The sequence below is a fragment of the Massilia sp. DD77 genome (assembly GCF_036961685.1).
In the GTDB taxonomy this organism is placed as follows: domain Bacteria; phylum Pseudomonadota; class Gammaproteobacteria; order Burkholderiales; family Burkholderiaceae_D; genus Telluria.
Genome location: NZ_JBAMDH010000011.1, coordinates 57,052 through 114,722, shown reverse-complemented (window position 1 = coordinate 114,722; position 57,671 = coordinate 57,052). Strand labels below are relative to the sequence as shown.

General features: G+C 62.6%; 45 protein-coding genes (2 of these 45 only partly in view). 31 read left to right on the top strand and 14 right to left on the bottom strand.

Annotation, left to right across the window (positions count from 1 at the left end):
- Together V7778_RS08450 and V7778_RS08445 are read left to right on the top strand one after the other, a co-directional pair.
- On the top strand, positions 1-218 hold the 3' portion of the coding sequence (locus V7778_RS08450; RefSeq protein ID WP_335553796.1) for a DUF3147 family protein. Its footprint begins 133 nt before the window's first position; 218 of the gene's 351 nt are visible here — the last part of the coding sequence; the start codon falls outside the window, past its left edge; it ends in the stop codon at positions 216-218.
- A gap of 164 nt (positions 219-382) precedes the next feature.
- Positions 383-841, top strand: a complete 459-nt coding sequence (locus V7778_RS08445; RefSeq protein WP_335553794.1) for a hypothetical protein — start codon at positions 383-385, stop codon at positions 839-841.
- A gap of 345 nt (positions 842-1,186) precedes the next feature.
- On the opposite strand, the gene V7778_RS08440 is transcribed toward V7778_RS08445, so the two are convergent.
- The 5 genes from V7778_RS08440 to V7778_RS08420 are packed head-to-tail and all read right to left on the bottom strand — an operon-like array spanning position 1,187 to position 9,712.
- Positions 1,187-4,330 carry an efflux RND transporter permease subunit gene (locus V7778_RS08440; RefSeq protein WP_335553901.1) on the bottom strand — a complete coding sequence of 1,048 codons (3,144 nt, stop codon included), beginning with the start codon at positions 4,328-4,330 and terminating at the stop codon, positions 1,187-1,189.
- A gap of 16 nt (positions 4,331-4,346) precedes the next feature.
- Positions 4,347-5,615, bottom strand: coding sequence for an efflux RND transporter periplasmic adaptor subunit (locus V7778_RS08435; RefSeq protein WP_335553791.1), 1,269 nt, complete (start codon positions 5,613-5,615; stop codon positions 4,347-4,349).
- A gap of 2 nt (positions 5,616-5,617) precedes the next feature.
- Positions 5,618-6,898, bottom strand: coding sequence for a TolC family protein (locus V7778_RS08430; protein ID WP_335553790.1), 1,281 nt, complete (start codon positions 6,896-6,898; stop codon positions 5,618-5,620).
- A 46-nt stretch (positions 6,899-6,944) separates the two neighbouring features.
- The gene (locus V7778_RS08425; RefSeq protein ID WP_335553786.1) at positions 6,945-7,289 is read right to left on the bottom strand and encodes a hypothetical protein; all 345 of its coding nucleotides are present in this window, start codon (positions 7,287-7,289) and stop codon (positions 6,945-6,947) included.
- Positions 7,286-9,712 (bottom strand): heavy metal translocating P-type ATPase, encoded by a 2,427-nt coding sequence (locus V7778_RS08420; RefSeq protein ID WP_335553781.1) that lies wholly within the window; start codon positions 9,710-9,712, stop codon positions 7,286-7,288. Before V7778_RS08420 ends, V7778_RS08425 begins: the two co-directional genes overlap by 4 nt.
- Before the next feature lie 93 nt (positions 9,713-9,805).
- Here V7778_RS08420 and cadR point away from each other — a divergent pair, with 93 nt between their 5' ends.
- Positions 9,806-10,261, top strand: coding sequence for a Cd(II)/Pb(II)-responsive transcriptional regulator (cadR, locus tag V7778_RS08415; protein WP_335553778.1), 456 nt, complete (start codon positions 9,806-9,808; stop codon positions 10,259-10,261).
- 92 nt (positions 10,262-10,353) lie between these two features.
- Here cadR and V7778_RS08410 read toward each other — a convergent pair whose 3' ends face one another.
- Both V7778_RS08410 and imuA (V7778_RS08405) read right to left on the bottom strand, forming a co-directional pair.
- Complete coding sequence (locus V7778_RS08410; RefSeq protein WP_335553897.1) at positions 10,354-11,835, bottom strand: Y-family DNA polymerase; 1,482 nt, start codon at positions 11,833-11,835, stop codon at positions 10,354-10,356.
- Positions 11,765-12,469, bottom strand: a complete 705-nt coding sequence (gene imuA / locus V7778_RS08405) for a translesion DNA synthesis-associated protein ImuA (RefSeq protein WP_335553776.1) — start codon at positions 12,467-12,469, stop codon at positions 11,765-11,767. The genes V7778_RS08410 and imuA (V7778_RS08405) overlap by 71 nt, the downstream gene beginning before the upstream one ends.
- Positions 12,470-13,707: 1,238 nt before the next feature.
- Here imuA (V7778_RS08405) and V7778_RS08400 point away from each other — a divergent pair.
- The 4 genes from V7778_RS08400 to V7778_RS08385 all read left to right on the top strand — a co-directional run bounded on the left by V7778_RS08400 (position 13,708) and on the right by V7778_RS08385 (position 19,578).
- Positions 13,708-14,340: a TnsA endonuclease N-terminal domain-containing protein gene (locus V7778_RS08400; RefSeq protein ID WP_335553773.1), complete on the top strand. Its 633-nt coding sequence runs from the start codon at positions 13,708-13,710 to the stop codon at positions 14,338-14,340.
- Positions 14,337-16,496, top strand: a complete 2,160-nt coding sequence (locus tag V7778_RS08395; RefSeq protein WP_335553768.1) for a Mu transposase C-terminal domain-containing protein — start codon at positions 14,337-14,339, stop codon at positions 16,494-16,496. The genes V7778_RS08400 and V7778_RS08395 overlap by 4 nt, the downstream gene beginning before the upstream one ends.
- Positions 16,497-16,567: 71 nt before the next feature.
- Positions 16,568-17,923 carry an ATP-binding protein gene (locus tag V7778_RS08390; RefSeq protein ID WP_335553765.1) on the top strand — a complete coding sequence of 452 codons (1,356 nt, stop codon included), beginning with the start codon at positions 16,568-16,570 and terminating at the stop codon, positions 17,921-17,923.
- A gap of 53 nt (positions 17,924-17,976) precedes the next feature.
- A complete protein-coding gene (locus V7778_RS08385; protein WP_335553763.1) occupies positions 17,977-19,578 on the top strand; it encodes a TnsD family Tn7-like transposition protein in 1,602 nt (533 codons plus the stop codon).
- Between the two features lie 151 nt (positions 19,579-19,729).
- Here V7778_RS08385 and imuA (V7778_RS08380) read toward each other — a convergent pair whose 3' ends face one another.
- Positions 19,730-20,170, bottom strand: a complete 441-nt coding sequence (imuA, locus tag V7778_RS08380) for a translesion DNA synthesis-associated protein ImuA (protein WP_335553760.1) — start codon at positions 20,168-20,170, stop codon at positions 19,730-19,732.
- 215 nt (positions 20,171-20,385) lie between these two features.
- Here imuA (V7778_RS08380) and V7778_RS08375 point away from each other — a divergent pair, with 215 nt between their 5' ends.
- The 15 genes from V7778_RS08375 to V7778_RS08305 all read left to right on the top strand — a co-directional run bounded on the left by V7778_RS08375 (position 20,386) and on the right by V7778_RS08305 (position 36,872).
- Complete coding sequence (locus tag V7778_RS08375) at positions 20,386-21,624, top strand: putative Na+/H+ antiporter (RefSeq protein WP_335553757.1); 1,239 nt, start codon at positions 20,386-20,388, stop codon at positions 21,622-21,624.
- A 38-nt stretch (positions 21,625-21,662) separates the two neighbouring features.
- Positions 21,663-22,082, top strand: a complete 420-nt coding sequence (gene hepT / locus V7778_RS08370; RefSeq protein ID WP_335553754.1) for a type VII toxin-antitoxin system HepT family RNase toxin — start codon at positions 21,663-21,665, stop codon at positions 22,080-22,082.
- A gap of 119 nt (positions 22,083-22,201) precedes the next feature.
- Positions 22,202-22,777: a DUF2760 domain-containing protein gene (locus V7778_RS08365; RefSeq protein ID WP_335553751.1), complete on the top strand. Its 576-nt coding sequence runs from the start codon at positions 22,202-22,204 to the stop codon at positions 22,775-22,777.
- A complete protein-coding gene (locus V7778_RS08360) occupies positions 22,774-24,639 on the top strand; it encodes an Hsp70 family protein (protein ID WP_335553748.1) in 1,866 nt (621 codons plus the stop codon). The genes V7778_RS08365 and V7778_RS08360 overlap by 4 nt, the downstream gene beginning before the upstream one ends.
- Complete coding sequence (locus V7778_RS08355; protein WP_335553745.1) at positions 24,636-27,464, top strand: Hsp70 family protein; 2,829 nt, start codon at positions 24,636-24,638, stop codon at positions 27,462-27,464. Before V7778_RS08360 ends, V7778_RS08355 begins: the two co-directional genes overlap by 4 nt.
- A gap of 90 nt (positions 27,465-27,554) precedes the next feature.
- The gene (locus V7778_RS08350) at positions 27,555-28,418 is read left to right on the top strand and encodes a helix-turn-helix domain-containing protein (RefSeq protein WP_335553743.1); all 864 of its coding nucleotides are present in this window, start codon (positions 27,555-27,557) and stop codon (positions 28,416-28,418) included.
- Positions 28,419-28,512: 94 nt separating this feature from the next.
- Entirely contained in the window at positions 28,513-29,004 is a 492-nt protein-coding gene (locus V7778_RS08345; protein WP_335553739.1) for a NuoB/complex I 20 kDa subunit family protein, read from the top strand.
- Between the two features lie 86 nt (positions 29,005-29,090).
- Positions 29,091-29,735, top strand: a complete 645-nt coding sequence (locus tag V7778_RS08340) for a glutathione S-transferase family protein (protein ID WP_335553736.1) — start codon at positions 29,091-29,093, stop codon at positions 29,733-29,735.
- A complete protein-coding gene (locus tag V7778_RS08335) occupies positions 29,732-30,331 on the top strand; it encodes an HD domain-containing protein (RefSeq protein ID WP_335553733.1) in 600 nt (199 codons plus the stop codon). Before V7778_RS08340 ends, V7778_RS08335 begins: the two co-directional genes overlap by 4 nt.
- A gap of 3 nt (positions 30,332-30,334) precedes the next feature.
- A complete protein-coding gene (locus V7778_RS08330) occupies positions 30,335-31,420 on the top strand; it encodes an NAD(P)H-dependent flavin oxidoreductase (protein ID WP_335553731.1) in 1,086 nt (361 codons plus the stop codon).
- Positions 31,421-32,608: 1,188 nt separating this feature from the next.
- Positions 32,609-32,896: a hypothetical protein gene (locus tag V7778_RS08325; RefSeq protein WP_335553728.1), complete on the top strand. Its 288-nt coding sequence runs from the start codon at positions 32,609-32,611 to the stop codon at positions 32,894-32,896.
- Positions 32,897-33,135: 239 nt separating this feature from the next.
- Positions 33,136-33,723: a lipid IV(A) palmitoyltransferase PagP gene (gene pagP, locus V7778_RS08320; RefSeq protein ID WP_335553725.1), complete on the top strand. Its 588-nt coding sequence runs from the start codon at positions 33,136-33,138 to the stop codon at positions 33,721-33,723.
- Positions 33,724-34,049: 326 nt separating this feature from the next.
- The gene (locus V7778_RS08315) at positions 34,050-34,454 is read left to right on the top strand and encodes an FKBP-type peptidyl-prolyl cis-trans isomerase (protein ID WP_335553722.1); all 405 of its coding nucleotides are present in this window, start codon (positions 34,050-34,052) and stop codon (positions 34,452-34,454) included.
- A gap of 189 nt (positions 34,455-34,643) precedes the next feature.
- Complete coding sequence (locus V7778_RS08310) at positions 34,644-35,888, top strand: b-glycosidase (RefSeq protein WP_335553719.1); 1,245 nt, start codon at positions 34,644-34,646, stop codon at positions 35,886-35,888.
- 198 nt (positions 35,889-36,086) lie between these two features.
- On the top strand, positions 36,087-36,872 hold the full coding sequence (locus V7778_RS08305; protein WP_335553716.1) for an alpha/beta fold hydrolase: 786 nt from the start codon (positions 36,087-36,089) through the stop codon (positions 36,870-36,872).
- A 229-nt stretch (positions 36,873-37,101) separates the two neighbouring features.
- Here V7778_RS08305 and V7778_RS08300 read toward each other — a convergent pair whose 3' ends face one another.
- From V7778_RS08300 to V7778_RS08280, 5 genes are all read right to left on the bottom strand, one after another.
- Positions 37,102-37,716 (bottom strand): TetR/AcrR family transcriptional regulator, encoded by a 615-nt coding sequence (locus V7778_RS08300; RefSeq protein WP_335553714.1) that lies wholly within the window; start codon positions 37,714-37,716, stop codon positions 37,102-37,104.
- A 117-nt stretch (positions 37,717-37,833) separates the two neighbouring features.
- The gene (locus V7778_RS08295) at positions 37,834-40,818 is read right to left on the bottom strand and encodes a TonB-dependent receptor plug domain-containing protein (RefSeq protein ID WP_335553711.1); all 2,985 of its coding nucleotides are present in this window, start codon (positions 40,816-40,818) and stop codon (positions 37,834-37,836) included.
- Between the two features lie 34 nt (positions 40,819-40,852).
- A complete protein-coding gene (locus tag V7778_RS08290; RefSeq protein ID WP_335553709.1) occupies positions 40,853-42,151 on the bottom strand; it encodes a DUF3472 domain-containing protein in 1,299 nt (432 codons plus the stop codon).
- A gap of 47 nt (positions 42,152-42,198) precedes the next feature.
- Complete coding sequence (locus V7778_RS08285; RefSeq protein WP_335553706.1) at positions 42,199-43,560, bottom strand: Gfo/Idh/MocA family protein; 1,362 nt, start codon at positions 43,558-43,560, stop codon at positions 42,199-42,201.
- 93 nt (positions 43,561-43,653) lie between these two features.
- Positions 43,654-46,980: a TIM-barrel domain-containing protein gene (locus V7778_RS08280; protein WP_335553703.1), complete on the bottom strand. Its 3,327-nt coding sequence runs from the start codon at positions 46,978-46,980 to the stop codon at positions 43,654-43,656.
- 45 nt (positions 46,981-47,025) lie between these two features.
- Here V7778_RS08280 and V7778_RS08275 point away from each other — a divergent pair, with 45 nt between their 5' ends.
- Genes V7778_RS08275 through V7778_RS08245 form a run of 7 tightly spaced genes read left to right on the top strand, consistent with a single transcriptional unit; the run spans position 47,026 to position 54,377 of the window.
- Positions 47,026-47,259 carry a hypothetical protein gene (locus V7778_RS08275; RefSeq protein ID WP_335553699.1) on the top strand — a complete coding sequence of 78 codons (234 nt, stop codon included), beginning with the start codon at positions 47,026-47,028 and terminating at the stop codon, positions 47,257-47,259.
- Between the two features lie 58 nt (positions 47,260-47,317).
- Positions 47,318-48,454 carry an SIS domain-containing protein gene (locus V7778_RS08270; RefSeq protein WP_335553697.1) on the top strand — a complete coding sequence of 379 codons (1,137 nt, stop codon included), beginning with the start codon at positions 47,318-47,320 and terminating at the stop codon, positions 48,452-48,454.
- Positions 48,441-49,412: an ROK family protein gene (locus V7778_RS08265; protein WP_335553695.1), complete on the top strand. Its 972-nt coding sequence runs from the start codon at positions 48,441-48,443 to the stop codon at positions 49,410-49,412. The genes V7778_RS08270 and V7778_RS08265 overlap by 14 nt, the downstream gene beginning before the upstream one ends.
- Entirely contained in the window at positions 49,409-50,734 is a 1,326-nt protein-coding gene (locus tag V7778_RS08260) for a D-tagatose-bisphosphate aldolase, class II, non-catalytic subunit (protein ID WP_335553692.1), read from the top strand. The genes V7778_RS08265 and V7778_RS08260 overlap by 4 nt, the downstream gene beginning before the upstream one ends.
- Before the next feature lie 35 nt (positions 50,735-50,769).
- Positions 50,770-51,537 carry a DeoR family transcriptional regulator gene (locus tag V7778_RS08255; protein WP_335553689.1) on the top strand — a complete coding sequence of 256 codons (768 nt, stop codon included), beginning with the start codon at positions 50,770-50,772 and terminating at the stop codon, positions 51,535-51,537.
- On the top strand, positions 51,538-52,623 hold the full coding sequence (locus V7778_RS08250) for an N-acetylglucosamine-6-phosphate deacetylase (RefSeq protein WP_335553686.1): 1,086 nt from the start codon (positions 51,538-51,540) through the stop codon (positions 52,621-52,623). It abuts the gene before it with no gap.
- A gap of 26 nt (positions 52,624-52,649) precedes the next feature.
- Complete coding sequence (locus tag V7778_RS08245; RefSeq protein ID WP_335553684.1) at positions 52,650-54,377, top strand: MFS transporter; 1,728 nt, start codon at positions 52,650-52,652, stop codon at positions 54,375-54,377.
- 64 nt (positions 54,378-54,441) lie between these two features.
- Here V7778_RS08245 and cysS read toward each other — a convergent pair whose 3' ends face one another.
- A complete protein-coding gene (cysS, locus tag V7778_RS08240; RefSeq protein ID WP_335553681.1) occupies positions 54,442-55,833 on the bottom strand; it encodes a cysteine--tRNA ligase in 1,392 nt (463 codons plus the stop codon).
- Positions 55,834-56,116: 283 nt separating this feature from the next.
- Between cysS and V7778_RS08235 the strand changes: the two genes are divergently transcribed.
- Together V7778_RS08235 and V7778_RS08230 are read left to right on the top strand one after the other, a co-directional pair.
- Positions 56,117-57,094 carry a Bug family tripartite tricarboxylate transporter substrate binding protein gene (locus V7778_RS08235; RefSeq protein WP_335553678.1) on the top strand — a complete coding sequence of 326 codons (978 nt, stop codon included), beginning with the start codon at positions 56,117-56,119 and terminating at the stop codon, positions 57,092-57,094.
- A gap of 409 nt (positions 57,095-57,503) precedes the next feature.
- Positions 57,504-57,671, top strand: the beginning of a protein-coding gene (locus tag V7778_RS08230; protein WP_335553675.1) for a PRC-barrel domain-containing protein. It continues 504 nt past the right edge of the window; only the first 168 of its 672 coding nucleotides appear in the window; the start codon lies at positions 57,504-57,506; its stop codon lies beyond the right edge, outside the window.

Here is a 57,671-nt window from a genome sequence, read left to right as displayed (position 1 = left end):
GGCTGCATATCGAAAACCAGCCCGAGGCCAAACTCGCGAATCACGCGTGGTACACGTTCTGGTATGTGGTGCCGACTCTGCCGATGTTCCTGGTGTTTCCGTGGCTGCTGCAGCGTTTCGGATTCTGGTGGACTCTGGGTTCCTGCGCGCTGATCACGATGGCTTGCTTTGGAGCGTTTGCACTTGTAGTAAAACGGTTTGGAGTCACTCTTCTTTAAGGCCAGGCATTGGGATGCGCCTTGGGTTGGTCGGGACGACAAAGCTGGGCTAGAAGTGCTCTACTCAACTATCCTAAGAAATTGGCTTTTGGTACACTACGGTCAGCAGTCAGCCGGTCGACTATGGTCTCTTTTAATCCAGGTTTAGAGGTCTTCATTTGAGAGTGCCCGATATCGAATTGACTGAACGCGAGAGCGAGCTTTTGTCCGAAATCGCGTTCCGCTACACATCTCATGATGAACTCCGTGCGTCTCTTACGCCGATGGCGGCCTTAACGGCGTCCTTATTGGAACGTGGCGCGATTCCTGAAGTTCGCCTTTTATACTTCACCGATCCTGAGCGAAATCCAGGGGGACGAGGAAAATCCCGTCAACAGATTTTCGAAAGGAATGGCACCTCTGAAGCAGAGATCTCTGCGCATCCGCATTTTCTGAAGTATCTCAAATACTTCATTTATGGCCCCGACCTTCCGCTGAGCATTGTTGCGAAATTCAAGGAGACCATGTCGTTCTCTGGGTATTTGACAGCTGGGGACATCAACGACCTGGTTCCTGCTGCGCGTGCCGCTGTGCGATCAGCTCGGCTTAGTCCGCACGAAGCTGCGGAAGAGTTTCACAAGTGAGCGCTTGAGTGCCAGGCGATGCCCTCTAGTGCCGAGAGTATTCGGAAGTCTATCCTTGCTATCCGGTAGTCACTCTTAAGAAAAACACCGATGCTCATGCTTCGTCTTGAGGAGCCTTGCGAAATCGACTAACAACTTTGAAACAAAATAGCGTGTATCTCGACAACTCCGCGAGTACAGAAGCGTAAGGAGCCAAGGCCGTTCCAAGCCAGTTCGGCTTCTCAGCCCCTAAACACTCGTGAAAGATCGCCAAGGTCTCACATCATGTGGCTTTTTTCCTCTGAATAGGCACACCGACATGATCAGCCGCCCTTCGGTTTAGAAGGGCCGCTCATGGTTTAGACGCTACGCTACCGCTATTTTCTCTGCCTTACGATGCACCTGGTAGTACATCAGGGGTAGTAGCAACAGGGTAAGTGCAGTCGATGATAGGACACCGCCAATAACGACTGTTGCTAATGGGCGTTGGACTTCGGCACCAGTACCAGTTGCGATGGCCATCGGCACGAACCCAAGCGATGCAACGAGCGCCGTCATCAGGACGGGCCGCAACCTCGTCAATGCGCCTTCGTACACAGCGTCAAGCAGGGTACTTCCTTCATCGCGTAGGTTCCGGATAAAGGAAATCATCACCAGGCCGTTCAGCACCGCCACGCCCGACAGTGCAATGAAACCTACTGCTGCAGAAATCGACATCGGGATGTCTCGCAGCCAGAGCGCGAAAATGCCTCCTGTCAGTGCGAATGGAATGCCTGTGAAGACCAGCAGGCCATCCTTCACGTTGTTGAACATGACAAACAGCAGGGCGAAAACCAGGATGAGTGACGCCGGTATCACAACCTGCAGCCGCTTGGCCGCGGCCTGCAGGTTCTCGAACTGCCCGCCCCACGTGGTCCAGTAACCGGTCGGCACCTTGACATCGGTCTGGATACGTTGCTGCGCGTCGGCGACGAACGAACCGATGTCACGTCCACGCACGTTGGCCGTGACGACAACGCGACGCTTGCCCTGCTCCCGGCTCATCTGGTTCGGGCCTGGCGCCATGTCGAATGAAGCGATCTCACCGAGCGTAATGAAGTGCTGTGCACCTTCCACACCCTGGGCCGGCAGCGGGATCGGTAGCCGCTTCAAAGCGTCGATATCGCTACGCACCGCCTCCGGCAGCCGCACCACGATGTCGAAACGCCGGTCCCCCTCGAACAGCGTGCCTGCCTCGCGGCCGGCCGTTGCCGTCGCGATCGTTTCCTGGACGTCGGCAATGTTCAGGCCCATCCGCGCAGCGCGCTCCCGGTCGACCTGGATCTGAAGCATCGGAAGGCCGGTGGTCTGCTCGACTGCGACTTCGCTGGCACCCGGCACTTTCTCGAGCACTTCACCGAGACGGGCAGCGGTCGCGTTGAGGGTGTCAAGATCGTCCCCGAATACCTTCACCGCAACGTCACTGCGCACGCCAGAGATCAGCTCGTTGACCCTGAGCTGGATCGGCTGGCTGAACTCGTAGCTGTTGCCCGGCAAGGTTTCGACGGTTTCTTGAACTGCTGCCAGCAACTCGTCGCGCGTCTTTTTCGGCTTGGGCCATTCGGTCTCGGGTTTCAACATGATGTAGCCGTCCGCGACACTCGGCGGCATGGGGTCGGACGCGACCTCCGCGGTTCCGATCCTGGCGAATACTCGCGCGATTTCCGGGAACTTCTTGATCAGGGTGGTTTCGATCTGCTGCTGCATCTTGACCGACTGCGTCAGGCTCGTCCCCGGCACGCGCACCGTCAGGACAGCGAAGTCACCCTCGTTCATGTTGGGCACGAACTCGGTTCCCAGCCTGGTTGCAAGCAGCACCGAAAGGGCGAGCATGATGCCGGCGAAGGCCAGGGCGACCGGCTTGTTCGCCATGACATACCGCAGGGCCGGCTCGTAGTAGCGCCGCGCCGTGTGCATCAGGCGGCTTTCCTTCTCCTCGACGTGCTTGTTCATGAACAGGGCGACGGCTGCCGGAACGAAGGTGACCGACAGGATCATCGCACCCAACAGGGCGATGACCACCGTGAACGCCATCGGATGGAACATCTTCCCCTCTACCCCCGTGAGAACAAAGATCGGGAGATAGACGATCATGATGATCAGCTGGCCAAACAGCAGCGGACGTTTAGCTTCCTGCGCGGCGAGGAAGACTTCCTCGAGACGTTCCTGCAGGGTCAGGGTGCGGCCGTGGTGCGTTTGGGCGTGAGCGAGGCGCCGCACGCAGTTCTCGACGATGACGACCGCGCCGTCGACGATGATGCCGAAGTCGAGCGCACCCAGGCTGAGCAGGTTTGCGCTGACCTTGTTGCCCACCATGCCTGAGAAGGTGAACAGCATCGAGAGCGGAATGACCATCGCTGTCAGCAGCGCCGCCCGGATATTTCCAAGGAAGACGAACAGCACCGCAATCACCAGCACGGCGCCTTCGAGCAGGTTCTTCTTGACCGTGTTGATTGCCTTTTCGACCAGCACGGTGCGGTCGTACACCGTCGCCGCCTTGACGCCGGGCGGCAGCGTGCGATTGATCTCGGCCATCTTCTTGTCGACCGCGGTCGATACCGCCCGGCTGTTCTCGCCGATCAGCATGAAGACCGTTCCCAGCACGACTTCCTGCCCGTTCTCGGTGGCGGCGCCGGTGCGCAGCTCGCGGCCGATCGACACCTCAGCCACGTCGCGCACCCGTACTGGCGTGCCCTTGATATTCGACACGACGATGTTTCCGATGTCGGCGATCGATCCCACTTGACCAGGCGCGCGGATCAGGTACTGCTCCCCTGCCCGCTCGATATAGCCGGCGCCGACGTTGCTGTTGTTGCGTTCCAGCGCAGTGACGACATCCGCAAGGCTCAAGCCGTACGAGGACAGGATGTTGGGATTAGGCGCAACCAGGAACTCCTTGTTGAAGCCCCCGATGGAGTTGATCTCCGTGACACCGGGCACATTGCGCAGCTGCGGTTTGATGATCCAGTCCTGGACTTCGCGCAGGTCGGTTGGCGTATAGGGCGAGCCATCCGGCTTCTTCGCGCCTGGGACGGTCTCGACAGTCCAGGAATAGATTTCGCTTAGGCCCGTGGCAATCGGCCCCATTTCCGGCACGGCGCCGCTTGGAAGGTCTTCACGCGCGTCCTGCAGCCGCTGGCTGACCAGCTGGCGGGCGAAATGGATGTCGGTGCCGTCCTTGAAGACGACGGTTACCTGCGACAGGCCATAGCGCGACAGCGAACGGAACGACTCGAGTTGCGGCAATCCGGACATGAGCGACTCGATCGGGAAGGTGATGCGCTGCTCGGTCTCTAGCGGAGAAAACCCCGGCACGGCCGTATTGATCTGTACCTGGACGTTGGTCACGTCCGGTACGGCATCGATGGGCAGCCGCTGGTAGTTGTAGATACCGGCCACTGCCATGGCCAGGACGAGGAACATGACGATCCAGCGGTGCTCGATGGAAGCACGAATAATTCGATTAAACATGGTCATTGGTCCCCGTTCAATGCTCGTGCTCGGCATCGCCCTTGGCTCCCTCGGCCTTGATGGCAAAGCTGCCGGCGCCGGCGTACGCTTCGCCGGCCTTCATGCCGCTTACGATCTCGACCAGGCGCCCGTCCGAGCGGCCGACCGACACGGGCTGGGCCATGAAGCCCTTGCCAACGCGCTTGAACACGACCTGGCGTCCCTCGACCGTCTGGAGCGCCTCCCGTGTGACAGCCACCGGCACCTCCGCCGAACCGGTGACGATGTCGACGTTCACGAAGAGCCCCGGCCGCCAGGCGGTCTTCGGATTGTCCAAGATGACCCGGGCCTTGGCCGAGCGCGACTCCTGGCCGATCAGGCTGCTAACGAAACTGACCTTGCCTGGCGCCGTCGTGTCGGAGGCGACCGAGCGGATGACCGCTTCGGTACCGACACGAACGATTTCCAGGTCCTTAGCCGGCACGACGACATCCGCCCACACGGTCGACAGGTCCGAAATGGTGAAGATGCGTGTATCGGCGCCGGCGACTTCGCCCAGGGCCACGTGCTTCTCCACGATCGTCCCACCGAACGGTGCGCGCACCTGCAGGCGGTTGCTTGCCCCCGAGCCGCCGCCCTGGCTGCCGAGCGCCGCCAGCTTCTGGAGTGCGCTCTGCAGGGCGATCTCGGCTTCACGCAGCTCGCTTTCTGCCTTGAGGTAGTCCTGGCGAGCGGAGATCTTCTCTTCCCAAAGTGACTTTTCCGATGCGTACACGCTACGTGCGTAGGCGAGGCGCTTCTCGGCCGCAGCCAAGTCGGCACGCTGGTCAGCGATCTCGGCACTGGCGATGACGGCGAGGACATCGCCTTTCCTGACGTTCTGGCCCAGCGTTGCGGCAACCTGTTCCACCGCGCCAGGTGCACGCGCGGTGACGTGGGCGGTGCGATCCTCGTTGAGCGCGATCTGGCCGGGCATTCGGATGAAGGTGTCGAGATGCGCCGCGGCTGCGGTTTGCATCGTGATGCCGGCGAGCTTGATCTGGTCGTCGGTGAAGCGGATCAGACCTTCGCCTTCGCGCTTTTCGCCGTGCTCGTCACCGTGCGTTTCGCCGGCATGTTCGTCGCCTTTGCCCTCTTTGGCGGCCCCGACTTCTTCCTTATGCTCGTCCTTTTCGACATGCTCGGCGGCTTCGCTGTGCCCGGCCTGTTCTATGCCGCCACTGCGGCCCTTGAACAGGACGAACCCGCTGAATGCGATGGCCAGGACCACCATGATCGCAACGATCTTCAACTGATTTTTCTTCATTGTTACTCCTGTGCCTGGGTGGTACCGGTGAGCGGGCCTGTCGTGCCGACGAGCCGATCGATGTCGGCCGATGCCCGGTAGCTCTCCGCCACCGCCAGCAGATATTGGTTTTTCGATTGGAACAGGGTGCGCTGCGCGTCGAGCACTTCCAGGAAACTGAACTTGCCCAACTCGAAGCCACGGCTGGCGGCCTGGTAGGTGCTCTCGGCCCCGGGCAGCACGTCCGTCGCGATCACGGCCACCTCTTCGAGGGCTGCGGACAGGCGGGCATAGGCGTCGACCAGCTCGGTGCGCAGGCGTAGCGACTCGGCGTCCAGCTCGTCGCGGGCCTTGTCGGTGCGGCGCAGGGACTCGAGCAGGCTGCCCTGGTTACGGTTGAACAATGGCAGGGGGACCGACAGCCCGACCACAGTCTGCCTGCGGCCATCCTCGCGCTTCGTGCCTACGGCGACCGTTACATCCGGCATGCGTCGGGAACGCTCGACGTCGACCGAGGCCTGGCGTTGCTCGACCAGTGCACGAGCACGCGCTACGCCCGGTGCACGCTCCAGTTGTGCGAGCAGCTCATGCAATGCCGCAAGACGCGGCAGCGCGACGGCGCCCGGGTTTGCAATCTCGATATTGCGCGGATCCGCGCCTAGCATTGCCGCGAGCTTTCCCTTGGCACGCACGAGCTCTCGCCTGGCTTGCACGGCCTCGATGCGCACGCTTGCCTGTGCCACCCTGGCCCGGGTCTCCTCGACCGGAGACACCTTACCCGCAAGGACCCGCTTACCTGCCACGTCGGTTGCCTTTGCTGCGATCGACGCAATCTCGCCGGCCAGGCGGCTGCGCTCCATGGCTGCAAGCACCTCGTAGTAGGCCGCGATGGTTTCGCCGCGTACGCGCGCGCGTACGGCGCTGACGTCCAGGGACGCAACATGCTGCTCGCGCTCGGCCGCACGTATGCGTGCGGAACGTTTGCCGCCGAGTTCGAGTGGAATGTTCAGCTGCACCGTCGATGTACGGTCCGGCTCGTCAAAGCCCTCGCGCAGCAGTTCAAGTTCCGGATTGGGAAGCGTCCCTGCCTGCTTCACTGCCCCAGCCTGGGCAGCCACTTCGTTAAGTGCGGCACGGATCTCTGGATGCACGCGTAGCGCACGCTCCACGGCTGCATCGACCGTCAACGAAACTGTCGCGTTGTGCTTCGATTCAGCGGGAGCGGTAGCCCCCAGCTGGGCTTGCGCGAGGGGCGGCACACAGGCCATCCCCGCCATCGCAAGCGATAGGATTGCTTTCTTCATTTGTTTCTCCGAACAAGATCTCTATTCGGCGGACAAATCCGCCGCCTCAGGCGAGTGCTTGCCAGTCGGGCCGGGGAATCAAGTCGGGGATATACGAGACATAGCGGGGACCGTCATAGCGGAGATGGACGGTCGGGCCGAGCTGGGCTAACGCGGAACTTGCGGAAAAAATCGCACTGGTCGGAACGTGGTGGCAATAGTCGCAGTCGGTATCAAGTTGGATCTTCTTTGCATCGTGTTTGCCGTCCTCGTTCGCCTTGTCGTGCTTGTGCACGTGATGGCCGAAGTGCGGAGCAGCCGCTTCCTCATGCGCGCAATAGGCTCCCGCAATCGCCCAGGAGAACTGGAGCGGCAGGAGCACGAGCAGGAGAATCAGGAAGAAGCGTTTCATTGGTTTTTCTGACGCAGCAGCCGCAGGCCGTTGAACACGACAAGCAGGCTCGCGCCCATATCGGCGAACACAGCCATCCACAGTGTAGCCGATCCGGCAATGGCCAGCAGGAGGAACACTACCTTGATTGCCAACGCGGCGAAAATGTTCTGCTTGAGAATGCTGCTTACCTGCTTGCTCAGGCGAATGAACTGAGGGATCTTGCGCAGGTCGTCATCCATCAGTGCGACGTCGGCCGTTTCGATGGCGGTGTCGGTACCGGCCGCGCCCATCGCGAAGCCGATATTTGCCTTGGCCAGCGCGGGGGCATCGTTGATCCCGTCGCCGACCATGCCGACGACCCCGTGCCGGGCGATCTCTTCATTAACTGCCACAAGCTTGTCCTGCGGCAGCAGATTGCCCCGGGCGTCGTCAATGCCAACCTGGCGCGCGATGGTGGCCGCGGTGACTGCGTTGTCGCCCGTGAGCATGACTGTGCGAACGCCAAGCTTGTGGAGCTGGGCGATCGCCTCGCGGCTGGTTTCGCGGATGGTATCAGCCACACCAATGATCAGCAGCGGCGCCGTCTCGTCACATAACACCACTGCGGTCTTGCCCTCGCCTTCGAGCTTCGCGAGCACGGCCTCAGTTACGTCGTTGCAAATGCCAAGCTCCTCCACCAAGCGGTGGTTGCCCAGGTAGTACCACTTGCCGTCGATTTTTCCTTTCGTGCCCCGGCCGGTCAAAGCCTCGAAGTTCGTCGCCGTCGATACAGCAGCGGCGCCTGCCTGATCCGACCAGTGGCGGCTCACCGCGGTCGACACGGGGTGGTCCGAGCGATCGGCAAGCGATGCCGCCAGTTGCAGTGCACTGCCCACGTTCCCTCGCAAGTCGGATACATCGGTCACGACCGGTTTGCCTTGCGTAATGGTGCCGGTCTTGTCTAGGGCCAGTGAACGCACTTTGCCACCCTGTTCAAGATAGACGCCACCCTTAATCAGGATGCCCATCCTGGCTGCAGCGGCAAGGCCGCTGACAACCGTCACCGGGGTCGAAATCACAAGCGCGCAGGGGCAGGCGATCACGAGCAGTACCAGCGCCTTGTAAATCCATGGCATCCACTCTGCTCCCAACATCAGCGGCGGGAAGATCGCGACCGCAAGTGCCAGCGCGAACACGATCGGCGTATAAACCTTCGAGAACTTGTCGACAAAACGCTGGGTAGGTGCGCGGCTTGCTTGCGCCTCTTCGACGGCGCGGATGATGCGCGAAAGCGTCGAATTGCTGTGGGCAGCCGTGACGCGGTATTCGAACGACCCGGTCTCGTTGACTGTGCCGGCGAACACCATGTCACCCACTGCTTTTGAAACCGGAATGCTTTCGCCCGTGATCGAGGCCTGGTTCACTGCAGACTGCCCGGCCGTCACCGTACCGTCCAGGGCAATCCTCTCCCCGGGCCCAATGCGCGCAATGGTGCCGACCGGGACGCCTGCCGCTTCGCGCTCCGCCCAGGCGCCGTCTTTCAGGCGTACCTGCACGGTATCCGGCGTCAGGGCAACCAGCCCCTGGATAGCGTTTCGTGCTCTGTCGAGCGAGCGCGCCTCGATCAGCTCGGCGAGCGCGAACAGGACCATGACCATCGCAGCTTCCGGCCACTGGCCGATTAGCACCGCGCCGGTGACGGCAATCGACATCAAGGCATTGATGTTGAGGTTGCGGTTCTTGAGGGCTATCCAGCCCTTCTTGTAGACGCCCAGGCCAGAAACAGCAATGGCGGTCACTGCCAGGAGAATGACCGGCACCGAATTCTCGACCCCGGTGCTCCATGCGATGACCTCGGCGGCAATCGCCGCAGTCAAGCCGAGCAGAAGGCCGATGAATTGCTTTTTCTGTGTTGGTACCGCGGCCGGCGCGGTGCGTTGGCCCGGCGCGTTTGCGACGGCCATCCCCTCCATGCCAATCGATTTCAGCGCGTCCTCGATCTGAGAAACAGGGCCGCTGTGCCAGACGGCCAGGCGTCGCTGCATCAAATTGAACTCCAGCTTTTTAAGCTGAGATAGGCCGGCGAGCTTGCTGCGAATGAGCGCCTCCTCGGTCGGGCAACACATGTTCTCGATGCTGAACACGGTATGTGCCGCATTGGCCTCGGCGTCGATGCCGCCTTCGACGACCGGTTCCATACCAACGGCCCGAATAGCCGTGATGATAGGAGCCGGATCGGGGAGGCTATGCGAGACCCGCAGTTTCCGCTGGACGAGATTGAAGTCCAGCTGCCCAACGCCCGCCACCCGGCCCAGCGCCTGGCGCAGCAACCCTTCTTCAGTTGGACAGTCCATCTCGGCAATACTCAGTTCGAGTGCGCTTGTGACGACGTCCGGACTGACCAACGCCGACGTTATCTCGGCCGGCTTTGCGCAACAGGCCTTGCTCTGGCAATCCGACATGACATTTCCTCTGCAAACTATGTATAGTCGGTATTGGAAACCCTGTAGCAGGTGCAGGGTCAAGCGTCTAGCAAACGAAACAGGACAATCTCTATGAAAATTGGCGAACTTGCGGAGCGATCCGGCTGCTTGGTGGAGACCATCCGATATTACGAGCGAATCGGTCTTCTCATGCCGCCTGAGCGCGCGATGAATAATTATCGGACATACAACGAGCGGCACAGTGAACGTCTGCTGTTCATACGTCATTGCAGGGCGCTGGACATGACCCTGGACGAAATCCGGACCTTGCTGGACTTTCGGGACGATCCCCAGGTAAGGTGTGTAGGAGTAAACGAACTTCTCGACAAGCATATCGGTCATGTCGTCGAGCGGATTCGAGCGCTTACGGCTCTGGAAGCACAGCTACGTGAGCTTAGGAGCCGTTGTGTAGTCGCTGATACGACACGCTCGTGTGCCATCCTGCATGCCCTCGGTACCGAGCCTGCGCGACATACCGAGAAAAACGTCGCATTGGCATTCCCTCACGAGCTCGGACACTTTCGATAGGTATGTGGGCTACCACCACTCGGGTAGACGCTTTCCCAAAACGTGCTACCAGTAACTCAATCATGCATCTGGCGGCCGGTCAGCCGCACTCGCTACCCAAACAACCCATGGAGGAACCAGCGTGGTTCTGGGTCTTCATCGGCGCTGCTGACCCGCTCCCGATAAATCCAGTACAAGGCGTGTTCTTGGCCTTCCGCAATCCAATAGTCCCTGGCGGCCGTGCCTCCCCACCACCCCGCCTCGACACGTTCTGGGCCAGACACCATCCGCAGCGGCGAGCCATAGAACGGCCTGTGGTTTCGCACGAGCAGCGGGATCGGCTTCACTAGCAGCCAACTCGGCCGTAGAATGCTGCTCAGGTTCGGTGGCAGCTGGTCGGCAATCACCGCCTCTCGTACCTTCTCTTGGATCGGAACCCACGTGTTCGCAACCTCGGGCCGGTAATCCGCCACAGGCTTCACCTGGCGAACCTTATCCTCGCCAAGGCGCGCCACGAGCAGCTCGATCATGCGTATCTGGTCTTCCTCAGTGCCGCCCGGCTCAGGAAAAAGCGACTCAGTGGGAGGCTCCATTAGTTGCAGCTGGGTTGTCTGGAGCACCAACCCGATTACTGGAGCTTCCAGTACCAGTTTTCCAAGTCGCTCTTTCAGCAACCTCACGATGTGATCACTATGCCAGACCGGCTCGGCCAAGAGGATCTCGACTTCGGTCGGCGCACGCGCGACACGGCCGCGTTCGTGTTCAAGCTTGAGCATGATGCCCCTTACTGCAAGCTGCATTGCACACAACCAGCCGATCAGCTGCAGAACCAGACGCTGCGCGCCAGACAGCAGTAGGTCGGCATTTTCGATGCGGTCAAAAAGCTCCATCTTTGCTTTGAAGTTCGTGGGCGCCTCGATCCATTCGAACACCTCAGGAAGGCTGCCGAACGCGCGATCAAGGAGATCGAGCAATGCACGGCCACATCGACGTTGAAGACCAGGCCGCGGCAGCCGTCGCAAGTCACCGATCGTATCGCAGCCAATTCCTTCAAACCAGCTAGCGAAGGGCCTCGCCGCTGGCAAAACTGTGACTGGAAGACGATACAGCGCTCGCTCTGATGACTGTTGCTTTAACATGCGGCCGCCGCCAACGCGCGCAAGCATCCACGCTGCCCGCGCCGTTGGAGCGCAGCTTAACTTCCCAGTAAATCCCAAACCACGAAGGTCCGCGCGAACGCGTCTACATAACGATCGGATACCACCGAACAACCGCAAACTCGCGCCGATATCCAGCAACAGCGTCGACTCGTCCGCCAACGTCACTTGTGGCGTGTATTGAAGCATTGCCATCGCGACGGCCTGTAGTGCAGCTTCTTCCCGGGCAGCGGTGCGTTCATGGATCCGAGCATCCGGTGCCAGCATTAACACACCGCCGCGACGCATCGCGGGCTTGATACCCCCCATGCGCGCGCCGCGCGACATCGTTAGAACCTTCTCTCGCTCAAGGATGACCGTAACGCTGTTACTGGACCAACTCGGCTCGAAGACCTCGAGTGGAAGCTGGGGTAGATATAGTCCGATCCACAGGCGCATGACGATGAACAAAGGAGGGAGACAAGGGTAGGAACAGTGTAGTTTCGCGCTGTGGCCCCCGACGTTTTAGGAAGTCGATCTCAACACCGCCGCGCGCTGGCCGAACCCCGATCCGAAGCGGCGCAGGCGAAGGATCCTGCGCTGCTGCGAGCGGACGGAACAAAAAGAAAAGGCTTTCTCCGTCGGCAGCAGCCAAACTCAAGCGTCGCAGGCTCTCATTTCGAATGTGACCTGGCCAAAACAAAAGAGCGTGACATCCGCCATTTCGGAGAACTTGTTCGGCAGCCCAAAGGGCATCAGCTGTGCGATCAGGCTGTACCCAGGTAACTTGTAATGGATTCAATCCCATTGCAGCCAACGCGATTAAATTTGGGACATGTGGCGGCTGAATCATCATTACCCGACGCTTACCAGCTGCTGCCAGTGCAGGCTGCAGAAGCCTCAGCTCGCCTGTACCAGGCTGACGTAAATGCAGCTCAACTATGCTACTGGTCGGCCATCCCCCTCCCGGTAACTGGGCAGATAAGACAGGATGGCCGGTGTCAACACAACGCGTGCTCGAACGGCCGAGCTGCGAAGCGCGCCATAGCGACGGGTGAATCGACTCCGGCGTCGAATGGATCTTAGGTAACATATCAGCCTCACAATACTGTATGCCCATACAGTATATGATTGATTAGGTTTTAGCAAGGCGTGGACGCGTGTACCTGAAGTGCAGTAGCAAAAATCGTATGAGAAGCATTTGCAGATGTGTCCAATTGGCAACATATGATGCCTCATACAGGACAACTCCCGCGAGCTGCAGGAGGTAGGTCGTAGAGCCTACCGCAGGAAGAAGAACAAGACAGCAATTCCAGCCGTTGAATCGCCGCTGTGCTGGTAGCGCTGGTGCCGGCGCTGATCCCAAGGCCGGGGACCCGCACTGCGGACGACGTCTAGCCTTGCGCGTACGGTATCAGCTTCGGCTTGTGCCACGGCGATGGTAAGGGGCGCCATGCGTCTACGGCGCGGGCGCAATAGTCATATTGTCAAACCATGACGCGGCAATCGTGAATGCTTACAGAATGCCAGTCAAACCTGACAACGTTTGCAAGGTCAACTACGCGCTCTGCCCGCGCGGCAGTGATCGTTGCGCTCATTCGCTATGCTGCGGCCCGTTGCTCGCCGATGGGCAAACCCTTCCAGCGCGCCCTGGCAAGCAGCATGCTGGCCTTCTTCAGCCAGCCGCTGTCGGCCTGAGCGGCTTTAGTCAGCGTTGCTAGCTGCGACAGCAATTGAGTGCCTGCGGTGTTTTCAGTGCCGCTTCAGCAGGCCAACCACTATCTCCACAGCAAAAAACACTCCAATTGGAACTCTACACTTTCTAAATTCCGCGTACCTATAAAACTATTATTGCAAAATAACAGCTTTACTGAAGGGTAAGTCCGAATTTTGTTCACCAACTACGCAACAAACTATTCCATTCTCGTGAAATGAATTGCATCTGCTCGGTAAACATAGTTATATTTATTGATACTTACAAAACACGGCAGGCCATGACCCAAAGCAATTCCCAAGCAAAGTTTTCTTGATGAATCATTTGCCAGTTATCCATTACTGAGCGACTCAAAGGTTTTGTGAAGAGTTGTCAGCAAACGCAGAGCAGCCAAGGAGTCGAAAATGGCTAAAAAGCGATACACACGAAATGAATCAGATATCCAGAAATTGTTAAGTCAAGGACGCGGCCAAGGAGTTGGGGGGAAGTATTCCCCATATCTTTTCGTACGGGACGTTCCAAGTCGTGGCCGGTCACATCGAATATACAGCAAACTAAACGGCCGGGTACTTCACTTACTCTCTGATATTGAATACGCGCACTGCTTAACATTCGATATGGATGAGACAGTCATCGATATACGTGAGCAGTTTGCCTTGAGCCGAGCCGACACCATCCGCATTGCATCAGTGTTAGGCTTCAAGCATCCAAAAGACCCAACGAGCGATACCAAGTTGGTCATGACCACAGACCTAGTCATCACATATAAAAACGCGGGAAAAGTGACATATAAGGCTGTTTCAATAAAACCTAATGCTCACCTTGAAAAACCTCGCACTAAGGAGAAGCTCAAGATTGAAGAAGTATACTGGTTGGAAAGAAACATCAAATTCCAAATTTTGACAGAACACGACATACCGCTCCACCTCAAGCGCAGCCTGCAATGGCTACGACAATACAGTGACTTTTCCAATTTTGTGGAGCCACGCAACGGATATTTTTCCAAGCTTGCCCAGAACCTTATTGTTCGTATCCGGCACAAAGGAAGTGATGAATCAGGATTAGCTGATACATGCAAGGCGCTAGACGCACAGTTTGCAGATGAGCCGGGAGCTCACCTTATGATAGCTCGACACTTGCTCTCAACACGTCTGCTGCAAACCAATTTGAACCGCGAACAAATATGGGATACACCAATCTCAGAAATTAAAGTGAACAAAAAACTAGATACCTTTCGTCAATTCAGATGAATGCTTTAATTAAAAACACCGTTATCTGCTTGCCCCAAAATCAAGATACCAAGCGGATTCTTTATGTATCCCAGGGGAATGACCTAATCGTTTCCATACCGATGCGCGGCCGTCGCTGTTCGCCAGGAATTTCAAGTCATTGTGAATGGTCGAGCATGCTGGAAAATGGTGATTTGGAAATCATCAACGATCCAACGCTAGATTTACCGTTTAGCCACGCACTAACTGACGGGATGATATCTCGAAAAGAAAAAGCTTGGACTACCATTGAACCCTTGGTGAAGGATATACCGGCGATCTTTGAGTCTCGTTACCGAAACAATAAAATATCTATACGAGCCGTTGAAACAAATTGTCACGTCGACAGTATTCGAGATTGGCTATGCGAATACTGGCAGATGGGTTGCACACCTTCAGCACTCTTTGGCAAACGCAACAATTGCGGCGCCCCTGGAAAAATAAAACCAAGTAGAGCAAAAACTCTTATCACCCCGGAAGGCGATACCACGGTGGAAGTCAAACGCGGTGCTCCACGATCGAAAACCCCCGGTATCGGCATGAATATCTCCGAAGAACACAGAAATATAATACGGGTAGCGACGAATCTATTTTATAAGAAAAACAAGAAGGCAACATTGAAGCTTGCTTACCTCAAAATGATCCACCACTATTACCGAGACAAAATCACCATCGATAGCAAGGGAAAAATATCAATTACACATCCGGATGAAATCCCAACATACCAGCAATTTATTTATTGGTACAAAAAACAAAATGAAGAATACGATGTAGTAATAGCAAGAAAAGGTAGGACATATTTCGAAAAAACATTACGACCGCTACTTGGTAATAGCACGTTCGAATCAATCGGCCCAGGCTACCGTTACCAGATCGATGCCACCATTGCTGATGTGTACTTAGTTTCGAGGATCGATCGTAATACGATTGTGGGGCGTCCCGTATTTTATGTCGTCATCGATGTCTGGTCGCGCTTGATCGTTGGCCTATACATCGGGCTGGAACAGGCGTCATGGGCAACAGCAATGATGGCTATCCATAACGTGACTTTGAACAAAGTTGAATTTTGCAGACAATTCGATATAGAAATCGATCCGGATGAGTGGCCAAATACGCCATTAGCTAGTGTTCTACTAGGCGACCGAGGCGAACTTCTTTCTAAACAAGCTGACAGACTTGCCGAAGTGCTCGATGTGGAAAACACACCGCCTTACAGAGCGGATTGGAAAGGGATAGTAGAGAGGCAATTCCGTCTACTTCCTGCAAAATTTGCCGCAGACGTAAAAGGATATGTAGAAAAGGACTTTGTCCAGCGCACTGGTCCAGATTATCGACTTGATGCATCGTTGACCCTACATGAATTCACAAAGATTGCTATCCACTGCATACTTGAACACAACACTACGCCAATCAATGGCTATCCGCTAGAAAATTCGATGGTAGCGCAGGAAATCCCTGCAATACCGTCTCATCTATGGAAATGGGGCAGCCGAAACCGCATGGGAGCCCTCGTACGTCATTCTGAAAACAAACTCATATTTGCGCTACTCCCAACAGCTGAGGTGAGTGTAACTGCAAATGGAATTAGCTTCTTAGGTCGGAACTATTATTCTGCAGAGGTGCACCAGCGAAATTGGTTCACCAAGGCACGTGGAAAGGGCCGATTTAAAGTCACAATCTCATATCACCCTCACAACCTCAATAACATATACCTTCATGATCCGGCCTACCGAGATAATTTCACAGTATGCACATTAATTAGCACGAATACCTCTGATCTGTGTTTATATGTAGAGGAGGTACTGGCCAACGCGGCAAAGGCGAGGAAGACAAATACAAAAATGGCTTACGATGTTCTTGGCCGCCAACTGACGCATCAGAAAGCCATCGAGGACATTGCAAGGACAGCCAACGACGAAAAAACAGAGATAGGTGAACCGACCCAGAGCAAAAAAGACCGAATCTCCAACATACGATCCTATCGCCTCATCGAAAAGGCCATAAACAGGATCACTAATTATCGAACTGGTTTCGGCATACCCATGCCAAAAAGCGCGTATACCCGACAAACAGCAGTCGAACCGCAGCTTGTCGATCGTTATGCGCGAGTGCCAATATTCGCTGATAATGAAGATTGACTAGATAGCAGGCTGGAGTCAACAAAGAAAATAGGACAGCTAGGCCCATGAATTCCGTTAGAGGTGAAAGAATGAAAGCTGCACCAAATGATAACGAGGCCCCTTTCCGTACTCTAACGGAATCTGCTCGTGCCAAGACGCGGCTAGATGTCGTCGCAGATTACGTGCCGAGCGAAATCCCCGAATATGCTGGGAATGAATTTATCGAAGCTCTAGGGCCGATACGATCTCGTAAAGATCTAGCAAAGCTAATGTCATATCATCCACCATTTGAACATTTGGAACGTCAGCACCCGGCACACGTCCGCAAACATTTAATGTTGCGACTCAAACGTCTATATGAACCTCTAACCGACCAGAACAACATCGCTCAGACTCTTAGCGAGATGATATATAGTGGCTATGTTCACCGTACTCCATCGTCGCCACAATTTCATCAATTTCTTCAGCAATCATATCTAGCGCGCTTGCGAGGCGCAACTGAGCAAATTGAAGACGTCGACCCCATGTGCGACTCTTATGCAATCATTGGCGTATCTGGCGTTGGAAAGTCAAGACTAACTCGTCGGGGCCTCGCCCAATTTCCAAAACTTATATGGCATCCTAAGCTAAGGATGTACCAAATTCCCTATCTCATTGTCGAATGCCCGTATAACGGCACTATCCGACAGCTCGCGCTAAATTTCTTCAGTGAACTCGATAAAATTGCTTGTACAGCTTACGAGGTACGGTTCTCTAAAAGACATATGACCGTGGAAGACTTAATTCGCGAAATCAACGCCGCCGCACATCTATTCGGAATCGGCTTGATTATTATTGATGAAATCCAACACGCTAAAGCTGCTTCAGGAGGCAGCTCAGAACAAAAATTCTTAAATTTTATCGTCCGGTTCGTGAATACATCAGTCGCGCCCGTCGTAATGATTGGCACAATGTCCAGCCTCGAAATGCTTCAATCGGACTTTCGACAAGCTAGAAGAACTATTGGAGCCCTACTTTCGAATCACAAGCAAGATCAAGAGTGGAACCAGTTTTTGAAGATTTTATGGGATTACCAGTGGACCAAGAAAGTTTGCCCTTTAAATCAAGACTTAAATAATGCCATATATGAGAGAACCCAGGGGGTACTAGATTTAGCAGTAAAACTCTATCAATATGTGCAGCGTCGCGCGATTGATTGCAAGTCGGAGGAAATAGACGTTAAGTTGATTCATCTCGTCGCGGATGAAGAGCTTACACGTGTTGCCCCCATGGTTGACGCACTAAAAACGGGAGATATTGCCAAACTTGCGAAATATGGTGACCTGACGTTGCCCGAGTTTAAAATTAGTGCTACGGATATGAAAAATAGCGAAGTCCATGGAATTAGTCTAAATCAATTAAGAGATGCGATAAAGGTCTATGGCGAGGAACGCGACCTGAATTAAGCTGCATTTTTCTATTAAATGCGCCCTCCTTAGCCTGTACTCATGAGTTAAATATGGCACTCGGCTACTTCCCGAAACTGTACCCTGATGAACTTTTGTGCAGCGCGGTCGCCCGTTATCGGGTTCATACGATGGCGTCTTTTCATAGACACGTTAACAAGGAGCTCTATTATAATAAGGATAGATATACGTCAGTTGCGTTGCCTCACAATCTTACGTTACTTCATGAGCAAATCGGACAATTCGTCGGCATGAGCCCCCGAGAGTTAGCTTATAACGCTACGCTTTTCCCTTACTACGCAGCATTTCGAGACGAAAATTCAAGAAATCAGCTCTTGAAAAGTATGCTGGAGATACATCGCCGCTATGAATTTAAGGCGTGTTCAAATATACAGCTCAAAATAATTAAAATATGTCCAGATTGCTTTACAGAGGATACAAAGCGGTTTGGCGAAGCATATTGGCATCGTACGCATCAGTTGGACTGTGTACATTTTTGCACAGTTCACTTAACCCCTCTGATCAAGGCAATAACTCGATATGGTGGCTGCACTCCCCTTGAACCGCTGTTGCCGATCACAAAGACCAAGAAGTACTTGCCCTATTTATCAGAAACTTCCAAACAGCGACTACTCGAAATCTCTGAGCTAGCCACGGCGTATTTGGAAAAGCGCACCATTTCTAATGAAACGCTGCTTCCAAAAAGTCGTCTTAACGAATTTCGAAAACTTTATTCCATAATAGGCGGAAGACTTAACATAAAAAAACTTAGAAAAGAATTTATTAATTTTTTCGGAGAACAAGCCATTGAAATATTGGAATTACAAATTGACTTAAAATATCAGAGCGAGGATTGGTTAGATAAAATATTTAGCTCTCGCCAAAAATTACTACCTCACAAACGCATTGCATTTGAGATATTTTCTAAAAATTATGTTTTGCCTCGTACGAAATACATGCGTAGTATAGGTTACATACACGATGGGCTGACACACCGAGCATGGCGTTGTCAGAACCCTGCAGCTGAACACTTCGGCCAGAAAGTAATAACGAACGTCTATGTATCTACCAGCTTCAAAATAAACGATTCTATAGTTTTTAAATGTTCCTGCGGTTTCACATTTCGGGTTAAATCTAGCAAATGGAATCGCCGGGAAGAACCAAATATTGAAGAAGTTTGTGAATATGGAGCTGTCTTTATACAAAAAGTCCGTAAGCTTTATCACGAAGGAATGGGCATATGCCATATTGCTGATAAATTCAACGCGCACAAGGACACAATTTCAAGGTTAATCCGACGCGATTACAAAATCCTCGATGGCAAGACTAATCCGGATGTTTACGAAGCGATTGCTGTCGCGAAGCGCATTAGGAAAGCAAGAACACTTGCCTTAAAAGCCAGCTTCCCTAGCTACGAAATGCAAGATAAAGAAATGGCCGAGAGAATATGGACAGCTGCATCATCTATCACGATGCAAATTCCTTCTGTAAAGATAACAGCTCGACGCTTACTTGAAGTGTCAAAAATTGAGATCGATGCGCTTGTAGCAAATCCACACTTTCCAAGAGCACTCTCAGCGATCTTGAATGCCGTAGAACCTTATACAGCTTTTTTCAAAAGACAACGGCAACAAAACTTGCATAATAATTTATAGCCGGTTGCATTGGTGACGGCTTTTTTCACTTGAAAAATCAAAGATCTTGCCGGTGGCTCTGCCTCGCAGTGAGAAATATTGAAGTTCTATGAGTCGTCTGCGACTTTGCTGTGCTCGAGTGGTGCCCTCTGCTACGTAGTGAAAAATTTTTTCATTCTCTACAGCTGCGCACGTGGTTGGCCCAGAACAGCAGGGCCCCGCAACTGCCGCTGCGCAGCACCTGTTCGGCCGCCCACAGCGCGTCGGCGCTGCGGCTGCTGCGCAGCCAGAGCAGGTGGGCCGGATCGAGGCCGAGCGCGGCCAGCGCCAGGGCCTGCGGCGGATGGGGCGGCTGCAGCAGGACGATGCGGCGCTCGGCGCAGTGCGCCAAGGCGGGACGCAGCAGGCGCATTTCGCCGATGCCGGGCTGTTGCAGCATGAGGTCGGTCATGGCGCCGGTGGGCCAGCCTCCGCCGGGCAGCTGGGACGACAGGGCCGCATGTCCGGTGTCGACGCAGCGCGTGCCGGCATGCGCCAGCTGCGACGCGAGCCACAGCGAAGGATGCAGGGCCTCCGGCGCAGAGCGTCCAGCATGGAATTGGGTGGATGACATAGTTGTATTCGCAGAAATACTGTATGAATATACAGTACTATCTGAGCCGGTATTTGGCAAGGTATATTCATTTTGAACATACCAGTTGGCCATGCGGTATTGATCAAACTTAAAGATGTGTCATCCCAACCGGAAGCGGAAAAATGGAATAATGCGGGCTTGTCAATTTATGTTCCTCCAATGAACAAACCTTCCCGCCCGATTGGGAGCCGCGCTTGAATCCCGTCGACATCATCGGCGCCGCCCTGTTCGCCCTTGCCCTGATCCATACCTTTTCCACCAAGGCTTTCGAAGCCCTGGGCCACCGTTACCCACGCCACGCCGGGCTGTTCCACCTGCTCGGCGAAGTCGAGGTGGTGTTCGGCTTCTGGGCCTTCGTCCTGATCCTCGTGATGGCCCTGATGGGCGGCAGCGCGCCGGCCATCGCCTACGTCGAATCGCGCCAGTACACCGAGCCTCTGTTCGTGTTCGTGGTCATGGTCATCGCCGCCTCGCGTCCGGTGCTCGACGCCGTGCGCTCCCTGCTGGGAGCGATCGCGCACCTGGCGCCGGTGCGCACCGAAGTGGCGCTGTGCTGGCTCGGACTGGCGCTGGTGCCGCTGGCCGGTTCGCTGATCACCGAGCCGGCCGCGATGACGCTGGCGGCCCTGACCCTTGCGCCCTATGTATTCCGCCCCGACATGCCGGAATGGCGTAAATATGCCGCGCTCGGCGTGTTGTTCGTGAACGTGTCGATCGGCGGCACCCTCACCTCCTACGCCGCCCCGCCGGTGCTCATGGTGGCCGGAACCTGGGGCTGGGACAGCGCCTTCATGCTCTCCCATTTCGGCTGGCGCTCGGCGCTGGCGGTCCTCGTCAATGCCACCGGCGTGACCTTGCTGCTGCGCGGCCACCTGGCGCCGCGCGAAGGCGCCGGTCTCACACCGGCGCCCCTGTTCGTGTCGCTGATACACATCGGTTTCCTGGCGCTGGTCGTGCTGCTGGCCCACCATCCGGTGCTGTTCATTGGCCTGTTCCTGCTGTTCCTCGGTTTCACCCAGGCTTACCAGCGCTACCAGGATCCCCTGATCCTGAAAGAAGGCCTGCTGGTCGGCTTTTTCCTGGCCGGCCTCGTGGTACTGGGCGGCATGCAGCAATGGTGGCTGCAGCCCCTGGTCTCCAGCCTGGGCCCGACTGCGCTGTTCTTCGGTGCGCTGGGCCTCACGGCAATCACGGACAATGCGGCCTTGACCTACCTGGGTTCCCTGATCACCGGCCTGAGCGACCAATCCAAGTACATGCTGGTGGCCGGCGCCGTATGCGGCGGCGGCCTCACCGTGATCGCCAATGCGCCCAATCCGGCCGGTGCAGCCCTGCTGCGCCAGGGTTTCACCGATGAATCGATCGGCGCAGCCGGATTGTTTCTCGGAGCGCTGGCGCCCACCTGTGTCGCCGCGCTGTTATTCTTGATCTGACACCGCGCCGCGGTGGCACCGATGACGGAGGTAAGCATATGGACGACGACATTCTGGTCAGCAAGGCCGGCACCATCGAACGCTGCTGCCGCCGCGCCCGCGAAGAGTACGACAAGGACCCGGCCACCTTCACCGAGGACATCACGCGCCAGGACGCGGCCACGCTCAATGTGCTCCGCACCTGGGAGGCGGCGATCGAGATGGGCGACTACGTGATCGGCAACGCCAGACTCGGCCTGCCGCAGGACGAGCGCGAAGTCATCACCCTGCTGGCCGACCATGGCTGGATCGACGCCACCCTGGCCGAAGACCTCAAGCGCACCGGCGAATTCTGCCGCGCCGAGTGGGATTACCAGGAAGCGCCCCTGCCCGCCCTGGTGACGATCATCAAGCGCGGCCTGGACGATTTCACGGCCTACGCCGCAGCCTTGCTGGGTGGCGCCCGTACCGCCGGCTGAGCGATGGGGTGGCGCGTAGGACGCGCGCTAACTGGTATGATGGCGCGTTTTCCGGATTCCGATCCCGACGCCGCCTGACAGCCTTTGGCGGTGCAACACCTACTTACCAAAAGCAAGAAATGACCACACCGACCAATTTGCCCTCCTTCTGGAGCAGGCTGTCGATCGCTTTCGGCGCCTTCTTCAAATCCCTCGGCGACGCCGAATTCGCCGCGCGCGTGCGCGATGACGCTGTCGGCCCGGTGGCCGCCGCGCCCGTCGCCCCGGTGGCGCCAGCTCCGGCCCCTACTCCTGCTGCCGCGCCCCTGCGCGCCCCGACGCCGGACTCCGCCCTGCAACTGCTGAGCCTGTTCCAGCGCGAAGCCCGCCTGATCGACTTCGCCCAGGAAAACCTGAGCGCCTATGCCGACGCCGACATCGGCGCCGCCGCCCGCGTGGTGCACGAAGGCTGCGCGCGCGTGCTGCGCGAGCACTTCACGATCGAACCGGTGCGCGTTGAGGCTGAAGGCGCCCGCATCACGCTGGAAGAAGGCTTCGACGCCGCCAGCGTGCGCCTGACCGGCAACGTGGTCGGCCAGGCCCCGTTCAAGGGAACCCTGAGCCACCGCGGCTGGCGTGCGAGCAAGGTCACCCTGCCGCAACTGGCCGAGAAACACGACGCGCGCGTGCTGGCCCCGGCGGAGGTGGAGCTGTGAGCGACCAGCAGAACGCCCGCTACGCCATCGGCATCGACCTGGGCACCACCCACAGCGCCCTGTCCTATGTCGACCTGCAGGCCAGCGACGGCGAGAAGACCGCGGACGGCGTGCTGCCCGTTCCCCAGCTGACCGCGCCCGGCACGGTCGAAGCGCTGCCGCTGCTGCCTTCCTTCCTCTACCTGCCGCACCCGGACGAACTGGCGCCGGGCGAACTGGCCCTGCCCTGGAGCACGGCGGGCGAAGCCTTCACCGGTGCGATTGCAGGTGAATTTGCGCGCAGCCGCGGCGCCACCACCCCGATCCGCCTGGTGTCCTCGGCCAAGAGCTGGCTGTGCCACCCCGGCGTGGACCGCCGCGCCGCCATCCTGCCGCACGACGCGCCGGAAGAAGTCACGCGCGTCTCGCCGCTGGAAGCATCCACGCGCTATCTGTCCCACCTGCGCCAGGCCTGGAACGCGGCGCACCCGGAAGCGCCCTTCGAGCAGCAATCGGTCACCGTCACCATCCCGGCCTCCTTCGACCCGGCCGCGCGCGAACTCACCGCCGAAGCGGCGCGCCACGCGGGCTTCGCACCCACCCTGCTCGAGGAGCCGCAGGCGGCCCTGTACAGCTGGATCCAGGGCAGCGGCGGCCGCTGGCGCAAGCAGGTCCAGCCCGGCGACATCATCCTGGTGGTCGACGTCGGCGGCGGCACCAGCGACTTCTCGCTGATCGCCATCCTCGAACGCGATGGCAAGCTGGAACCGCACCGCGTGGCCGTGGGCGACCATATCCTGCTGGGCGGCGACAACATGGACCTGGCCCTGGCCCACCTGGTGGCGCGCAAGCTGTCCGCCAACGGCACCCAACTCGACGCCTGGCAGATGCGCGCCCTCACCTACGGCTGCCGTAGCGCCAAGGAAGCCCTGCTGGCCGACGCCAACGCTGCCGCCTATCCGATCGTGGTGCCGAGCCGCGGTTCGAAACTCATCGGCGGCTCGATCCGCACCGAACTCACGCGCGAGGAAGTCACCGCCTTCATTACCGACGGTTTCTTCCCACGCGTCGAAGCCTCGGCGCGTCCGGCCACCCGCGCCCGCGCCGGCCTGACCCAGATCGGCCTGCCCTACGCCCAGGATGCCGCCATCACCCGCCACCTGGCCGCCTTCCTGGCGCGCCAGGCCGGCGCCACCGCCGAACTCGAAGGCTTCAGCGGCAAGGTGAACGCAGACCACAGCTTCCTGCACCCCAGCGCGGTGCTGTTCAACGGCGGGGTGTTCAAGTCGAACATCCTGGCCCAGCGCGTGATGGACACTATCAACGACTGGCTCTACATGGAAGGCGCGGAACCCGCGCGCATGCTGGAAGGCGCGGACCTCGACCTGGCCGTGGCTCGCGGCGCGGCCTACTACAGCTACGCGCGGCGCGGCGGCGGCGTGCGCATCCGCGGCGGCACGGCCCGTTCCTACTACGTCGGCGTGGAATCCTCGATGCCGGCCATCCCCGGCATGGAGCCGCCGATCGAAGCCCTGTGCGTGGCGCCCTTCGGCATGGAAGAAGGCAGCGAACTTGAACTCCCGGGCCAGGAATTCGGCCTGGTGGTGGGCGAGCCGGTGCACTTCCGCTTCTTCGGCTCGACCACCCGCCGCCAGGACCGCATCGGCGAAGTGCTGGAGTTCTGGGGCCCGGACGAGCTGCAGGAACTGAACGAGATCCAGGCGACATTACCGGCCGAGGGCCGTGTGCCGGGCGACGTGGTGCAGGTCAAGCTGCACGCGCTGGCGACGGACACCGGCACGCTGGAACTGGCCGCCGTCTCGCGTGACGGCCAGCGCTGGAAGGTGGAGTTCGACGTCCGCACTACCGTCGAAGGAACGTGACCTACCTCGTCGGCATCGACCTCGGCACCACCAACACGGTGCTGGCGCTGGCCAAGACCGGCGGCAAGGCCGGGAACATCGAGCTGTTCCCGATCGAGCAGCTGGTGGCGCCCGGCGAAGTCGCCGGCGCGCCGCTGCTGCCCTCGATGCGCTATCACCCCGCCGACGGCGAACTCGCGCCCGGCGAGCTGCAGCTGCCCTGGGTGCAAGATGATCCGGCCGGCGTGCAGCATGTGGCGCTGGGACGGCTGGCGCGCGTGCTGGGCGCCGCCACGCCGGGACGCCTGGTGGCCAGCGCCAAGAGCTGGCTCTCGCATCCCGGCGTCGACCGCATGGCGCCCATCCTGCCCTGGGGCGCAGAGAGCGAGGTCGCCAAGGTGTCGCCGGTGGCGGCCAGCGCCAGCTACCTCGCCCACCTGCGCGCGGCCTGGAACACGCGCTTCCCCAAGCAGCCGCTCGAAAAGCAGCAGATCGTCCTGACCGTTCCCGCATCCTTCGACGAAGGCGCCCGCGCGCTGACCCTGGAGGCCGCGAAGCTGGCCGGCCTGCCCACGGTGCGCCTGCTGGAGGAACCGCAGGCGGCCCTGTACGACTGGCTCTACCGCCACCGCGCTTCCTTGCTCGATGACCTGGGGGACGCGCGCCTGGTGCTGGTGGCCGACGTCGGCGGCGGCACCACCGACTTCAGCCTGGTCAAGGTGGAGCTGCAGGACGGCGAACCGAAGCTCACGCGCATCGGCGTGGGCAACCACCTGATCCTGGGCGGCGACAACATGGACCTGGCGCTCGCCCACCTCATCGAACACCGCATGGCGGAGCAAAGTGGCGAGGAGCGTGGGCGCCTGTCCGCCGCGCGCCTGGCCCAGCTCACCGAACGCTGCCGCGCCGCCAAGGAGCAGCTGTTGGCGCCCGACGCGCCGGAGTCGGTGGCCGTGACCCTGCTGGGTTCTGGCTCGCGCCTCATCGGCGGCAGCCGCAAGGCGGACCTGCGCCGCGACGACATCGAGCGCATCGTCCTGGACGGCTTCTTCCCCTTGAACGAAGCCCAGGAAGCGGCGAAACGCGCGCGCGCGGGCATCGTCGAATTCGGCCTGCCCTACGCCAGCGATGCGGCCATCACGCGCCACCTGGCGGGCTTCCTGCGCCAGCATGCGCCGGCCGCGCGCGAAGCGCTGGGCCTGCCCGACGACAACCGCCTGCCGGTGCCCGACACCCTGCTCCTCAATGGCGGCGTGTTCCGCGGCGCCGCCCTGGCCCAGCGCCTGGCCGACACGCTCGGCCAATGGCGCGGCGCGCCCCTGCGCGTGCTGCACAACGAGAACCCGGACGTGGCCGTGGCGCGCGGCGGCGTCGCCTATTCGCTGGCGCGCCAGGGCCTGGCGCCCGCCATCGAAAGCGGCGCGGCGCGCAGCTACTACCTGCTGCTCGATGGCGAAACGGCCGGAGACAGCCTGCGCGCCGTCTGCCTGCTGCCGCGCGGGACGCCGGCCGCCATCGAGGTGCCGCTGGCAGGCCGCAGCTTCGGCCTGCGTGTCGGCCGCCCGGTGCGCTTCCACCTGCTGTCGACCGTGGCCGATGCGGCCCCGCCCCAGGCCGGCGACCTGGTCGACCTGGTTCCTGCCGACGTGGTGCGCCTGCCCGCCATCTCCACCGTGCTGCGCGCCGCACCCGGCGCCGCGGCGCGCGCCGAGATTCCCGTGCAGCTGGTGACCGCGCTGAGCGAAGTCGGCTCGCTCGACGTGCACTGCGTCGCCGAGGACGGCAGCGGCCAGCGCTGGCAACTGGCCTTCCAGCTGCGCGAGGGCGCGGACGAGGAAGGCGCCGCGCCGGAACTGGAAAACCTGCCGCCGCAACTGGATGCCGCGATTGAAAAAATCGAGCGCGTGTTCGGCACGCGCTCGAAACAGGTCGATGTGAAGGAAGTGCGCCAGCTGCGCGCCGGCCTCGAACACCTGCTGGGTGCGCGCGAGCGCTGGGACACGCCGCTATTGCGCCGCCTGTTCGACGCCCTGATGGCGCGCGCCAAGGGCAGGCGCCGCTCGGCCGAGCACGAGCGCGCCTGGTTGAACCTGGCCGGCTATTGCCTGCGTCCCGGCTTCGGCCACGCGCTCGACGCCTGGCGCATGGAGCAGCTGTGGGCCATGTTCGAGAACGGCGTGCAGTACCACAAGGACAGCCAGGTGCGCGCCGAGTGGTGGACCCTGTGGCGCCGCGTCGCCGGCGGCCTGGAGTCCGAAGCCCAGCTGCGCCTGCTCGACGATTTCGCCTTCAACCTGCAGGCCGACGAATCCGAACGCGGCCGCCGCCCAATCACCCTGGTGGATGGCAGCGAGGACGACATGCTGCGCATGGGCGCCTCGCTCGAGCGCATCCCCTCCAGCTACAAGGCCGAGATCGGCGAATGGCTGCTGGAGCAGATCATGGCCATCCCCGCCGCCGCCAAGCTGGACGCGAAAACCACCGCACGCTACGCCCGCTACCTGTGGGCGCTGGGCCGCGTGGGCGCGCGCCAGTCTTTCCAGTCCAGCGCGCACGAGGTGGCGCCGCTGGAGGTGGCCGAGCAATGGCTGGGCAGGCTGATGGGGCTCGACTGGCGCAAGGTGGAGCCGGCCGGCTTCGCCGCCGCCCACATCGCGCGCAGGACGGGAGACCGTTCGCGCGACATCGGCGAATCCGTGCGCGAGGACGTGTTGCGCCGCCTGGCCGCCAGCGGCGCACCCGCCTCGTGGTCGGCCATGGTGCGCGAGGTGGTCGAACTGGACCAGGCGGTCGAATCGCGCATGCTGGGCGAGGCCCTGCCGCCGGGGCTGAAACTGCTGCGCTGAACGGCCGCGCCGGGCTGGCCGCGCTGCACGCCATGCCTGCGCATCCTGTTAGGATATGCGGAAATGCGCATCCTTGCGCACCGGACCGCCATGCTCCTCCACCCAGCCCTGAACGACGTATCGCTGCGCACCATCATCCTGCCGCGCCAGGAACTGGCGCCCTTCGTCCGCAACATCATGCTCGGCGGCTTCCCCTCGGTCGAGGTCCACCTGCCGGCGCGCACCGACCCTCAGCTGGTGGTCTACCTGCGCGGCGGCAGTGTGGTGCTGCGCGAGGACGGCCGCGAGGAGCGGCTCCCGCAGGCCTTCGTGACCGGCCCCGTGCTCGAACCGGGCCGCTTCAGGACCGAAGCCGGCACCTGCTTCATTTCCGCGACCTTCCGTCCGTCCGGCTTCCTGCACTGCTTCGGCATACCGGTCAACCTGCTTGGCCCCGATCCTGTGCCGCTCGACAGCCTGCTGGCGCCGGGAGAAATGCTCCCCCTGCTCGACCGGCTGCACCGCGCGCGGCGCAGCCGCGACCTGGTCGCAGCGCTCGAATCCTTCCTGCTGCGCACGCACGTGGGGGCCGACCGCGCCCCTCCCTTCCTGCCTGTCCTCGGCGCCGAGCGGCTGCTGCGGCCTGCCGCGGAACTAGCCGCGAGCCTGGACCTGAGCACCCGCCAGTTCGAGCGCCGCTTCCTGATGCACCACGGCCTGCCGCTGCGCGACGTGCGCAGGCTGGCGCGTCTTTCGATGGCGCTGGCGCTGCTGATGCGCAGCCAGCCCGGCGCGGCCAGCCTGGCTGCGGCGGCCCACGATGCCGGCTACGTGGACCAGCCGCACTTCAACCGGGACTTCCGCCAGTTCGTCGGCGACACCCCGGCCAGCTTCCTCAGGCGCCGTTTCGACAGCGGCGCCGGCTACGGATTCTGGCAGATGGACAGCGAGGAACTGCGGGCCTTCACCGGATAAACCGGGATGCGCCCGGCGGGCGGCGATGTCGCGTCGGTACAAGACGCGGCCCGTGCGCCTCCGTATTCTTCCACGCGTTCACAAGGAGAGCGCAATGGAAGAAAGCACACTGGAAAACACGGCACTCGAAGGCCAGCACTATCTGCTGACCAGCGTCGACACCCTGGTCGGCCATGCGCGCAGCAACAGCCTCTGGTACCTGTCCTTCGGCCTGGCCTGCTGCGCGGTGGAGATGATGCACGCGGCATCCGCCCGCTACGACATGGACCGCTTCGGGCTCATCCCGCGCGCCAGCCCGCGCCAGGCGGACCTGATGATCGTCGCCGGCACGCTCACCAACAAGATGGCGGTCGCGCTGCGCAAGGTCTACGACCAGATGCCGGACCCGAAATATGTGATCTCGATGGGCTCCTGCGCCAACGGCGGCGGCTACTACCACTACTCGTACTCGGTGGTGCGCGGTTGCGACCGCATCATCCCGGTCGATGTCTACATCCCCGGCTGTCCGCCCACGGCCGAAGCCCTGGTCTACGGGATCATGCAACTGCAGCGCAAGCTGCGCCAAAGCCAGACCATCGGACGCTGACGCCCGTTCTTCGCCATCGATTATGCGTGACATGCGGCATGCACATGCCCTAAGCTCTGCACTTCCAACAAGCACAGGGAGACGGCATGGTCACACTGCATTACTCACCGGGCGCCGCCAGCATGGTGGTCCACGCGATGCTCCTGGAAACCGGCGCGCCGCACCAGCTGCAGCTGGTCGACATCGACAAGGACCAGCAGCACGACAGCGCCTACCTGCAGCTCAATCCGAACGGCGTGGTACCGACCATGATCGTGGACGGCGTCGTAATGCAGGAATCGGCGGCCATGGTCATGCTGCTGGCCGAGCGCCATCCCGAAGCCGGCCTGGCGCCAAAGCCCGGCACGCCCGCCCGCGCCGACTGGATGAAGTGGAGCGTGCATCTCTCCACCCACCTGGGCACGCTGTACCGCTTCTGGTTCTATCCCAAGGACCTCGGCCTGGCCGAGCACACGGACGCCACCCGCGAAGCCCTGCGCCGGCAGATCGAGTCCACGCTGGAGCGCATCGACATCCACCTGGCCGAGCATGGACCCTACCTGCTCGGCGACACCTTCTCCAGCGCCGACCTCCAGCTGACCATGTACATCCGCTGGGCGCGCAACATGCCGCGCCCCGGCACCACCTGGCCGCGCCTGAACGAGCTGGCGCTGCGCGTCTTCGGGCGCCCGAGCTGGAAGAAGATGTGCGAGATCGAAGGCCTCACGGACTGGAAACCGGCGGGCGCATGAACGACGGGACGATCCGCGCCAGGCTCGCCTTCCTGCGCGCGGCCGAGTCGCTGAAGCACACGCTGCGCAGCGGCCATACGTCCGCCGGGCGCTCAGAGAGCACCGCCGAACATACCTGGCGCTTGTGCCTGATGGCGCTCGTCTTCGAGGATGGCCTGGCCGGCCTGGACATGCTGAAGGTGCTGAAGCTGTGCGTGGTCCACGACCTGGCCGAGGCCATCCACGGCGACATCCCGGCCATCGCTCAGGTCGATCACGCCGCCAAGAGCGCGCAGGAGCGGGACGACCTGCTCCAGCTCACCGCCCCGCTCGACCCCACGCTGCGCCATGAGATGCTGGCGCTGTGGGAGGAATACGAGGCGGCGGCGACGCCCGAAGCCCAGGCGGTGAAGGCGATGGACAAGCTCGAGACCATCCTGCAGCACAACCAGGGCGAGAATCCGCCGGATTTCGATTATGCGTTCAACCTGGGGTACGGGCAGCGTTATACGCAGGCGCAGCCCCTGTTCGCGGCGATCCGGCAGCTGCTGGACGACGATACGCGTGCGCGGATGAAGACAGGGGCAAGCGGTCCGGAGGCAAGATCGGAGAGTTGAATCATGTGGAAAAATACTGAAGTTGCACGCCGCCTCGGCCTGGCCGCCCCCATCATCCAGGGGCCGTTTGGCGGCGGTATCTCGTCCGTCGACCTGGTCGTTGCCGTGTGTGACAGCGGCGGCCTCGGCTCATTCGGCGTGCATCATCTCGATGCGGACGGCATCCGCGAGGTCGCAAGCCAGATTCGCGCGCGCACCTCGGGTCCGTTCGCGTTGAACCTATGGATCCCGCTGGAGGATTCAGACGACCCACGGATCGATGATGCGGCATTCGCGCGCAATGCGGCATTACTGGAGCCCTACTTTACGGAGCTGGGCATCCCCACGCCGCAGCGTCCAACGCGGTTTGCTCCGCCTTACGCCAAGCAAATCGAGGCGGTGCTCGAAGCGCGTCCCGCAGTGTTCAGCTTCGTCTTCGGGATTCCCTCGTCCGATGTGCTGGCGCGCTGCCGCGAACTGGGCATCGCGACCCTTGGCGCCGCGACCACGGTGGAGGAAGCGATCGCCCTGGAACAGGCCGGCGTCGACATGATCGTCGCCACCGGTTTCGAAGCGGGCGGGCACCGCGTGTCCTTCCTGCGCCGCGCGGAAGAATCGCTGTGCGGTACCTTTGCCCTCGTCCCGCAGGTGGCCGACGCCGTTCGTATTCCCGTGATCGCGGCGGGCGGCATCGCCGATGGGCGCGGCATCGCCGCTGCGCTGACCCTGGGCGCCGAAGGCGTGCAGATCGGGACCGCGTTCCTCGCCTGCGAGGAATCGAATGCCAACCCGACGCATCGGGAGATGCTGTTCAGTCGCGAAGCCCGCCACACGGGCTTGACGCGCGTGTTCAGCGGCAGGCTGGCGCGCGGCATCCATAACCGGCTGATGGACGAACTGGAGCCGCATGCTGCGGAGCTGCCGCCCTACCCGGTGCAAAACTGGTTTACCGGAATCATGAAGAAGGCTGCAAGTGAGCAGGCCCGTGCCGGCCTGATGTCGCTATGGTGCGGACAGTCGGCGCCCTTGCTCAAGCATCGGGACGCCCGTTCGCTGATGGCGGCGCTGATGAATGAGACCTCATTGCTCATCGAAGGACCCTTCAGGTAGTCAGGCAGGTCAGCTATCGGCCGGAAGCGGACGTTCAAGCTTCGAAGTGATCAACCAGTGGAGTGCGGCGTGCCATTTTCCTTTTTACTCGCTTTGGTCTCCCTGTTCTGCGCCGTCATTAGCCCGTTAGTAGGGGCTGGGATCGTCTGGGCGCTGTGCATAAAGCGATGGCGATATGCCGGAGCGCGTGCAGGCAGGATGGGCGCTATCTTGGCAGCGATGTTTGTCGTGACCTATTTCGTTCTCAATGCCTTGCTTGGGGGAGGCATTCCGATTCAACCAATATCCGTTGCAGCCGCTGGGGGCGCCGGATTTACAACCGGTGCACTGGGCGCTTGCGCATGGATATGGATGAGGGTTCGCAAGGGCTTGGCAACGCCCCCTTGAGGTCCGCTTCGGGTCGTCAGTGGACGCTACAATAGGTTCGCAATTGGCTAAGAGTGGCCGTTCGCGACTACGCAGAGTAAGAAATACAATCATGCCCAATGAACAGATTCCATATTCAAGCATAGTCAGTTGCTATGACAGCCTGCCCAAGCTTGAGGGTCGCACCGTCTACGCCTTTCACTCGGAGTACAGTTTCGCTGCGCTTCGATTCGACAACGAAGAAGTTATTGCTTTCGCTGTGGAGGAGGAGTCAGTAGGGAAATGGTTTGAGGTGTTCCCAATCTGCCTATATCGCGTATCGTTAGCGTATCCCTTGACGTGGACCGCGTTGGACGTGCCCTTTACCGTAGCTCGTAGCAAAATGTTGTGGCGTGAGGAATGGTTGGAGCCAGCTATGGACAGTTCCGGCTTGGTTGGATCGGGGCCTCACTACGAGCAGTGCGTATCCACTCTAGGGTCGGCTCCGAAGTCGAGCGCGAACGTCGTCAAGGTTCTTGCTGGATTCCAGTTGAGTGGGTGGGATGAGCGTTCGCTAGTAATATGCAGCTCGGATAATACGCCATTCAAGGTCGACTTGACGATGGATCGGTCTGAGATACAGGCAATGATGCAGTTCCATACGTGCGACTAGACCCTATCTATCGCGCTGCGCCGACCGTCCGTAATGGTTCGGTTCCTGCCCTTCGTAACAGTCCGCGATTTTTCGGCGCTGAGTACCTGTTATGCTGAGCTGAACGGCCGCCTCCGGCCAGAAGCGGACGGTCACGCTCAAAGATGCGGCCGAAAGGAGAAACAATCGCGATGGTTGAATACCGTACTCAGTCAGTCGAGCCTGCCGTGCTTCTCGAAGAGTTGTCTTCCTTTTGCCAAGTCGCAGCAGCCGAAGGCACAGGGTCTGCGATTCTCATGTTTGGCTGGGACAGCAATTTGGGGATCGACGAAATGTGGCAAGACATTCCTCTGCCACTAGCGGACATCGTTGACTATGTGCGAGCTGCAGAGCAAGCCGGAACGATCACTGTCGGGAAGTCGGACATTTTTGTGAAGGCTAATGGATTGAAAATCACTGACTCCAAAAAGACGAGCTAGCAGTTTTAAGCCGCGGTCGTCCGCTTCGAGTCGAAAGCCGTGATGCACTGGAAGGCCGCAACCGACCAGAAACAGACAGTCCGCATCGACAATGAGGAACGGGACCTCCTTCTTTGCGTCCTGCTGACCTGCGTAAAACATGTAAAGCTTCTGCATGCAGTTGAACTGCCACGTACAGCTGCTACAAGTCTTGGGCGTGTCCACCCGGCCATAGGTTCAAGCTGCGGCTCTACAGGTGGTTGAAGATCAAACACTGGCCAGTCTCGATGAATCGATTTTTGCTTACCGTGCTTTTCGCCATGAGTGGCACAGCGCACGTATTCGCCGCGGAATCAGACCCGAACTCTTCGTTCAAAAGCGCCGTGGCTTCAGAGCTTGCACGCATCTGGAACGAGGGCGATACGGATATGTATCTGCCGATGCATACGCACCACCTACGGCACGCTTACAGCCCACAGAGGCTGGCGTCCTTCAATGAGGCCACATTCGGCCTCGGCTATGGCCGCAGCTTCAAGGATGCACAGGGCGGATGGCACGGACTCTATGCGATGGCTTTCAAGGATTCGTATTTCAAAGTTGAGCCAGTTGTGGGCTATGCCCGGCTTTATCCGCTTGCTCGAGTGGGCGCAGCATCATTTAATTTTGGTTACACCGCATTCATTACGGCACGCCACGATGTGGGGCACTACCTACCTATTCCCGGAGCACTTCCCTTAGTGTCCGTTGAGGTCGGCCGTTTATCGCTAATGACCACGTTCGCGCCGGGTAGACGCAATACAGGTAACCTGTTCTTCATTTTTGGGAAGTACACATTGCCTAATTGGTAATCTCCCCCTGTTTTAGAGTACCTCATGCACCAGTCCGTCCAATGTCGGCACAAAAACAAAGGGCTTCCGGTCCTCCGCACACACGTTTCGCCATTGGTATCGCAACCCGGCTACGGAATGCCCGCTAGCCGCCTGTAGGTTGAGCGCGCCAGTGTTGACAGTCATGTCCGCTTCGGGGCGCTTACGGCCCCGGTGACGGTCTGTCCGCGCATAGGTTGTATTGCGATCAATCGCCATGTATGCTCCGGCGGCATCCATTCTTCCTCTAACCACTACGAGAGACCAATTTGAAAAAGCTGCTTTCCCACTGCATTCTTGGACTGACGATGACGCTCAGCGTAGCCGCCTGCAAGCGCGCCGAGGCCCCGAAACCGGCCGCCGCGGCCAACGCCGTCGCCATGCAACAGATCGACACCGTGCCCGGCACCGGCAAGGAAGCGACCGCCGGCTCGACTGCCGTGGTCCACTACACGGGCTGGCTGTTCGATCCGAGCGCCCCGTCGCAGCACGGCGCGCAGTTCGACTCGTCGCAGGGACGCGAGCCGTTCAGCTTCCAGGTCGGCGGCGGCCAGGTCATCAAGGGTTGGGATGTCGGCGTGCAGGGCATGAAGGTGGGCGGCAAGCGCACCCTGATCCTGCCACCAGAAATGGGTTACGGCGCCGACGGCGCGGGCCCGATTCCGCCCAATGCCAACCTGATCTTCGACGTCGAGCTGCTGGACGTACGTTGAACACCCGGGCGTTCGGGCGGCTCCTCGCCTGAACGCCTTCCGCTGTCCCGCGGCCTCCCCGGGCATGCCAATTTCTAGCCGTAAATTCCACGCACGCATCACCTGAACAGCAATACCGGACTCATGGCATCCTAGTGCCTCGATGCCGCCAATTCACCGGCGGCGTAGTGGAAACCGAAAGGAGTCTGCATGGCACAGCGTCCGGGGATCTTTCCCACCTTCTTCCTGTCCGGCTTCGAATGCTCCACCTTCTACTGGGGCGACGGCGTGCGGCGCAACCTGGTGGCGGAGACCGGCCACGACCGCCATGCCGCCGAAGACTACCGCATCCTGAACCGGCTGGGCATCGCCGTGGCCCGCGAAGGCATTCCCTGGCCCATGGTGGACAAAGGCGGCGGCTATGATTTCTCCTGCGTCGATCCCTTCATCGACGCCATGAACGCGTCCAAGGTCATCCCGATCTGGGACCTCTGCCACTACGGCTATCCGGACGACCTCGACCCGTTCTCCGACGCCTTCGTCGAGCGCTTCGCGCGATACTGCCGCGCCGCCGCGGAATACGTGCTGCCGAAGACCCGCGGCCCGCATTTCTTCACGCCAATCAACGAGATCACCTTCTTCTCCTTCTGCGCCGGCGAATGGGGCTGGGCCGCGCCCTACCGCTGCAGCCGCGAAGACCGGATGCGCCTGCTGCTGGCGCTGTGCCGGGCCGCGATCGCCGGCGTGAAGGCGATCCGCGAAGTCGATCCGGAGGCGCGCATGGTGCACGTCGATCCGCTGGTGTGGGTGGTGCCGCCGCGCGACCGTCCCGACCAGGCAGAGGCCGCGCGCCACGAGACCTTCGTCGACACCTTCCTGGCCTGGGACATCATCGGCGGACGCGAGCATCCCGAGTTCGGCGGCTCGCCCGAGATCCTCGATATCGTCGGCGCCAACGCCTATTCCTTCGGCCAGATGGAATACCGCGAAAAAGGACCGCATGCGCCGCTGCCGCCCGGAGACGACCGCATCGCGCCGCTGTGCGACATGCTGGAGACGGTCTGGAAGCGCTATCAGCGGCCGATCATCATCGGCGAAACCAGCGGCCTGGGCCATGGCCGCGCGGACTGGCTCAGGGATGTGATGGGGGAAGCGCTGGCCGCGGTGGACCGAGGCATCGACCTGCAGGGGATCTGCCTCTTCCCCGCCGTCGACATGCCGGACTGGCATACCGGCGAATGGGTGCGCAACGGCATCTGCGACGTGATCGAGGAGAACGGCGACCTGAAGCGCGTGCCGAACCAGCAACTGGTCGACGAACTGCGCCGCTGGCAGAAGGAACTGAACCGGGTTACCGAACTGGACCAGGATCCGTTCAGCGACCCGGTCGAACTGCAGGACGTGATCGACGCGGCGCACCGCCTCAACATGCAGGCGGACAAGGACTGGTCCTGATCATCGACACCCGGCTCCGTCCCGGATACAAACTCGTACAATAAATCGCTTGCTATTTAATATTGCGCGATTTATATTGAGCACATGGATGTCGCACAAGCGGCTTCCAGTGAAGAAGGCAGCACCTTACCCGTTTCAGCAGCGCATTTATATAGCACGCTATTTAATAGCCAACTACAAACATCGAAAGGACACACCATGAAAGCCCTCCAACACTTCGCCTTGGCCCTCTCCTTCGCTGGCGCCGCCGCCGGCGCGCAGGCGGCTCCCGCGGCAGCCGTCAAGCCGACCGTCATCCTGGTGCATGGCGCCTTCGCCGACGCCACCAGCTGGAACGGCGTAGCCGCCACCCTGCGCGCGGACGGCTACCGGGTCATCGGCGCCGCCAATCCCCTGCGCAGCGTGCAGAGCGATGCCGACAGCGTGTCCAACATCGTCAAGAGCGTCAAAGGCCCGGTCGTGCTGGTCGGCCATTCCTACGGCGGCTCCGTCATCTCGGCCGCCGCGAACGGCAACGCCAACGTGAAGAGCCTGGTCTACGTCGCAGCCTTCGCGCCGGAAGCCGGCGAGACCGCCCTCGAACTGTCGGGACGCTATCCGGGCGGCACGCTCGGCCAGGCGCTGGCGGAACCGGTGGCCCTGCCTGGCGGCGGCAAGGACTTCTACATCCAGCAAGAGAAGTTCCACCAGCAGTTCGCGGCCGACGTGCCGAAGGCCGAGGCGGAGCTGATGGCCGTGGCCCAGCGTCCGATCGCCGAAGCCGCGCTGACCGAAAAGTCGGGCGCGCCGGCCTGGAAGAAGCTGCCGTCCTACTTCATCTACGGCAGCGGCGACAAGAACATCCCGGCCGCCGCCCTGGGCTTCATGGCGGAACGCGCCCACTCGCGCAAGACCGTGGTCGTCCCCGGCGCGTCGCACGTCGTGATGACTTCGCACCCGCAAGCGGTGGCCGCGCTGATCGAGACCGCGGCCGGCGCGAAGTAAAAGCCCGCCTGCCGGCGGCTTCAGAAGAAGGTGAAATCGTCGTTGGATTTCGGGACGATGCGCATGATCCCGCCCAGCACGTACCAGACGAAGCCGCCGAAAGGCAGCGCCAGCAACCAAAGGTTCGACATGATGTTCTCCTTGCTCACACACCATTTCGCACAAGTGTGCGAAATGAACTCCAAAAAATGGTGGGCATGACCCACCGCATTGTTGCTGCTACCCGCTGTTATTCCAGGTCGTTGAAACTCTTGTAGGTCGAAATCAGGCGGTTGAAGGCCCGCTGCACCCGGCGCGCCGTGGCGTCGCCCCGCAGGAAGCGCACGTCGTGCATCATCCCGATGATCAAGCTGTAGATCTCGAACACCAGCTGTTCGGGATCGGTATCCGGCCGCAGGTGGCCCACTTCGATCGCCTGCAGCACCGTCTTGCGCAGCGAGGCGCGCCAGCGCACCACCCCTGCTTCGAGCCGGTCGCGCAGCGGGCCGGGCACGTCGTCGAACTCGAAAGCGCCCGCTGTATACAGGCAGGCGCCGCGCGAGCTGTCGCTGCCGATCCGCTTGAGCCACAGGTCCACCTGCTTCACCAGGCGCGGCAATCCCTTGGGCGCCTTCAGCGCCGGCAGGAAGACTTCCTCGGCGAAGACGCGGTCGTATTCATCCAGCACCGCGCCCTGCAAGGCCTCGAGCGAGCCGACGCGGGAGAAGATGCCGCTCTTGCTGATGCCGGTGCGCTTGGACAGTTCGCCCAGCGACAGCTTGCCGATGCCTTCGGCGGCGGCCATGTCCATGGCGGCGGTGACGATGGTGGCGTAGGTGGCTTCGCTTTTGGCGGTGGTGTTCATGCAGCCACTTTAGCACACATGTGCGAAACCGCAAGCGATATTTGTTGATGTTGCGCCGGACGCGTTTCGTAGGGTTGGCGGCGAAGCCGCCAACCCTACGGTTCCGTTCACCCTGCCTTACCAGAACTTGTAGCTCGCCGACACCGCAAACTGCCGCCCGAACAGGTTCTGGCTATGGTTATACCCTTCCCAGCCGTTCGGATCGTAGTACGGACGCTTGTCGAGCACGTTCTTGATGTTGAGCCCCAGGTTCAGGTTCTTCATCGGCTTCCAGTTGAAGCCCAGGTTCACGGTCGTGTACGAAGGCGCGTGGTCGCACATCTCTTCCGGCAGCGAGACGCCGGCGGCCGTGCAGTTGGCCGGGATGTTGTCGGTGTCGGCGCCGTCGTAGGCCCACTTGGTGCGGCCCGTGAAGTTCACGAACAGGCTGGTCGTGAAGTCCCGGTAGGCCCAATCGGCATTGAAGGTGGCGCGCAGGCGCGGCGAACCGTAGAAGCCGACGTAGTTGCCCGAGAAGCCGCTGCCGTCCTCGTAGTTGTAGATCTCGCGGCGGCGGAAGGTCGCCGATACGCCCGTGTTCAGCTTGCCCCACTCGCCCAGGCCGATGCGGGTGCGCGCATCGATGTCGAGGCCGTCGACCAGGGTGCGGCCGCGGTTCAGGTAGGAGTTGATCAAGCCGCCCAGGTTGCCCACCGAGTAGGTCGGCAGGCCGCCGGCGCAGGCCGCCGCGTTGGCCGGATTGGCGCACATGGTGGCCACCGCCGCCATGTTGGCGCGGTCGGCGTCGGTCAGCGCGTTACGGATCGCCTTGTCGGTGCCGGCCAGGCCCGGGCCATGCTGGTCGACCAGTTCGGTGAACAGCTGGTTGAAGTCCTGGCGCACGATCTCGTTGCGGCGGTTGACGATCCAGTAGTCGAGCGAGACGCTGACGTCGCGAATCGGCTGCAGCACCAGGCCCAGGGTCGCGATCTTGGCCTTTTCGGGCTGCAGGTCCGGGTTCGGCGGCGTCAGGCCGCCCACCGTGGTCGAGCAGTTCGAGTTGAGCAGGCTGCGGCCCAGGTCGACCTCGGTACTGGCGGCCGACTTCATCAACAGGCGCGCGATGGCGTTGGTCTCGTCGCAGCGCACGGTGTCGCGGATGCCGCCCACCTGGGCGAACACACCGCCCGAGCCGGATTCGGCCAGGTTGGGCGCGCGGAAGCCTTCCGAATAGGTCCCGCGCACCATCACTTCAGGACGTGCGCGCCAGACCACGCCGATCTTCGGCGCCAGGTTGGCGCTGAAGTTCGGGTACTTGTCCAGGCGCGCGGCGGCGTTGATTTCGAGCTTGTCGGTCACCGGCACCACCACTTCGCCGAACACGGCCGCGATGGTGCGCTCGCCGTCGAACCAGGAACCGCCCTGCTGGGTGATCAGGCCGTTGGCCGCGTCGGTGTTGCCGGGCGTATCGAAGCTCTCGCGCATCAGGTTGGCGCCGAAGGCGGCGCGCACCTCGCGGTCGCCGATCTTCATCAAGGTGCCCTCGACCTTGCCGTCCCAGGTGATCAGCCTGGTCCAGGACTGGATGTCGAAGGTCGGGTAGGCTTCGCGCAGCAAGGCCGCGTTGGCCTCGCTGATCTCGCCGAACTTGTACGCCGGGTTGTCCGCGATATAGGTGCGGCCGGTCGCCGGATCGGTCGTGAACGGGCCGAAAGCCTTGGCGAAGCCGGCGGTGTTGATGTTGACGGTCTGGTACAGGGTCGAGTGGCTGCCCGCTACGCTCAGCGCGGTCTCGAACTCCCAGTCGCCGAACACGGTGCCGCGCAGGCCGGCCAGGGCGCGGTAGCTGTCGTCGACGTTCTTCTGGCCGAAGTGGCCGACCGCATCCTGCATCAGGTAGTTCAGGCCGGCCGCGCCGCCCATCTTGGCGGCCATGTCCGGGTCCAGCCTGCCCTGCAGGTAGACGTTGTTCGGGCCGAGGTAGGGGTTCACGAAGGTGTTCAGCTTCGTGCCCGTGTTGCGCGAGAACCAGTTGCTGGTGCTGCCGCTGTTGAAGGTGCGCGGGCCGTTTTCGCCGCGCATGCGGATGTGGGTGTAGGCCGCTTCCGCAAACGCTTCCATGCCGCCGCCGAGGCGCTTGCGGCCGGCCAGGTAGCCGGTGAATCGGTCCGAGGTCGGGCCGGTATCGAGTGCGTACGGCAGGTTGTTCCAGACGCAGCGGGTGCCGGCGGCTTCGGTGATCGCGGTCGGGCAGCCGGCGACGGCGCGCTGGACGCGGGCGTTGTTGCGGCTGGGGTCGAAGACGAAGAAGGTGCCCTGGTTGAGCACACCCGGCTCGCTGCCGGTGCCGATGCGGAAGTTGGGGATGAAGTTCGGGTTGTTGACGTAGAAGTGGCCCGGGCGCTTGTCGTAGGTATCGGCCAGCGCGATGCGGTCGCGCTGGTAGACGTTGAGCGAGCCGTAGATGTTGTAGCCGTCCTCGCCCAGGTCGCCGGTGCCGAACAGCAGGCTGCCCTGCTTCTCGCCATACGACTTCACTTCGGCGGAAGAGTCGTAACTGGCGCGCGCTTCCAGGCCCTGGTAGTTCTTCTTGGTGATGACATTGATGACACCCGCCACCGCATCCGAACCATACACCGCCGAGGCGCCGTCGGTCAGGATCTCCATGCGTTCGATGGCCGCCGCGGGAATCGCGTCGATATTCACGAACATGGTCTGGAAGCCGGACGGCGCGCCATAGAAGGACAGGCGGCGGCCGTTCAGCAGCACCAGGGTGCCCTGGGCGCCCAGGCCGCGCAGGTTGGCCTGCGAGCCGCCGTCCGAGCCGGTGAACATCGAGCGGAAGTCCTGCTGGGCCGGACGCGCGGCCGGCAGGTTGTCCAGTACCTGCATCAGGGTGCGCGCGCCCATGTTCTCGATCTGCTTGGCGTCCACCACCTGCACCGGCGACGCGGTTTCGGCGTTGATGCGCTTCAGGCTGGAACCGGTCACCTCGACCCGCGCCATCTTTTCCGGCTTGCCGTCGGCGGTGCTCGCCGTCTTGTCGTCCACCTGGCCGGCCGCCAGTGCGCCCGATGCCATGCCCGCAGCCGCCAGCGCGGCGATCAGTGTCTTGAGTTTCATTGCCTCTCCTTTTGTAATTGTGTTTGTGTGTTGCTTACTGCACGGGCAGCGCGTTCACGTCCACGCCGGGCGCGGCGCCCAGCGCCGGCCGGGTGAAGTTCTGGTTGATCTGCACGTAGTCGCTGAAGAAGCCGCCGTTGCGCAGGTAGAAGCCACTGCCACGCAGTCCGCCCGCGTAGTCCATGCGCTGGGCGTTCGCCGCGGTCGCGTCGCCGGTGAAGCGCGCCGTCGTGATCTCCGTCCAGGCGCCGTTGGTCGAGCGCGCCCACTGGTTGCCGTATTCGGCCAGGCGGCCCAGGTAGCCCTTGGTGTCGATGAAGTTCTCGAGGAAGGAGTACACGCCCGCGTGGTAAGTGGTGGTCGCCGGGCGCTTCCAGGTGGCGATATAGCGCCAGCTGCCCAGTTCCGGTGCGAAGAACCATGCCGAGAAGTCGGTGCCGCCCGCGCCATCGGGGCGCGTGCGGGTGACGAAGCGGTAGGTATTCCCCGCCACCCAGTTGTAGAGCAGGTAGGACTGGCCGCCCGTGCCTTCGCCGCCGAAGCCGTTGTCGACCACGCCCGCGCCCTTGCTCACCAGGGTGGTCTTGGCGCCGTTGTCGGCGTCCCAGATAGAGAACAGCACGCGGCGCTCGGAGGGCGAGTTGACCTGGATGCCGAAGTAGCCGCCGTTGAAACCGTTGGCCATGTAGTAGGAGCCGATCGCATCCTGCCCCACCGGCACGGATAATTCGCTGTAGAAGTACTCGGTGTTGGCCGGCACCGAGAAACCCAGGTGGACCGAGGGTCCGCGGCGCGACCAGTAGTAGTTGGCCGCGTCGTTGGCATAGTTGACGGCGGCCGCCGTGTTCACGGTCAGGCCGGCAACGTCGCCGAAGTAGCCGCCGTCCTTGCTCACACCTTGAAGGTCGACCTTGATATAACCGGCGGGCAGCTCCAGCGTGCCGACGGTATAGGTCTTCTTCGGGCCCTTGCTCAGCTTGACCTCGAAGGGCGAGCCGTTGACGGTGACCCGCACGGTGCTGCTCTTGCCGCCGGCCAGGCTGGCGTCCAGGCCGATGGTGGCACTGCCCGCCTGCGCCATCCGGAACCAGATGCTGGTGACTGTGGACGGATCGGTCCAGTTGGCCAGGCCGTTGGAGGTAATCGTTTCCGTCGCGCCCGCGCCCGCGGTGGTGACGAAGGCATTGCCCGCCAGGGCCACGTTCAATGGCGCGGCGACGACCGCCTTCTTCGACGCGGTGGCGCTCATGGCCGCTCCGGTCTGGCTCTGGACATCGCCGCAGCCCAGCAGGGCAAGGGCGCTGGCACTCAACAACAGCATCGTGGTTTTCATCAAGATCTCCTGATTATGTGGAACTGCCTGAAGGTTCTACTGCGCGTTTAGTAGCGGTCGTCGAATCCGAAGATCGGCTTGCGGGTGCGCCAGGCGCCGCCCGTGAAGTCGGGGAAGTCGAGTGTCTGGAAGCCGAGGGCGATCGACTGCTCGGACAGCGGCGTGATCGCGCTCCAGCTGATCGCGTCGTAGATATCGATGGGCATCGGGGCGCTTTCCTTCAGCGCTTCGATGAAGGCGTGGATCACGAAGAAGTCCATGCCGCCGTGGCCCGCACCGGCCGCGCGTTCGCCATGCTTGCGCCACAGCGGGTGCTCGTACTTGTCCTGCCACGGCTTGAAGTCGTCCCATTCGTGGGGCTTGCTGACGCCTTCCACGTGCACCGAACGGTTCAGGTCCATCCACAGGCCACGCGTGCCCTGCACCCGGAAGCCCAGGGAATACGGGCGCGGCAGCGAGGTGTCGTGCTGCAGGATGATGGTCTCGCCGTTGTCGCAGGACAGCGTGGTGGTGACGATGTCGCCCAGGCTGAAACGGGTTTTCGCATTCGGGTGCTCCTTGCCACCCTGGCGCACCACATAGTCGTGCAGGCCCGCCGCCTTGCTGGCGAAAGCGTTGATGCGGGTGAAGCGGTTGCCGCGGTTGATGTTGGTGTACATGGCGATGGGGCCGATGCCATGGCTCGGATACAGCTCGCCGTTGCGGCGCACCGAGTGCTCGGTGCGCCAGCGCGCTTCGGACCAGCCCTTCTGGCCGAACTCGACGCCGCCGCCATAGGGCTTGGCCGGGTCGCCGCTGTTGAACTTCACGGCGCGCAGGTCGTGCTGGTAGCCGCCCTGCAGGTGCACCAGGTCGCCGAACAGGCCGGAGCGCACCATGCGCAGCACGGCCAGCACATCGCGCCGGTAGCACACGTTCTCGAGCAGCATGTAGGGCGTGCCGGTCTTGATCTGGGCGTCGAGCACGTCCCAATGGTCCTGCAGGGTGACGCCGGCCACTACTTCACAGCCCACCGGCACCTTGGCCCGCATTGCCTCGATCGCCATCGGCGCATGCCATTCCCAGGGCGTGGCGATGATCACGCCATCGAGCTTGGCCGCATCGAGCATGCGACGGTAGTCCAGGCTGTGGCCGTTTTCCCCGAAGGTGGCGGGACGCGGCTTGCCGGCCTTGGTCACCATGTCCACCGCGCGCCCCAGCATGATCGGCTCGATGTCGCACAGCGCCACCACCTCGACGTCGTCGCGACGCACCAGTTCGCGCAGCAGTACCTGTCCGCGCATGCCGGTGCCGATCATGCCGATCCGCACCCGGTCGCGCGTCGCCGCCGCGGCGCCGGACATGGCGCCGGTGTAAAGCGCGCTGCCTGCCAGCGCCGAACCGAGGGAGAGAAAATTGCGTCGTTTCATAATCGTATTCCGTCCTGTAGCAAATCGAAGGATGTAAGGGGCCCTCCCCGCTCCAGGAGGGGGGCTGGCGTCACTGTTGTTGGTGATGAAGGCTTAGCGGGGCTTGACCGTGGCGCCTTCCGTGCCGATCAAGGCGGCGTTGGCCCAGTTGCCGCACGTTCGGGCCGGCTGGGGACCGGATGCTCCCAGTGTCCGCAGGCTGAGCTGGCCCAGTCCGCGTACGTCGATCTCGGGTTTCACCACGGCCGGCGCCTTCACCAGGCCGCTGTCGTAGAGCATGCGCTCGCCGCTCCAGACCTGGAAGCGCAGGCCGCCCGCGGCGCGACAGCTGTCGTCCACGCCCAGGTCGGCGCGCAGCAGGCGCCAGTTGCCGCCCAGCTGCAGGTCGAGGCGCCCGGACGGGCCCATGCCAACGCCCTTGTTGAAGCGCAAGCCGTTCATGCGCATCTCGCTGCCCTTCCCTGCAGGCTTGTCGCGGCCCAGGCCTTTCGGCAGGCTTAGCTCACTCAAGTAGCGCCGCAGTTCCTGGCCTTCCGGCACCGGGTGTTCGAGGATGCGGAACTCGGACAAGGTGATCGGCGCCACCTCGGCCGGGGCCGCGGCGTCGAAGGCGCGTGCCGCAACGTTGCCCACCCCGTCGCCCGATACTGCGGTCACCATCGGGTCGGTGGATGCCGCGCCGCTGCCGTCCGGGTTCTGGGTGCTCAGCACGCGGAAGCGCAGCAGGCGGCCGGCGCTGGCCGGGAAGGCGATGCTCTGCCTGTCCTTGGACAGGGTGAGCTGACCGCGCTTGACCGGTGCGCCCCACTCGCCATTGCTGTCGGCGAGGTAGACCTCGTAGTCGCGCACCTGGCCATGCTTCCAGTTGGCGTCGCTGCGCGGGGCGATCTCGATGCCGTCCACCAGGCGGCGCTCGGTGAAGCCGATCACCCATTCGTGGGCGCCGCTCTTGACCGCCTGGCTGCGCACCGTGCGGAACCAGGTGTCAAGCTTGCCGTCGAAGGCGTTTTCCATCGGATGGCCCGGTTCCTCGGCCGGGCGGTTCACCACGATCATCGCGTCCGGCGGCAGGGCGCGGCCCTGGGCCGGCGCCGTCGGGAAGGTGTCGTCGTTTACCGCCTGGACGATGCCTTCGAGCGTGAAGCCCAGCGGCTGGCGGATGTCCTGCTTCGGCGCCTTCACGTGCACGCTGCCGAGGCGCTCGGTACTGTCGAAGTACCAGCCCGCGTCGGTCGCCTCGAAGTCGGCGCGGCTGGCGGACTCCTTCAGGGCCGCGGTCCCGATCAGCACCCTGGCGGGGCGCTGGCGGCTCGGCAGGCGCAGGCTGTAGCCGCGCTGGGCTTCCTGGCCGTCGTAGCTGCCCTGCACCGGATGGATCGCGACTTCCACCTTGCCCTGGGATTCGCGCATGGCGATGGTCTGGCGGCTGAAGGCGCCCTGCTGGTAACGGCGGGTGACGCCGTCGTCCTCGTACAAGGTATAGGTGGACTCGCCCTGCGGATACAGATCAAGGGTCAGCCTGTCCTTCGGCTTGTGGCCGTCGTACAGCATCTCGGGATACATCGGGACGATCGCGCCGGCGCGCACGAAGACGGGCAGCTTGTCGAGGCCGACCTGCAGGTCGATGTCCCTGCCCTGCGCGTCCGCCGTCACTTGGCGGCCGTCCCAGTAATCCAGCCAGCGGCCCTGCGGCAGGTGGATGCCCTTGCGCCAGCCGCCGCTGACGGCCTGGCTGCGGTAGACCGGGGCCACCAGCAGGTCGCGGCCCAGCAGGAACTGGTATTTATGCGTCTCGCGCAGCGCGGCCGGGTCCTGCGGGTTGTCCCACATCAGGCCGCGCACGATCGGCGCGCCGGTTTCCTCGGCCTCGCGCGTCAGGTTGACCATATAAGGGGTGAGCCGCATCTTGAGCTTGAGGTAGCGGCGGTTGATGCTGCGATACGGCTCGTCGAACCACCACGGGTGCTTGCGCGCGCTGGCCGACCAGCCCGACATCCCCATCAGGACCGGCGTGAAGCTCTTCCACTGCAGGTCGCGGGTATAGGTTTCGGGGCTGCCGCCGAAGATGGCGTCGACGTCGCCGGTGGCATAGGCCTGGCCCGACAGGCCGGACCCGATCAGGGTCGGCACATGCCAGCGGATGTAGTCCCAGCTGGCGCTCTGGTCGCCGGTCCAGGCCACGGCGTAGCGCTGGGTGCCGGCCCAGCCCATGACGGTCCAGATGAAGGGGCGGCTGCTGGAGTTGTTCAGGATGCCGTCGTAGGCGGATTTATTCGCGTCGAGCGAGAACTGGTAGCCCTTGCCGGTCCAGGCCACGTCGAGCTTCTGCACGCGGCTGCCGGCCTGGCCGACTTCCCAGGCGATCTTGTCGACGCCGTTCTCGGTCCACAGTCCGGTGCGGAAGCCCAGCCTGGACAGGCCCTGCACGGTGTCGGGCAAGGCGGTGTAGCCGCAGCCATAGCCGTCGTTGGGCAGGATCCAGCCGCCCGGCATGTCGTGTTCGCGGTACTTGCGCGCCACGCTGTCGACCACGTCGGGGGTCTTGCCGCTGGGGCCGTCGCTCCAGCCACGCGGCACCGTGCCCGGCTTCTTGACGTTGTCGCCATCGTTGTAGCAGTCGGCGTCGCCGTATTCGAGGGCCCAGCGCGGCAGCATGCGTGCGCGGCCGGTCCATTCGGTATAGCGGGCCAGCACTTCGTGCATCGATGTGCCGACGAAGTAATAGGCGTCGAAGCGTTCCTCGGCGTGCTGCAGGGTGGCCTGGTTATCTTCGCGCAGGTCGTAGTTGCCGTCGGCCCAGCTGTTGCGCAGCATGCCCCAGCCGCGTGAGCTCATCAGGAAAGGCGCCGGGTTCGGGCGGTCGCCCTCTTCCCAGCCGCCCGAATACGAGACCGGCAGTTCGCGGCCCTTGAATTCGAAGCGGCCGTTCTGCTGGCCGCCGCCGAAGAAGCGCTCGGCCTTGTCGCTGGAGAGCACCTGCACGCTCCGTTTGTCGCCCAGGTCGAGCGGCTGCAGCTCGCGCCACAGGGGCTGGGTCTCGCCCGCGCGGTAGAGGGTGAAGCGCAGCGGCTTGCGGTCGACGCGCAGGGTCAGGGCCTCGGTGCGCAGGACCAGCTGGCCGTTCTCTTCCTTGAATTCGTGCTGCACATCGCTCGCGGCGGTGGCGACCACGATCGGTGCGGCCTTGTCGCCGGGGCCCGTCAGCGCCTTGCGGCCGGCCTGGAGTCGCAGCACATCCGCACGCGGCAGGCTGACCCGGACGCGGGCGCCGGAGTCCAGGACCAGGTCCCAGGATGGGCCGTCGGCCTGGCCGGCGCTGACCGTGCGCAGGTTACCGACCGGTGCCGCATAGGCCGAGGAGACAGCCAGGGCCAGCAGGGACAGGGCCAGGGAACGTTGCAGGGAGGATGCGTGCTTCATGGACAAGGTCTTTCGGATCGTTTTGCGATTTGATGAGGATAATGTATGAACAAAAACAAAGGAGGTCAACAAAAAGGAAAGAAAAAATGCAAAAAAGTTCGACAGATCACGAAAACGACCGCAAAAATCTTTCGTTTTACCGAAAAACAGGCACACATTCTTTCGAATAACTACCGACCGCAGGCCACCACGGGCCCCAACCGGCCATACGATATGCATCGATCCATCTTCTCAAGCATGAAAATGGTCGCACATCTTTCGTTTTACTTTCGTATTTGACTTTCGAAAACTTTCTGTTTAAGATTGATCGCACTGAAAACTTTATACATTTCTTTCGATGACTACTCTTCTGCAGCGAAGCCAACAAGCGTGGCGCGACATCGGCGGCTTGCACACCGCCGAGGAAATCGCCCAGCAGCCGGCCCTCTGGAGCGAACTGGCCACCAGCCTGCGCACCGAGCGCCCACGCGTCGAGGCCTTCCTGGGCGGCTGCCTGTCGAACCCGCTGCAACGGGTCATCCTCACCGGCGCCGGCAGCTCCGCCTATGTCGGTGAAATCGTCGCCGACGAACTGAACGCCCTGTGGCCGGCCCAGGTGCGCGCCCTCGCCACCACCACCCTGCTCACCCACCCGGAGCTCTACCTCGATGCCGGCGCCCCGACCCTGCTGGTTTCCTTCGCCCGCAGCGGCGACAGTCCGGAGAGCCTGGCCGCCGTCAACCTGGTGCGCGAGCTGGTGCCGGGCGCGCGCCTGCTGAACATCACCTGCAACCCCGAAGGCCGCCTGGCGCGCGACAGCGCGGGCGACCCGGACACCTTCAACCTTCTGATGCCGCCCGCCAGCTGCGACCGCGGTTTCGCCATGACCAGCAGCTTCACCTGCATGCTGCTGGCCGCGCTGGCCGTCCTCGGCAAGGAAAACGACGCCTGCCGCATCGCCGGACTGGCCCAGCTGGCGCAAGCCGCCCTGCAGGCCTGGGAGGCGCCGGTCGCCGCCCTCGCCGGCACCGGCGCGCAGCGCGTCGTCTACCTGGGCAGCGGGCCGCTGGAAGGCCTGGCCAAGGAGAGCGCGCTCAAGCTGCTCGAACTCACCGGCGGACGCGTGCCCGCGATGGCGAACACCCCGCTGGGCTTCCGTCACGGTCCCAAGTCGGTGCTGAACAGCGAAGCCCTGGTCATCGTCTTCAACAGCAGCCGCGCGCTGTCGCGCCGCTATGAAGCGGACCTGGTGGACGAACTGCGCCGCGACGGCATCGCGCAGCGCATCCTCACGGTGGGACCGGGCGGCGACCTGGACATCGATACCCCGGAGCTTCCTGATGCCTGGCTGGCGCCCCTGTGGCTGCTGGTCGCCCAGCAGTATGCCCTGCACCTGTCGGCCGGGCTGCAGCTGCGTCCCGATAACCCCTTCGCCAGCGGCACGGTCAACCGTGTCGTCAAGGGCGTCACCATCTACCGCCATGACGAATCCTGACCTGCCCGGCGTGCACGGCATCGACATCGGCGGCAGCAAGATCGAGCTGGTCGCCTTCGATGGCGCCATGCGCGAAGTCTTCCGCGAACGGGTCGCCACGCCCGGCCACGACTTCCAGCGCTTTATCGATGCCGTCGCCGGCCTGGTGCGGCGCGGCGACGCGGCGCTCGGCGCCGCGCTGGGCACTGCGGCTCCGGTCGGCGTCGGCCTGCCGGGCGTGATCGACGCGGCCAGCGGACGCCAGCTGAGCTCCAACGTGCCGGCGCTGAACGGGCGCCTGGTCGTCCCCGCGCTGGAACAGGCGCTCGGGCGCCCGGTCGCCATCGGCAACGACTGCCAGTGCTTCGCGCTGTCCGAAGCCCAGGGCGGCGCGGCCGACGGCCTGCCGACCATGTTCGGCGCCATCCTCGGCACCGGCGCCGGCGGCGGCTATTGCGCGGGAGGCCGCCTGCAGCGCGGCTTCAATGGCGTGGCGGGCGAATGGGGCCACTGGACCGCGCCCGCCCACCTGCTGTCGCACTACGGCTTGCCGGTGGTCGCCTGCCCCTGCGGGCGCGCCGGCTGCATGGAACGTTATGTCTCCGGCCCCGGCATGAGCATGCTGCACCGCCACTTCGGCGGCGAGGGCGCCGAGCCGATGATCATCGCGGCGCGCGCCAATGCGGGCGATGCGGTCGCCGCCAAAACCCTGGCCGCCCACCTCGACCTGCTGGCCCATGCTTTTTCCAGCCTGGTGCTGGCGCTCGATCCGCATGCGATCGTGCTGGGCGGCGGATTGTCCCAGCTGCCCCACCTGTACCACCAGCTGCCCGGCGCCATCCAGCGCCACCTGTTCGCCGGCGCCCAGGTGCCGCCGATCCTGCCGCCGCGCTTCGGCGACGCCGGCGGCGCACGTGGAGCTGCTTTACTGGCCTATCAACTGCTGGTCCTTCAACAATCGAGCGCGAGCGCACCATGAACCAGGCCCTCTCTCCCATCCAGCAGGTCATCAAGGCGCACCGGCGCGGCGAAGCGGTCGGACTGTACAGCGTCTGCTGCAGCCACCCGATCGTCCTCAGCGCGGCCATGCGCGTGGCCCAGCGCCACGATACGCTGCTGCTGGTCGAAGCGACCTCGAACCAGGTCGACCAGTTCGGCGGCTATACCGGCATGAACCCGGCCCAGTTCCGCGCCTACGTCCAGCAACTGGCGCAGGAGCGCGGCTTCCCGCTCGAGCGCCTGGTGCTGGGGGGCGACCACCTGGGCCCGAACGCCTGGCAGGGCCGCAAAGCCGATGAAGCCATGTTCCATGCCGAGACCCTGGTCGCGGCCTATGCCGCCGCCGGCTTCCACAAGATCCACCTGGATTGCAGCATGCGCTGCGCCGACGACCCGGCCACCCTGGACGACGCCATCGTCGCCGAGCGCGCCGTGCGCCTGGCCAGGGTGGCGGAGACCGCCGCGCAACAAGCCGGCCACCCGCCTCCGGTCTATGTGATCGGCACCGAAGTGCCGGTGCCGGGCGGCGAATCGGCCCTGGCCGACGCAGGCGCCCCGACCTCGCCGCAAGCGGCCGGGCGCACCCTGGAGGTGCATTGCCGCGCCTTCCTCGACGCCGGCCTGCATGCGGCCTGGCGCCGCGTGATCGCGATGGTGGTGCAGCCGGGCGTGGACTTCGACCACAGCCATATCCAGCATTACGACGCGGCCCAGGCGGCCAAGCTGTCGGACTTCGTGGCCGGCCAGCCCGGCCTGGTCTTCGAGGCGCATTCGACCGATTACCAGCGCGAGTCCAGCCTGCACGAGATGGTGCGCGACCACTTCGCCATCCTCAAGGTCGGCCCGGCCGCCACCTTCGCCCTGCGCGAAGGCCTGCTGGCCTTGTGCCAGATCGAGGACGAGCTGCTGCCGCCGGAACAATCCTCGCGCCTGATGCAGGTGCTGGACGAGGTCATGCTGGCCAAGCCCGAACACTGGCGCAAGCACTACCCGGGCAGCAGCGACGAGCAGCGCGTGATGCGCCGCTATGGCCTCTCGGACCGCTGCCGCTACTACTGGGGCGAGGCGCCGGTGGCCGCGGCCGTAGAGCAGCTGTGCGCCAACCTGGACGCGGTCGAGATCCCGCTGCCGCTCCTGAGCCAGCACCTGCCCGAACAATACCTCGATGTGCTGCAGGGCCAGCTGGGAACCGGCAGCCGCGAACTGCTGGAACACAAGATCGGCCGCGTGCTGGCCCAGTATGCGCGGGCCTGCAACCGCAATGCCGCGCCCATGGTCAACAACGCGGTATCAATCTGTTAAGCTCGGCGTTTTTACCGTCGACCCGAGCCGCCACCATGCGAAACACCACCCAACGCCGCGAAGCCATCCTCCAACTGCTGACCCGCCAGGGCTCGGTCCAGGTGACCGAGCTGGTGCAGGAGTACGGCGTGTCGGCGGTGACCATCCGCAGCGACCTGAGCGCGCTCGAGGCGCAGGGGCTGGCGACGCGCAGCCACGGCGGCGCCACCCTTACCCGCACCCCGCCGCCGGAGCACACGATCCGCCAGAAGGACGCGATCAACCAGGAGCAGAAGGAACGCATCGGCGCCCTGGCCGCCACCCTGGTGCAGGAAGGCGACAACATCATCATCGACTCGGGCACGACGACCATCTCGCTGGCGCGCCACCTGCGCGACGCCAACAGCGTGACGGTGATGACGAACGGCTTGAACATCGCCTGGGAGCTGGCCGAGTCGCCGGGCGTGGACTTGATTTTGACCGGCGGCCTGCTGCGCAAGCAGTCGCTCTCGATCCAGGGCAGCCAGGCCGAGGCCACCCTGCAAGCCTATAACTTCGACAAGCTGTTCCTGGGCGTGGACGGCTTCGACCTGCAGTTCGGGGTCACCACCCACCACGAAGCCGAGGCCAGCCTGAACCACAAGATGGTCGAGCGCGCGAAGAAGATCATCGTGCTCACCGACGCCTCCAAGTTCGGCCGCGTCAGCCTGCACCGCATCGTGCAGCTGGACCGGGTCGATACCGTCATCACCGATGCCAGCATCAGCCCTGAGTACCGCGAGGGGCTGCAAAAGCTGGGCATCGAACTACTCATCGCGGAATAAATGCTCAGCGGCAGAATCCTTACTCCCGAAGGCTGGATCACAGGCAGCATCGCCTTCGGCGACTGCATCCACCGGATCATCGAAGGACCTGCCGCCAGCGGGCTCACCATCCTCCCCGGCTTCGTCGACCTGCATGTGCATGGCGCGGCCGGCGCCGACAGCATGCAGGGCGGCGACGCCGGCGCCATCATCGCGCGCACCCACGCCAGGTACGGCACCACCTCCCTGCTCGGCACCACCATGACGGCCAAGGAGCTCGACATCCGGCGCGCCCTGCGCGGCCTGGCCGGCGTCATCGCGCAGCGTCCGCAAGGCGGCGCGCGCATGCTGGGCGTGCACCTCGAAGGCCCTTTCCTGAGCCAGAAGCGCCTCGGCGCCCAGCCGCCGGACGTGATTCCCGCCACCCTCGAACTGGTGCAAAGCCTGCACGCCATCGCGCCGATCCGGGTGCTGACCATCGCGCCGGAAGTCGACGGCCACCTGGCCCTGATCCCCGAACTCGCCGCGCTCGGCATCCGGGTACAGGTCGGCCACAGCGCGGGCAGTTTCGAGGACGGCGTGGCGGCGCTGCGCGCCGGCGCGGCCGGCTTTACCCACCTGTACAACGGCATGACCGGCTTGCACCACCGCGAGCCCGGCATCGTCGGCGCCGCCCTGGCCCATGCGGAGTACGCGGAAATCATCCCCGACCTGGAACACGTCAGCCAGGGTGCGCTGCGCGCCGCCCTGCGCGCGATTCCCCGCTTGTACGGCATCACCGACGCGACCTCCGCCACCGGCATGCCGGACGGCGAGTACGCGCTCGGCACCCAGCGCGTGTTCAAGTGCGCGGGCTGCGTGCGCCTGGCCGGCGGCACGCTGGCCGGCAGCGTGCTGACCATGGACCAGGCCCTGCGCAACTTCGTCGACCTGGGCCTGGACCTGGCCGACGCCTCGCACCGTGTCTCGCGTTACCCCGCCGACTACCTGGGCGAGCAACTGCGCGGCCGCCTGGCGCCCGGCGCCTGGGCCGACATCGTGGTGCTCAACGAAGCATTGCGGCCGGTGGCCGTCTTCGTCGAAGGCGAAGCGATCGATTTGAACTGACCACAACAAGCCACTACGGAGACACCATGGACGCTGTTACCTCTACAGGCGAGCGCGGCAAGCGCTACCTGCTGTTCATCGCCGGCATGGGCGGCCTGCTGTACGGGATCGACGTCGGCATCATCGCCGGCGCCCTGCCCTACCTGGAATCGACGGCCACGGTGGCCTGGAAGCTGAGCACCCAGCAGCTGTCCTTCATCGTGGCGGCGGTGCTGCTGGGCTCCGTCCTGTCCTCGCTGTTCGCGGGCGCGCTGGCCGACGCCGTCGGACGCCGCTGGTGCATGGTGCTGGCGGGCGCGCTGTTCACGCTCAGTATCCCGATGATCTCGCTGTCCGACGGCTACACCCCGCTGTTGCTGGGGCGCCTGCTGCAGGGGATCAGCGGTGGCCTGATCGGGGTCGTGGTGCCGCTCTACCTGGCCGAATCGCTGCCCGCCGCCCAGCGCGGACGCGGCGCCGCCCTGTTCCAGCTGATGCTGACCATTGGCCTGGTGGGCGCGGCCGTCATCGGCCTGAGCCAGGCACAGAACGTCGACGCCGTCACCCAGGCCGCCGCATCGCTGCCCCAGGCCGAGCGCGCCGCCGCCGTGTTCGCGGCCCAGGACCACGCCTGGCGCACCATCTTCTGGATCTGCCTGGCGCCGGGCCTGGTGTTCACCCTCGGCAGCTTGGCGCTGAAGGAGTCGCCCCGATGGCTGGCCCTGCGCGGCCATGCCAAGGCCGACCTGCCAGCGGCGCCAGTTGCAGGTGCACGCGATTCGCTAGCCAGCCGCCGTTACGTCCTGCCCTTCCTGCTGGCCTGCCTGGTGCTGGCCCTGACCCAGGCCACCGGCATCAATTCCATCCTGGCCTACGTGGTCACCATCCTCAACCAGGCCGGCCTGCCCGGCGCCACCGCCAACACGGCGGACGTGGCCCTGAAGGTGCTGAACGCCGTCATGACCGTGGTGGCCGTTGCCCTGGTCGACCGCAAAGGGCGCAAGTTCCTCCTGATGCTGGGCAGCGGCTGCATCGTGCTGGCCCTGGTGTCCGCCGGCCTGCTGTTCCGCGGCGCGGAATCGAACCAGCGCGACGTGCGCGCCGCGGTGGAAGCGCAAGTGAAGGACGGCCAGCTCGCGCTGCGCCTGGATGGAGCGCAGCTTGCTGGCCTGGGCGGCGCCGATGCCACCGCGGCGCCGCAGCAGCTGACCGTGGCCTACGCCTACGGCCCCTTCACCAATGTGCAATCGCGCCGCAGCGACGACCCGCTGCTGCCGGCCATGACCCTGCGCCGCGAGGATACGGTGCAGGAGGACAGCGTCATCGGCGCCTCGCTGCGCCGCTGGCACCTGAATCCCTTCGCCGACCCGGCCGCCGCCAGGGATGCGCCGCTGACCATCGAGCGCGCCTGGCTCGGCCCGGTGCCGTCCGAGGCCCACGGCTGGCGGGTGGCGCTGGCGATCTGCCTGTTCGTGGCCGGCTTCGCGGTGGGACCGGGGGTGTGCGTATGGCTGGCGCTGTCCGAACTGATGCCGACCCGGATCCGCTCGAACGGCATGAGCATCGCGCTGTTGATCAACCAGTTCGTGTCGACCGTGATCGCGGCCATGTTCCTGCCGACCGTGGGCTACTACGGGTACTCGACGGTGTTCTTCTTCGGGGCGTGCTTCTCGGTGCTGTACTTCCTGACCGCGGCCTTCCTGCTGCCCGAGACCAAGGGGAAGACGCTGGAGGAGATCGAGCAGCACTTCACGCGAGTGGCGTCGCGGGCCTAGGATTCATTAATGTTAGCAGTGAGGCCTTCGCCGGGGCGACGGTCTTATAGCTAACGGCCAGGAGTCATTCCGCGATAACGCTGGCCCGCTCGGCCACCGGCCCGTCCGGCGTATCGCGCATGATGAAGCCCGCTTTTTCGATCGCCAGCCGCAGGGCGTCGGCATCTTTCCAGCGTTTTTCACTGCGCGCCTGCGCGCGGGCGGCGATCAGGTCCTTGACCGCCTGCGGGACCTCGACGGTGGCCGGACGCCATGCTTCGAGCCCAAGCCCGAGCGCCTCGTCCAGCCAGGCGATGGTGGCCCGCTTCGCCTTGCCGTCCAGTGAAGACTTCATGACGTCCCACGCCAGCGCCAGCGCGCGCGGCGTATTCAGGTCGTCGTTCAGCTCCGCCAGCATCGCCTCGCGGTAAGCGGAATCGGCCTCGCCTCCTTGCGGCAGCGCATGCACCGCCTGGCGCAGCCGGTTCAGCGCGGTCTGCGCCGCCTGCAGCGCCGGCCACGAGAAGGCCAGCGGCGAGCGGTAGTGGGCGGTCAGCACCAGGTAGCGGTAGGCCAGCGGTTCGAAGCCCCGCTCCACCAGGGTCGCCAGGCGCAGGAAGCCGCCGTCGGACTTCGACATCTTGTCGCCGCTCTCCAGCTGCAGGAAGGCGCCGTGCAGCCAGTAGCGCGCCGGCGCGTGGCCGTGGCAGGCTTCGTGCTGGGCGATCTCGTTCGAGTGGTGCACGGGGATGTGGTCCTCGCCGCCGATGTGGATGTCGAACAGCGCGCCCAGGTACTTGGCCGACATGGCCGAGCATTCGATGTGCCAGCCCGGGAAGCCGCGGCCCCAGGGGCTGTCCCATTCCATCTGGCGCTGCTCGCCTGCCGTGCTGAACTTCCACAAGGCGAAGTCGGTCGGCGAACGCTTGTCGCCGAGCTCGACCCGGTGCCCAGCCCGCTGGCCGGCGATGTTCAGGCGCGCCAGGTGGCCGTAGGCCGGCAGGCGCGCCGTGTCGAAGTAGATGCCGTCACCGGTACGGTAGGCGAAACCCTGGCGCTCGATCTCCTCGATGAAGGCGATCTGCTCGGGAATGTGGCCGGTGGCGCGCGCCCACATGGCCGGCGCGCGGATGCCGAGCAGCCCGATGTCCTGCTGGAAGGCGGCGGTGTAATAGGCGGCGATGTCCCAGGCCGAGCGGCCGGTGCGGCGAGCGCCCTTTTCCATCTTGTCTTCGCCGGTGTCGGCGTCCGAGGTCAGGTGGCCGACGTCGGTGATGTTGATGATGTGCCGGACCGCGTAGCCGTTCAGCTCCAGCACGCGGCGCAGGGTGTCGCCGAACAGGTAGGTGCGCAGGTTGCCGATGTGGGCGTAGTCGTAGACCGTAGGACCGCAGGCGTACAGTCCCGCCCGGCCCGCTTGCAGGGGGTGGAAGGGGCGCAGTGCGCGCTCGTAGGTGTCGTACAGCATCAGGTCCATCGCGGCTCCAGAAAAGACAAAGGCCACAGGGAAACGAGTTCGCTGTGGCCGATAGAAGTGCTAACTGTGGTTGCAGAAATGCTTGGCAGCAGGCTCCTATGGCCGGCGGCGACATGCTCCGAAGTGGAAAATGTTGATCTGCATATTTCCAGTCTAGCACGACTGTGTCTGCCAGCCAATACGCAATGACACGGTATTGCCCCGGTATGCCCTTGGTGTAGAATCGTTGCGCCGGTTATTGACTCGACAACCACCGAATGGACAACCAATAAAGGGTTTGAATATGCGTCTCTTCCCCACCAACGGCAAATTCGCCTTTGCCATCGCCGCCACTGTCCTCTCCGCCAGCGCCCTGGCCCAGAACTGGCCTACCGGTAACGTCACCGTCGTGGTGCCGTGGCCGCCGGGCGGTCCGTCGGACATCGCGGCGCGTCCGCTGGCCAAGGGCTTGACCCAGAACCTGGGCCAGACCTTCGTCATCGATAACCGTGCCGGCGGCGGCGGCAACATCGGCACGGCCGCGGTTACCCGCGCCAATCCGGATGGCCACACCCTCCTGATCACCTCGAGCGCACCGATCGTCATCAATCCGAGCCTGTACAAGAAGATGGCCTTCGACCCGATCAAGGAACTGGTCCCGGTCACCAACCTGCTGCGCGCACCGCTGGTGCTGGTGGCCCACCCTTCCGTGCCGGCCAAGAACCTGAAGGAACTGGTGGCCCATATCCAGGCGCAGAAGGGCAAGTTCCAGTACGCCTCGTCGGGCAACGGCACCCCGCAGCACCTGACCGGCGAACTGTTCGCCAGCGTCGCCAAGCTGGACATGATCCACGTGCCGTACAAGGGTTCGGCGCCGGCGATCTCGGACCTGCTGGGCGGCCACGTGCCGATGATGTTCGACAGCACCATCGCGATCATGCCGCACATCAAGGGCGGCAAGGTGAAGCCGATCGCCCAGTCCGGCACCAAGCGTTCGCCGCTGCTGCCGGACGTGCCGACCTTCGCTGAAGCCGGCCTGCCGGCGATCGAGTCCTACGCCTGGTACGGCCTGTTCGCACCGGCCAAGACCCCGGCGCCGGTCGTCGCCAAGATCAATGCCGAAGCGCAGAAGGTCATGAAGAGCGCCGACTTCCAGAAGGTGCTGGCCGATACCGGCACCGAATACGTGGGCGACACCCCGGCGAACTTCTCCAAGTTCGTGCAGGCGGAATCGGTCAAGTGGTCGAAGGTCGTGAAGGATAGCGGCGCGACGGTCGACTGATCTTCAGTCTGATTCAAACGAGAACGGGATGGCCTCAGGGCCATCCCGTTTTTTGTTTGCGTGTGCACATTGTCGGGCAATCCGCCGGGGATTCAGCGGCTGCGCAGCCAGCGCAACTTGGCAAAGAGGGAAGAAAGAGAGCGGGTGCGGATCAGTTGGCCCAGCGAACCGCCGTAGTTGCAACGCGCGTTGATCGTCATTGTTGTAGTCTCCGAAACATTACTTGGCAGAATAGCCATACTGCTTGCCCTGTTCTGTGCGCTAACTCGCTTAGTGAACCAACTCAGCAGTCACTAACGCGCGCGCCCTGCCTCCATTGAGCCATATGATTGTTACAGCAATGCTGCACGCTACCCTGCTTGGATAGCGACGGCATTGCCGCAGAGGTCATTGGACCAGGGAGGACGAAATGAGCTACGCAGATCGTGACAAATACGGGATGTACAAGGACACGCGCCATGCGGGTCCCGGGCCGGCGCTGATGGGCGCCGACACCTTGATTGGCGACAGCGTCGTCAATGCCAGCGAGGAAAACCTTGGCGACATCAAGGAAATCATGCTCGACATGCAGACCGGC

Excerpts from the sequence above, each read along its gene's own strand:
- cysS (WP_335553681.1), bottom strand. The coding sequence starts at position 55,833 with ATGGACCTGATGCTGTACGACACCTACGAGCGCGCACTGCGCCCCTTC.
- V7778_RS08425 (WP_335553786.1), bottom strand. The coding sequence starts at position 7,289 with ATGAAACGCTTCTTCCTGATTCTCCTGCTCGTGCTCCTGCCGCTCCAG.
- V7778_RS08245 (WP_335553684.1), top strand. The coding sequence starts at position 52,650 with ATGGACGCTGTTACCTCTACAGGCGAGCGCGGCAAGCGCTACCTGCTG.
- V7778_RS08435 (WP_335553791.1), bottom strand. The coding sequence starts at position 5,615 with ATGAAGAAAAATCAGTTGAAGATCGTTGCGATCATGGTGGTCCTGGCC.
- V7778_RS08290 (WP_335553709.1), bottom strand. The coding sequence starts at position 42,151 with ATGAAAACCACGATGCTGTTGTTGAGTGCCAGCGCCCTTGCCCTGCTG.
- V7778_RS08345 (WP_335553739.1), top strand. The coding sequence starts at position 28,513 with ATGGAAGAAAGCACACTGGAAAACACGGCACTCGAAGGCCAGCACTAT.
- V7778_RS08330 (WP_335553731.1), top strand. The coding sequence starts at position 30,335 with ATGTGGAAAAATACTGAAGTTGCACGCCGCCTCGGCCTGGCCGCCCCC.
- V7778_RS08325 (WP_335553728.1), top strand. The coding sequence starts at position 32,609 with ATGGTTGAATACCGTACTCAGTCAGTCGAGCCTGCCGTGCTTCTCGAA.
- V7778_RS08295 (WP_335553711.1), bottom strand. The coding sequence starts at position 40,818 with ATGAAACTCAAGACACTGATCGCCGCGCTGGCGGCTGCGGGCATGGCA.
- V7778_RS08285 (WP_335553706.1), bottom strand. The coding sequence starts at position 43,560 with ATGAAACGACGCAATTTTCTCTCCCTCGGTTCGGCGCTGGCAGGCAGC.
- V7778_RS08430 (WP_335553790.1), bottom strand. The coding sequence starts at position 6,898 with ATGAAGAAAGCAATCCTATCGCTTGCGATGGCGGGGATGGCCTGTGTG.
- imuA (WP_335553760.1), bottom strand. The coding sequence starts at position 20,170 with ATGTCATCCACCCAATTCCATGCTGGACGCTCTGCGCCGGAGGCCCTG.
- V7778_RS08275 (WP_335553699.1), top strand. The coding sequence starts at position 47,026 with ATGAACAAAAACAAAGGAGGTCAACAAAAAGGAAAGAAAAAATGCAAA.
- V7778_RS08340 (WP_335553736.1), top strand. The coding sequence starts at position 29,091 with ATGGTCACACTGCATTACTCACCGGGCGCCGCCAGCATGGTGGTCCAC.
- V7778_RS08410 (WP_335553897.1), bottom strand. The coding sequence starts at position 11,835 with ATGCGCCTGTGGATCGGACTATATCTACCCCAGCTTCCACTCGAGGTC.
- V7778_RS08390 (WP_335553765.1), top strand. The coding sequence starts at position 16,568 with ATGAAAGCTGCACCAAATGATAACGAGGCCCCTTTCCGTACTCTAACG.
- V7778_RS08365 (WP_335553751.1), top strand. The coding sequence starts at position 22,202 with ATGACCACACCGACCAATTTGCCCTCCTTCTGGAGCAGGCTGTCGATC.
- V7778_RS08335 (WP_335553733.1), top strand. The coding sequence starts at position 29,732 with ATGAACGACGGGACGATCCGCGCCAGGCTCGCCTTCCTGCGCGCGGCC.
- V7778_RS08235 (WP_335553678.1), top strand. The coding sequence starts at position 56,117 with ATGCGTCTCTTCCCCACCAACGGCAAATTCGCCTTTGCCATCGCCGCC.
- V7778_RS08420 (WP_335553781.1), bottom strand. The coding sequence starts at position 9,712 with ATGTCGGATTGCCAGAGCAAGGCCTGTTGCGCAAAGCCGGCCGAGATA.
- V7778_RS08250 (WP_335553686.1), top strand. The coding sequence starts at position 51,538 with ATGCTCAGCGGCAGAATCCTTACTCCCGAAGGCTGGATCACAGGCAGC.
- imuA (WP_335553776.1), bottom strand. The coding sequence starts at position 12,469 with ATGTTACCTAAGATCCATTCGACGCCGGAGTCGATTCACCCGTCGCTA.
- V7778_RS08280 (WP_335553703.1), bottom strand. The coding sequence starts at position 46,980 with ATGAAGCACGCATCCTCCCTGCAACGTTCCCTGGCCCTGTCCCTGCTG.
- V7778_RS08400 (WP_335553773.1), top strand. The coding sequence starts at position 13,708 with ATGGATGAGACAGTCATCGATATACGTGAGCAGTTTGCCTTGAGCCGA.
- V7778_RS08255 (WP_335553689.1), top strand. The coding sequence starts at position 50,770 with ATGCGAAACACCACCCAACGCCGCGAAGCCATCCTCCAACTGCTGACC.
- V7778_RS08300 (WP_335553714.1), bottom strand. The coding sequence starts at position 37,716 with ATGAACACCACCGCCAAAAGCGAAGCCACCTACGCCACCATCGTCACC.
- V7778_RS08305 (WP_335553716.1), top strand. The coding sequence starts at position 36,087 with ATGAAAGCCCTCCAACACTTCGCCTTGGCCCTCTCCTTCGCTGGCGCC.
- V7778_RS08265 (WP_335553695.1), top strand. The coding sequence starts at position 48,441 with ATGACGAATCCTGACCTGCCCGGCGTGCACGGCATCGACATCGGCGGC.
- hepT (WP_335553754.1), top strand. The coding sequence starts at position 21,663 with ATGGACGACGACATTCTGGTCAGCAAGGCCGGCACCATCGAACGCTGC.
- V7778_RS08270 (WP_335553697.1), top strand. The coding sequence starts at position 47,318 with ATGACTACTCTTCTGCAGCGAAGCCAACAAGCGTGGCGCGACATCGGC.
- cadR (WP_335553778.1), top strand. The coding sequence starts at position 9,806 with ATGAAAATTGGCGAACTTGCGGAGCGATCCGGCTGCTTGGTGGAGACC.
- V7778_RS08310 (WP_335553719.1), top strand. The coding sequence starts at position 34,644 with ATGGCACAGCGTCCGGGGATCTTTCCCACCTTCTTCCTGTCCGGCTTC.
- V7778_RS08315 (WP_335553722.1), top strand. The coding sequence starts at position 34,050 with ATGACGCTCAGCGTAGCCGCCTGCAAGCGCGCCGAGGCCCCGAAACCG.
- V7778_RS08440 (WP_335553901.1), bottom strand. The coding sequence starts at position 4,330 with ATGTTTAATCGAATTATTCGTGCTTCCATCGAGCACCGCTGGATCGTC.
- V7778_RS08395 (WP_335553768.1), top strand. The coding sequence starts at position 14,337 with ATGAATGCTTTAATTAAAAACACCGTTATCTGCTTGCCCCAAAATCAA.
- V7778_RS08260 (WP_335553692.1), top strand. The coding sequence starts at position 49,409 with ATGAACCAGGCCCTCTCTCCCATCCAGCAGGTCATCAAGGCGCACCGG.
- V7778_RS08385 (WP_335553763.1), top strand. The coding sequence starts at position 17,977 with ATGGCACTCGGCTACTTCCCGAAACTGTACCCTGATGAACTTTTGTGC.
- V7778_RS08350 (WP_335553743.1), top strand. The coding sequence starts at position 27,555 with ATGCTCCTCCACCCAGCCCTGAACGACGTATCGCTGCGCACCATCATC.